Origin of the sequence: Microcoleus sp. Pol14D4 (genome assembly GCF_036701245.1) — a bacterium.
In the GTDB taxonomy this organism is placed as follows: Bacteria; Cyanobacteriota; Cyanobacteriia; order Cyanobacteriales; family Microcoleaceae; genus Microcoleus.
The window spans coordinates 57,672-115,342 of the sequence record NZ_JAUBQM010000009.1; the positions used below are offsets into that span (position 1 = coordinate 57,672).

Sequence of the window (57,671 nt, forward strand, 5' to 3'; positions counted from 1 at the left end):
GCGACCGCTTTCACGTCGAGCTATCATTGCGCTGCTTGTTTCAATCCCCTAGTGTCGCCAGTCTGGCAGTTGCGATCGCACAAGCTAAGAGCCAGCAGTCGCCCGAACCCCTGATTTCACTGCCCGCGATCGCCCCCGACCCTCACAATCGCTACCAACCATTTCCGCTCAACGAAATGCAGCAGGCGTACTGGATCGGGAGAAATAGCTTTTTTGAAATGGGCAATGTTGCCATTCACGGCTATGTAGAAATTGAGAGCGACGAGTTAGATTTAGAGCGGTTTAGCCTCGCGTGGCAGCGAGTTGTAGAGCGTCACGATATGCTGCGGGCGATCGTACTTCCGAACGGAAAGCAGCAAATTCTGGAAAACGTACCCGCTTATAAAATTGAGGTTTTGGATTTGCGATCGCTCGCTCCAGAGGTTGCGGGTGAAAAACTCGCAGCAATTCGCGATCGCCTTTCCCACCAAGTGCTGCCGCTCGATCGCTGGCCGCTGTTCGAGATTTGCGCTTCCAAAATTAATAAGCGCCGCATCCGCCTCCACATCAGCATTGACGCCTTGTGCATAGACGGCTGGAGTTTTCAAATTTTGTTTGGCGATTTGGTCAAGTTTTACCGCAATCCCCATACTGCGATCGCGCCCTTGCAACTGTCTTTCCGCGATTGCGTGTTAGCTGCGATCGCCTTAGAAAACTCCCCATTTTACCAGCAATCCTTAGATTACTGGCGCAATCGCCTCAAAACCCTGCCACCAGCGCCGGAATTGCCCCTCGCCAAACAGCCGAATTCCTTAACGCAGCCGCGATTTAAACGCTGGAGCGATCGCTTAGACTTGCAAACCTGGCAGCGCCTCAAAACGTGCACAGCTCGTGCCAGCCTCACTCCTACGGGTTTATTGCTCGCCGCCTATGCGGAGGTTCTGTCTCTGTGGAGCAAAACGCCTCGGTTTACCCTCAACGTGCCGCGCTTTAATCGGTTGCCTTTGCATTCTCAAGTTGAGGAAATTATCGGAGAATTTGCCTCGTTTACTTTGCTAGAAATAGATAACTCCAAGCGAGAGAGTTTTGAAGTACGGGCTAAGCGACTGCAAGAACAGCTTTGGCAAGATTTAGAGCACCAGTACGTCAGCGGCGTGCGCGTTTTGCGAGAACTCGCCCAAGCGCAAGGTACAACCGCAGCGCTGATGCCAGTCGTGTTTACGATCGATCCGCAAAACGCGCCAGGGGAAGATTCCTCTATCTTTTCTCTGATTCAAGAATTGGGAGAACTGATTCACATTATCGGTCAAACTCCGCAAGTTTGGATTGACGCGCAATTTACCGAAACCGCTCAGGGGCTGTCTTTTAGCTGGGATGCCGTGGAAGAACTCTTCCCGCCAGGGATGATTGACGATATGTTTGACGCCTATTGTCGCCTGTTGCAGCGCCTCGCTAACGAAGAGGAAACTTGGCAAGAAACCGTTTCGTTTCAGCAAGCTTTTGCTAACAGCATTGAAGCACCGATTCCTGATGGATTGCTGCACGAATTGTTTGCTGAGAAAGTCGCCTCGCGATCGCACGAACCCGCCGTCATTACGCGCGATCGTACCCTCACCTACGAGGAAGTATACCGGCGATCGAATCAAGTCGGTCATCGCTTGCGGAAGCTGGGAGCTCGCCCCAACCAATTGGTTGCCGTCGTCATGGAAAAAGGATGGGAGCAAATCGTCGCTGTGCTCGGCATTCTGGCATCCGGGGCTGCTTATTTGCCCGTAGATGCGGCGCTGCCAAAAGAACGGCTGTGGTATTTGCTGGAAAATGGCGAAGTTGAGATTGTTTTGACGCAATCTCAGTTAAATCAGCGATTGGAATGGCCGGAAAATGTGCGGCGAATTTGTCTCGATACCGACGAATTGGCTGCAGAAAGCCGCGAACCTTTAGTGGCGGTGCAGGAACCGGAAGATTTAGCTTATGTGATTTACACTTCCGGCTCAACTGGCTTGCCGAAAGGCGTGGCGATCGCGCACCGCGGTGCAGTCAATGCGATCGCTCAGACCAACCAAGTGTTTAATGTGGCCGAGTGCGATCGCGCGATAGCAGTCACCGCACTGCACCACGATATGTCGGTTTACGATATCTTCGGCATCCTAGCGGCCGGGGGAGCGATCGTCATTCCCGATGCCGCACAACGGCTAGACCCGGCTCACTGGACCGAATTGATGGTAAAAGAGCGCGTCACCATTTGGAACTCGGTTCCGCCGATGATGGAAATGCTGCTCGATTACGCTGCCGGACGTTCTGAGGTGTTGCCGGAGTGCTTGCGCTGGGCGTTTCTCGGCGGAGATTGGATACCGATAACGCTGCCTGAGAGGTTAAGGGCGATCGTCAAAGAATGTCGCGTTGTCAGCGTTGGCGGACCAACTGAAACCACTCTCTGGAACATCTGGTATCCGGTAGAAACTGTTGACCCTTCTTGGAAGAGCATTCCCTACGGATCGCCGATCGCCAATACACGCTATTACATTTTGAATGAAAGGCTGGAAGACTGTCCCGTCTGGGTTGCCGGCGAGATGTGCTGTGCCGGAGTTGGGCTGACAAAAGGATACTGGCGCAATGAAGAAAAAACTCGCGCCAGTTGCCTCACGCACCCCGTCACGGGCGATCGCTTGTACCGAACGGGAGATTTAGGGCGCTTCCTCCCTGACGGCAACATCGAATTTTTAGGACGAGAAGATTTCCGCCTTAAAATTCGAGGATTCCGCATCGAAGCAGGAGAAATTGAAGCTGCTTTGAACGAGCACCCAGCAGTCAAAGCATCCATTGTCACCGCATTCGGAGAAAATCACAGTCAAAAGCGCTTAGTAGCATATATCGTTCCACAACAAAACGCGGCCCCTGCGGTTGAAGAATTGCGACAATTTCTGAGCGAAAAACTGCCAGATTATATGGTGCCGTCTGCATTTATAGTTCTGGACGCGCTGCCGCTTTCGGCGAACGGCAAAGTTAACCGCAAGGCACTGCCCGAACCGGATGCCGCAATTCCAGAAGCAAAGATTTTTGTCGCACCGCGCACGCCTATTGAGGCAATGTTAGCGAGAATTTGCTGTGAGGTTCTCGGCATCGAACAGTTAAGCATTGCCGAGAACTTTTTTGAACTAGGAGGAAATTCCCTGCTGGCAATTCAATTAGCAGCAAAGATACGAGAATCTTGTCAGATAGAATTGCCTTTGTGCGATATTTTTGCAGGACGATCGCTCGCCATACTTGCAGAAAATATTTCTGCAGCCAAAAACAAAAACGCGACAGTTGAAGAACCCGCGATCGCGCCCGTTTCGCGATCGGCGTACCGCATGAAACTGTCATCTTTGCGCTAACCACAAATCAGTGATGAGTCATAGGTTAGCAGCCAATAACTCATAACCAATCCCTAAATATCGGCTGCAATCCCAATTACCAATTATCAGTTACTAATCCAATGACGGTGCATTTTTCCGAAAAACCTCCAACAGATACTCGCGATTCGGCAAATACTGCGGAAGAAGAAGTATTTGCATTTCCCACCTCTTTTGCCCAGCAAAGACTGTGGTTTATTGACCAATTTGAACCGGGAAACCCTTTTTACAACCTTCCGGCGGCTGTGTTACTAAAAGGCAGGCTAAATGTAGTAGTGCTAGAGCTAAGTTTGAAGGAAATTGTGCGCCGTCACGAAGCTTTGCGGACTACATTTGCCACTGTAGACGGTCAACCTGTGCAGGTGGTTGGTCAGAAATTTAATTTCGGGCTGCAAGTTTTAGAGTTGCAAAAATTGGCGAAAACTGAGCGAGAAGAAAAAGTAAAACAACTGGCGGCAGAAGAAGCTAGCCAACCTTTTGATTTAACCAAAGGGCCGCTGTTGCGAGCTAGTTTGCTACAGTTAGATGCTGAGGAATATGTCTTGCTGCTGACGCTACACCACATTATTTTTGATGGCTGGTCAATCGGAGTATTTCTGCAAGAATTAGCAGCACTTTACGAAGCGTTTTCTATTGGCAAACCATCCCCACTTCCCGAACTTTCCATACAGTACGCCGATTTTGCTATTTGGCAGCGGGAATGGCTTGCGGGCGATCGCTTGCAAACTCAACTTAACTACTGGAAAAAACAGCTTAGTGGCGCTCCCCCCTTGCTGGAATTGCCAGCCGATCGCCCCCGTCCCCCGGTGCAAACCTATCGGGGCGCGAAAGAATCATTCCTCATCCCGAAAACGCTAACGGAAGCCCTCAAAAAGCTCAGCCGCCAGGAAAATGTCACCCTGTTTATGACGCTGCTAGCAGCCTTTAAAACGTTGCTCTATCGCTATACAGGACAGGCAGATATCCCCGTTGGCTCTCCCATCGCCAACCGCAACCGAGCGGAAATTCAAGGGCTAATCGGGTTTTTTGTCAATACTTTGGTATTGCGAACTGATTTGTCAGGCGATCGCACTTTTCGGCAGTTGCTCGATCGCATTCGGGAGGTGAGTTTAGAAGCTTACGCTCACCAGGATTTGCCGTTTGAGAAACTGGTTGAAGAGTTGCAACCCGAGCGAAATTTGAGCTACAATCCACTGTTCCAAGTCGCTTTTGTTTTGCAAACTCCACCTGTTGCTGCCGAGTCAATCGCCGGACTAAATCTCACTCTTTTAGATGTTGAGAATCAGACAGCAAAAGTTGACTTAACGCTGTATTTAGAAGAAAAGCAGGAAGAAATTAGCGGTCAGTTTGAATACAGTACGGATTTATTTGATGCGGTCACTATTAGGCGGATGGCGGGGCATTTTCTCACCTTGCTGGAGGGCATAGCTGCCAACCCAGAGCGGCGGATTGAAGAGCTACCGTTGCTGGGGGAAAAAGAGCGGCATCAGTTATTAGTAGAGTGGAATGATACCCGCGCCGATTATTCGAGCGATCGCTGCATTCATCAATTATTTGAAGCGCAGGTCGAGCGAACTCCCGATGCCATTGGAGTCGTATTTGAAGACCAAAAACTCACCTACCGCGAGCTGAATGAACGAGCCAACCAACTCGCGCATTACCTGCAACAACTCGGCGTTAAACCAGAAGTTTTGGTGGGAATTTGTGTCGAGCGATCGCTCGATACAATTATCGGCATTCTCGGTATTCTCAAAGCCGGGGGCGCTTACGTTCCCCTCGATCCAGCCAACCCGCGCGATCGCCTCGCTTTTATACTCGAAGACGCGCAGGTAAATGTGCTGCTGACTGAGGAAAAGTTGTTGCAAACCCTTCCCAAATGTAGCGCCCAAATCCTTTGCCTCGATGGGGATAAAAGTGCTTTCTCCCAACACAGCAAAGAAAATCCCGCCAGCGGCACCACTGCCGAAAATCTCGCCTATATCATCTACACTTCTGGCTCAACTGGCATCCCCAAAGGCGTTTTAGTTCCTCACTCAAACGTCGTCCGCCTGTTTACTGCTACCCAGTCGCGGTACAACTTCAACGAGCAAGATGTGTGGACGCTGTTTCACTCTTATGCTTTTGACTTCTCAGTGTGGGAAATTTGGGGCGCTTTGCTATACGGCGGGCGACTTGCGATCGTGCCTTATTCAGTCAGCCGATCGCCCCAAGATTTTTACAGCTTGCTATGCCAAGAAAAGGTCACAGTTCTCAACCAAACTCCTTCTGCATTTTACCAGTTGATAAAAACAGAAGAATCTGTCGGAATTGGCGAAGATTTAAGCCTGCGCTTAGTAATTTTTGGCGGGGAAGCTTTAGACTTGCAAAGCTTAAAACCTTGGTTCGATCGGCACGGCGATCGGCACCCTCAACTTGTCAATATGTATGGCATTACAGAAACAACTGTCCACGTCACTTATCAGCCGCTGACTGCCGCTGATTTAAGTAAAAATGCCAGCCTTATTGGCCGTCCAATTCCTGACTTGCAAGTTTACCTGCTCGATCGCAACTCCCAACCCGTTCCGATCGGCATCCCTGGGGAAATTTACGTTGGTGGTGCTGGCATCGCGCGGGGCTATCTCAATCAGCCAGAATTAACGGTCGATCGGTTTATTCCGAACCCTTTTAATGACAGTTTGAAAGCGCGCTTGTACAAATCGGGAGACTTAGCTCGCTATCTGCCAAATGGCGATATTGAATACTTGGGACGAATTGACCACCAAGTAAAAGTGCGCGGTTTCCGCATCGAGTTAGGAGAAATTGAAGCAGCGCTAGGACAGCATCCAGATGTCACCCAGGCTGTGGTTGTAGTGCGAGAAGATGTACCGGGCGATAAGCGCTTGGTAGCTTATATCATTGCTAACTCAGCAGCACAAAATAAGCATTCAATACTGATTCACGAACTCCGCTGCTTTCTGAAACAAAAATTGCCGGAATACATGGTGCCTGCTGCTTTCGTGACGCTGGAGGCGCTGCCTTTAACAAACAACGGCAAAGTCGATCGCAAGGCACTACCTGCACCGGATCGCGATCGGCCAGAACTCGAAGAGGCATTCGCCGCGCCTCGCACGGCTATTGAGAAAATCCTAGCGGAAATTTGGGCGCAAGTATTGGGGTTAGAACAAGTGGGAATTGACGACAATTTCTTTGAATTGGGCGGCGATTCTATCCTCAGCATTCAAGTAATTTCTCAAGCCAATCGAGGGGGGTTGCGACTTACACCAAAACAACTGTTTCAGCACCAAACTATTGCACAGTTAGCCACCGTCGCCGATACAACTGGGACCCCACAATCGGAACAGGGATTAATCATTGGCGAAGTTCCTCTGACACCGATTCAGCAATGGTTTTTCGAGCAAAATCTCTCCGATCCGCACCACTGGAATCAGGCGGTGCTTTTAGAGTTGCAGCAACCTCTCGAACCTGCATTAATTGAGTCAGTTTTGCAGGAATTGCTGAAGCACCACGACGCGCTGCGCCTGCGTTTTGTGCCAGGAGAATCGGGCTGGCAGCAGGCGATCGCTCGCCCTGACGAGGTTGCTCCGTTTACCTGCATTGATTTGTCGTCGCTACCTCCAGAGGAGCGAGAAGCCGCTTTCCAAAATGCTGCCACTCAGTTGCAAGCCAGTTTAAATTTGTCAGAGGGGCCATTACTTCGCGCTGCCCTATTTGACTTGGGTCAACATCAGCCAAATCGCTTGTTATTGGCCATTCATCACTTAGCGGTTGATGCTGTTTCTTGGCGAATTTTAATTGAGGATTTTCAGACAGCTTACGGGCAAATTAGTGGCGGCGAAACAGCCGCGCTACCGCCCAAAACAACCTCATTTAAGCAGTGGGCAGAACGCTTGCAGGAGTGGGCGCGATCGCCCGAATTGCAGGGAGAGTTCGATTACTGGTTCGCCCTTTCTCATCAACCAACTTCTAGCTTGCCAATAGATTTCCCCACAGCAGCTAATTTAGTTGCATCTGAAAAAACAGTATCCGTTGCTTTGAGTGTTGAAGAAACAAAACTGCTCTTACAAGAAGTACCTGCCGTTTACCGCACGCAAATTAACGATGTATTGCTAACTGCTTTAGGTCAAGCATTTGCACGCTGGACTGGCAATAACTCACTTTTACTGGACTTAGAAGGTCACGGGCGCGAAGATATATTTGAGGGAGTAGATTTGTCGCGCACAATCGGCTGGTTTACAGCAGTTTTTCCTGTCCTGTTAAATTCAGAAAAACATTCCGATCTAGGCTCTGCCATCAAATCAGTGAAAGAGCAGTTACGCGCAGTACCAAATCGCGGTGTTGGCTTCGGTATCTTACGATATTTAAACCCAGAAACTGCTAAAAATTTGCACAAATTGCCGCAAGCTGAGGTAAGCTTTAACTATCTCGGACAGTTTGACCAAGTGCTGCCGAAATCTTCTTTATTCATGCTGTCCTCCGAGCCTAGTGGCCCCCTTCGCAGCCCGCGCGGAAATCGACGTTACCTGCTGGAAATTAACGGATTTATTGTCAGCAACAAGCTGCAATTAGATTGGACGTACAGCGAAAGCATTCACCGACGAGAAAGCATTGAAAATTTAGCAACGGGCTTTATAGAATCGCTGCGATCGCTAATTCAATACTGTCAGTCCCCCGACGCCGGCGGCTGCACTCCTTCTGACTTTGCAGAGTTTAAGTGGAGCCAGTGGGGCCAGGACGATTTAGATAACATTACCGCAATTTTGGGAGAGCTTTAATATGATCAAAGGCAATATCGAAGATTTTTATCCCCTCTCCCCAGCGCAGCAGGGCATTCTCTTTCATTCTCTTTACCAGCCAGAATCGGGCGTATATTTCGGGCAACTGCTGTGCGTATTGCGCGGCGATCTCAATGTTTCTGCATTTAGAAATAGTTGGCAAAAAGTTGTAGAGCGACATCCCATTTTGCGGACTTGTTTCGTGTGGGAAAATTTGAAAGAACCCGTGCAAGCGGTACGCAAGCAGGCTGCATTATCTTGGCAGCAGATGGACTGGCGATCGCTCTCTGCGTCGGAACAACAACAGCAGCTAGAAATGTTCCTAAAAGCCGATCGAGAGCAGGGCTTTGACTTGACATCAGCTCCCTTGATTCGCATTGCACTGGCGCAGTTAGAAACAGATACTTTTCAGTTTATTTTGAGCCACCACCACTTAGTTTTAGATGGGTGGTCGCTGGCGATCGTGCTTGAGGAAGTTTTTGCATTTTATCAAGCCTTCTCCCAGGGCGAGGAATTGCACCTCAAACGCCCTCGCCCTTATCGGGATTACATCGCGTGGCTGCACCAGCAAGATTTATCTGCGGCTGAGTCATTTTGGCGGCAAACTCTCAAAGGTTTTGCAGCTCCAACTGCGATCGCCCGATGCAATATTGTCGCGGGAAACCGTTTAGAAAGTAGTGGCGAACAGCAGGTGATATTTTCTGCAACAGCCACCGCCGCACTGCAATCTGCAGCGCGCCAGCATCAGCTAACATTAAATACCCTCGTACAGGCAGCTTGGGCGCTACTTTTGAGCCGATATAGCAGCGAGGAAGATGTAGTTTTTGGTACGGTTGTTTCCGGGCGACCGCCAGAGTTAATGGGTGCTGAATCGGTAGTGGGACTGTTCGTAAATCCTCTGCCAGTGCGCGTAAAAATTAACCCACAGGATAGTATTTTATCCTGGTTGAAAGAACTCCAAGCGCAACAAGTTGAGGCGCGGCAGTATGAGTTTACCCCCCTCGTTGAGGTACAGGGATGGAGCGAAGTTCCTCGGAGTTTACCTTTATTTGAGAGTTTTGTCGTTTTTGAGAATTATCCCTCGGATGCTTCTTTGCAGGAGAAGATTCACAACTTAAAAGTAGAGAATATTCGCTCCTTGGAAACAACGAATTATCCTCTAACGGTGATGGCGATGCCCGGTGCGGAATTGACGCTGAAAATTATTTTCGATCGTAGCTACTTTGAGGACAGTGCGATCGCGCGGATGCTCAAACACCTGCAAACTTTACTGGAAGGAATGGCTGCCAATCCTCACCAAAAACTATCCAATTTATCCTTATTAAGCGCCCCTGAACAACAACAATTACTTGTCCAGTGGAACAACACCCAAGCGGATTACCCAAAAAATTCCTCAATTCACGAATTATTTGCAGCACAAACAGAGCGAACCCCAGATGCAGTGGCTGCAATTTGCGAAAATGAACAATTGACTTACCGCGAATTGAATGCCAAAGCCAACCAAATCGCGCATTACCTGCAATCTCTAGGTGTAAAACCCGAAGTTTTGGTGGGAATTTGCTTAGAGCGATCGCTCTCGATGCTAGTAGCGATTTTGGGCATTTTAAAAGCAGGTGCCGCTTACGTTCCTCTCGATCCTGCTTATCCCCAAGAACGCCGATCCTTCATGCTGGCCGACGCAAAAGTTCCGGTGCTTTTGACTCAAAAAAACCTCCTAGAAACCCTCCCCGAACACAGCGCTAAAGTCGTCTGTATCGACGCCGAATGGCAGGAAATTTCCCGCCAGAGCGATCGCAACCCCGCTGTTAAAGTAGAAGCCGAAAACCTCGCTTACGTCCTCTACACTTCCGGCTCGACAGGCACTCCCAAAGGCGTACTCGGCACCCACCGAGGCACAGTCAATCGCTGTTTTTGGAACCCCTACCCTTTTATAGAAGCAGATATTTGCTGTCAAAAAACGTCCTTAAATTTTGTCGATTCGGTTTGGGAAATTTTTGCTCCTTTGCTGCATGGGTTGCCCACTGTCATTATTCCCGATCGAGCCGTCAAAGATATTAACCAATTCCTTCAAACCTTATCAAAGCAAAATGTAACGCGACTGGTTTTGGTTCCTTCTTTGTTGCGCGCTATCTTAGATTCCTTCCCCGATTTAGACAGGCGTTTGCCTCAATTAAACTATTGGATTTGCAGCGGAGAAACTCTGCCGGTGGAACTTTGCCAGCAATTTCGAGAGCAGATGCCCCAGCGGGTATTAATCAATCTTTATGGCTCTTCGGAAGTAGCTGCGGACGTGACGTGGTACGATGCAACTCACTGTGTCGAGAAAGTGCCAATCGGTCGCCCGATCGCCAATACGCAAATTTACCTGCTCGATCGCAATTTGCAGCCCGTTCCCATAGGAATTCCCGGCGAGATTTACGTCGGCGGCGATGGATTAGCCCAGGGCTACTTAAACCGCCCCGAATTAACCTCGGAGAAATTCATTTCTAATCCGTTTGGGCAAGAAAAATTAGATTTTGTCGGTAACTCTCATCAAAAACTTTTTTTCAAAACAGGCGATATTGGTTGTTACCTGCCGGATGGTAGTATAGAATTTCTGGGCCGTGGCGATTGCCAAGTAAAAATTCGCGGTTTCCGCATCGAACTCGGAGAAATAGAGGCAGCACTTTCTCAACATTCTTCTGTGTCCACCGCTGCTGTTTTGCTTCAAGAAAATGCACCGGGCAGTCAACGCCTAGTCGCTTACCTAGTTCATAACTCAGGGTTCAGAAATCAGCACCCAGAACTTATTTCCGAACTGCGTTCATTCTTGAAGCACAAACTGCCCGATTACATGGTGCCTTCAGCTTTTGTGCTATTAGATGCGCTGCCACTAACGCCCAACGGAAAAATTGACCGCCTCGCCTTATCTCAAAGGTGCGATCGCGTTTCTGATGAAACAGCCTTCACTGAGCCACAAACGCCCACAGAGGAAGAAATTGCTGAGATTTGGACTGCTCTTTTAGGGCTAGAAAAAGTAGGAAGTAACCAAAACTTTTTTGACCTCGGCGGTCACTCTCTGATGGCAACACGGTTAATATCGCGAGTGCGATCGTGCTTTGGGGTAGAGTTAGCGATGTGCGATTTTTTTGCCGCTCCCACCATTCGGAATTTAGCTGAACTAATCGAGGAAGAAATTCTGGCCAATGCCGATGCTAACCAGATAGATAAATTGCTCGATTTCTTAGAAAAGAGTGAGGGAGAGTCAGCACAAACTGTGATGCTGACTGAGTAAACATCGGGTGGCTAAAAAAACACAAAAACCCCTTTGCTTTTTAAGGGTTAGGTGGGGAATTGGAGATTTAAAAATCCCATTTAATATCCATTCCGCTTGTATCGGAATGATTAAACCGCAGAGGACACAGAGGATACAGAGAAAGGGAAGAGAGAGATGAATGATTCCGATGCTAACGGATTTGATATAACAGGATAAGTTCGCATGAATAAACTAACAGTAAAAGCCCAAAATTCTCACGATGTAATGGAGCCATTAAAAGCCTCTATTACCCCAGTTGAAGAAAAGTTAATGGAGCTATTCAGTGCCTCAGAAAAGTCATTTTTGGCAGAAGAAGCAATGGAGGAGCGAATTTCTGCCCTAGTTCAAGACTTTTTGTACGCAAAAACCGCTAGTACATATATTGACTTAGAGTTAATTATTCAGCAGTTTACGGAAAACAAAATTCCCGCCCTTCCTACAGATGTTGGTAATTATATCGATGATTTGACCCAAACCCTCGTTGCCCATTCCATTCACACCTCTTCGCCCCGATATATCGGTCACATGACGAGCGCACTTCCCTATTTTGTGCGCCCGATCGCGAAGCTTTTAATCGCGATGAATCAAAATTTAGTCAAGATGGAAACGGCCAAAATTTTAAGCCCCTGCGAGCGCCAGACTTTGGCAATGATGCACCGATTAATTTACGATTTTTCTGAGGATTTTTATAACCAGCACATTCAAAAAAGTGACAGCACGCTCGGTATCATGACAACGGGCGGCACCCTAGCTAATATCACAGCTATGTGGTGCGCTCGCAACGCTTCTTTAGGGCCAAAAAATAACTTTAGCGGCATTGAAAAAGAAGGCTTGTACGCAGCTTTAGAGTTTTACGGCTACAAGGGAATGGTGATAATCGGCTCCAGTTTGATGCACTATTCTTTTGAAAAGGCTGCCGGTTTATTAGGCATTGGCGATCGCAATCTCCTAAAAATTCCCACCGATTCCAATCACCGTATGGATTTGGCAGCGCTGCGCCAAACTGTAGCCGAATGCCGCGATCGCAATCTGCACATTCTGGCAATTATCGGTGTTGCAGGCAGCACGGATTCGGGAAGTATCGATCCGCTTCCAGAAATAGCGGCGATCGCGCAAGAAGCAAACGCTCACTTTCACGTCGATGCCGCTTGGGGTGGCCCCGTGCTTTTTTCCGAGCGTCACCGACACAAATTCGCAGGTATTCAACTAGCAGATTCCGTCACCATAGATGGACACAAACAAATGTATTTGCCAATGGGAATTGGCCTGGTTTTATTCCGCAATCCCCAAACCGCCAAAGTTATTGAAAAACACGCGCCCTACACGGTGCGAAAAGATTCCATCGATCTAGGTAAGCGCTCTCTCGAAGGCTCTCGACCAGGTGTGAGTTTGTTCTTGCAAGCAGCGTTGAATATCATCGGCCATCAAGGCTATGAGTTTTTGATAGATGCAGGCATCCATAAAACGCAGCACTTGGCTAATTTAATTCGGGAAAATCTAGCATTTGAATTGCTGCTAGAACCAGAAATTAATATTCTTTTATACCGCTACATTCCAGAAACATTCAGGGAAAAAGCCGCCAAAAAACAACTGGCCGAAGCAGACAACCACTTCATTAATCAATTTAACGAGCGCCTTCAGGAAGTCCAGCGGCGAGCCGGCCACACCTTCGTATCGCGAACAACCTTGCAAAACACCTGTTATGGCAAAACCGTTCCCATTGTTGCTTTTCGAGTCGTCCTTGCCAACCCCCTCACCACTGAAGCAGATATCAATTTTGTTTTAAACGACCAGCTAAAAATAGCAGCAAAGCTTTCCTTAACTATCACAAACAGCGACCACTGCGAGGAGGTGAATTATGATGTCTACTAATCGTTCAGAACGACTGAAAAACCTCTCGCCCCAGAAGCGAGCGCTCCTTCTCAAAGCATTGGGCAAAGAGGCCGTACAGGCTGAGCAATCTAAGCGCATTCCCAGGCGATCGCAGCAAAATTATGCGCCCCTTTCTTTTGCCCAGCAACGGCTGTGGTTCCTCGATCGATTGTCTCCCGAAAACCCTGCCTACAACCTTCCTGCTGCTGTGCATTTGCAAGGACAATTAAATTTATCAGCACTGCAACAAACACTCAATGAAATTGTCCGGCGTCACGAAGTTTTACGGACTGCTTTTGCAGAAGTAGACGAGCAACCTGTCCAACTGATTTCTTCTTCCTTAAATTTCGCTTTGTCGGTGGTAAACTTGCAACATTTACCAGAAACTGAGCAGCAAGCTGAAATTGAGCAGCGTACTCTTGAAGAAGCCCAACGCCCCTTTGATTTAACGCGAGATCCCTTACTGCGTGGCACTCTCCTGCAACTTGGTTCGGCAGAATATGTGTTGCTGCTGACGATACACCACATTATTTCTGATGGTTGGTCTATGGGGGTTTTGGTGCGAGAAGTGGCCGCACTTTATGAAGCTTTTTCCACTGACAAACCCTCTCCGCTGCCCGAACTTCCCGTGCAGTATGCCGACTTCACCAGTTGGCAGCGGCAGCATTTCCAGGGAGAGAAATTAGAAAAACAGCTCGCTTATTGGAAACAGCAATTGGGAGGCGGTTTAGCTGTGCTGTCAACTGATAGGCCGCGCTCTCCCGTGCAAACTTTCCGAGGATCGCAGCAATCTTTTGTGGTTTCTGCTTCTTTAACTGAAAGGATGAAAACCCTCGCCCAGCAACAAGATGTCACCCTATTTATGACCTTGTTGGCAGCATTTCAATCCTTGCTATCCTGCCAAATAAAGCAGGATAACCTCGCGATTGGCTCTCCCATTGCCAATCGCAACCGCCTGGAATTAGAGGAGCTGATTGGATTTTTTGTCAATACTTTAGTGCTGCGAATTGACACCGCAGGTAATCCTACTTTCCGCGAACTACTCGGTCGAACACGCGAGGTAGCGTTAGCAGCTTACGCTCACCCGGATGTCCCTTTTGAAAAGCTCGTCGAGCAATTGCAGCCGGAGCGAAATCTCAGCTATAACCCGCTGTTTCAAGTGTGGTTTGTACTCCAGAATGCACCCATGCCACCCCTGGAGTTAGCTGGTTTGACCTTGAGCATTCTGGAATCCGATGTCGGTATGTCGAGACACGACTTAAGCCTCACTCTCTGGGAGACTTCAGAAGGAATCCAAGGCTTATTTGAGTACAAAACAGACTTATTTGAGGCTGCGACTTTTGCCCGAATGGTGAGAGGTTTTCAAATCCTTCTCAACCAGGTAGTCATCCAGCCAGATATCAGGATCGACGAGTTGGCAGAAATTCTTGCCGAAGCAGAAAGGCAGCACCAAATTGAACAGCAAAAACAAATTCATCTTTCGGGAATTCAAAAATTAAAAATGGCTAAACGCAAAGTTATGAAAAGTTGAAAATGATGGCTCATATCAATTCCGGTTGCATTGGAATGATTAAACCGCAGAGTACGCAGAGAACGCAGAGGAAGAGAACAGAGAGATGAATAGTTCCGATGCTAACGGATTTGATCTCAATCTCTCAGGTTTTTTCGGGAAAAAGAGATAATTTTTTCACCAAACCAAAAACTATGACAAATACAGAAACAAAGAATCTCAATTCCCAAAAGTTAGGATTGGTTAGGCGCAAAGCCGTCAGCCTATCCTCAGAGGAATTAGTCAAAACCGCCTACCTCCAGCCCGAAAACCTTCTACCTCTAGTTGTTCAGCCAACAGTAGAAAAATTAAATCTCGCGGGTTGGGCACAGAACAATCGCTCATCAATTGAAACACAGTTATGGAACCACGGAGGAATACTTTTTCGAGGCTTTGAAGTCGGCGGGGTGAATGGTTTCGAGCAGTTTATTCAAACTCTTGCTGGCGACTTGTTGGAATATTCTTTTCGCTCAACTCCGCGTAGCTTGGTGAGCGGAAATATCTACACTTCCACCGAGTATCCTGCCGAGCAATTCATCCCGTTGCACAATGAAATGGCTTATTCTCGCAATTGGCCGCTGAAAATTGCTTTTTTCTGCGTTAAAAAAGCCGAACAAGGAGGAGAAACTCCGATCGCTAACAGCCGCAAAGTGTTTGAAAGCCTGGATTCAAATATTAGAGAAAAGTTTGCCCAAAAAAAGGTTATGTATGTGCGAAATTACGGCGGTGGCGTAGATTTGCCCTGGCAAAATGTCTTCAATACTGATAGCAAAATTGAGGTAGAAGAGTATTGCAAAAAAGCGGGAATTGAGCTAGAATGGAAAAGTGGCGATCGCTTGAGAACTCGGCAAATATGTCAAGCTGTCGCTGGGCATCCAAAAACGCAGGAAATGGTGTGGTTTAATCAAGCTCACCTCTTCCACATTTCCAATCTAGAACCCGTCGTTCGCAAAGAGCTTTTAACTTCTTTCAAGCAGGAAGATTTACCCCGCAATGCTTATTACGGCGATGGCTCGCCCATTGAAGATTTTATATTAGACGAAATTCGTCGCTGCTATCAGCAAGAAACGATAGTTTTCCCTTGGGAAGAAGGAGATGTCTTGCTGCTAGATAATATGCTAGCCGCGCACGGACGCACCCCATTTTCTGGTTCGCGTCGAGTTGTTGTCGGGATGGCAGAACCGTTTAGCTGTCAAGACATTTAGACCCATGAAAGGAACAGTAGATATGCAAAAGGAAACAATTGAAGGGTTTAGACTTTCTCCACAGCAACGGCACCTGTGGGAGTTACAGCAAAATAATCCTAAACAGACCTATCGCGTTCGAGGTGCAATTTTAATTACCGGAAACCTCGATCGAGAGCTTTTTACAAGGGCGCTGCAAAATGTCGTAAATCGGCACGAAATCCTGCGGACTAGCTTTCACTGCTTGCCTGGGATGACACTACCCCTGCAAGCGATCGCCTGCACTGGTGAAGTTCCTATCTCAGAATACAATCTCAGCGGTTTGTCTCCTGAAGAACAAGAGGCTAAAATTGCAGCGCTTTTTCAGCAACTAAACCTGCTTCCTTTTGATTTTGATCGCGGCCCACTTTGGCATCTCTCTTTAGTCACTCTGGCGCAAAACAAGCAGCTATTGCTGGTGAACTTCTCTGCCTTAATTGCAGATAGTGCCACCCTGAAAAATTTCACCCGCGAACTCAGTCTTTCCTACTCAGCCTGTGCGGGCGGGGAAGAGTTCTCTGATGAGTCAATGCAATATGCCGATATTGCTGAGTGGCAAAATGAGCTACTCGAATCAGAAGAAATGGCAATCGGCCAAGAATACTGGCGAAAGCTGAACATTGAATCTTTGGATTTATTAACGCTTCCTTGGGAAAAGAAGAATTCAGAAGCGGAATTTTTGCCGCTAGTAGAAAGGGTGGAAATTCCGGGTGATTTGTTGAACAGCCTGGAAGCGATCGCCCCAAAGCACAAAAGCGATATTTCTGCCTTCCTGCTGACTTGCTGGCAAATTCTCATTTGGAGGCTTACCAGAGAGCAAAACCCGATAATCGGCGTAGCGATAGACGGCAGAAAATATGAAGAATTAGAACACTCTCTGGGGCTGCTGTGCAAATACTTACCCCTACGATGCCTAGTGCAAGACGAGTTGACTTTCTCACAATTGAAGCAGCAAGTTGAGCTTAATCTCCACGAGATGTACAACTGGCAAGAATATTTTAGCTGGGAAGAAATCCTAGAAAACGAAAAAAGCAGCAGCTTTTGGCCCGTCTGCTTTGACTTCCAAGCAGAGCCTAAGAACTATGGTAATTCAGACGTTTCATTTTCCCTTGTTCGGCAAGATGCCTGCCTAGAGCCATTCAAACTCAAGCTCTCCTGCCTCCGCCTGTGCAATTCCATAAGCGCTGAATTTCACTACGATTCCGCTTTATTTGCTGCGGCAGATATAAAGCACTTGTCACAACACTTTCAGGCGCTTTTAGAAAGCACAGTCAAAAATCCAGAAGTCGCTATCAGTCAGGTAGACATACTGAGCGATCGCGATCGTCACCAGCTTCTCGTCGAGTTCAACCAAACCCAGAAAGATTACCCGACAGACAAATGTGTTCACCAGCTTTTTGAAGAACAAGCCGATCGCGCGCCAGACAGCATTGCCGTCATCTTTGAAAACCAAACAATCACCTACCGAGAACTAAACCATCGCGCCAATCAACTCGCCCATCACCTGCAAAACTTGGGAGTTGAACCAGAGGTCGTTGTTGGCATTTGCCTCGATCGCTCCTTAGAAACAATCCTAGGAATGCTGGGCGTACTCAAAGCCGGTGGTGCCTATTTACCCATCGATCCAACGACCCCAATAGAGCGCAAAGCCCTAATGCTAGAAGACGCTCAGGTGAAGGTTTTGCTCGTACAACAGCGGCTCATCGAAAGCTTGCCGAAAACTCAGGCAAATATTGTTTGCATCGATACAGACATTCCCACTGTTTCTGCATCTTACACCCCTCGCGCCTCTTCAGACAATTTAGCTTACGTCATCTATACTTCCGGTTCCACTGGCATCCCCAAAGGAGTCGCGATCGAACACCGGCAACTGCTCAATTACCTGCACAGCATTCAGGAAAAATTAAACCTACCAGCCGATGCCAGTTTTGCTACCGTTTCCACCTTCGCCGCCGACTTAGGAAACACAGCGATTTTCCCCGCCCTTTGTTTCGGCGGTTGCCTGCATATTATCTCCCAAGAACGCGCCACCGATCCAGAGGCACTGGGTGAATATTTCTGCCGCCATCCCATCGACTGCCTCAAAATAGTTCCCTCTCACCTAGCCGCCCTTTTAAATTCCTCTCAACCCCAGTCAATTTTGCCTGGTAAACGGCTTATTTTAGGAGGTGAATCTGCAAACTGGAGCTTAATTAAAACACTTCGCAATCTTGCTCCCACTTGCTCAGTATTCAATCACTACGGGCCAACAGAAACAACTGTAGGTGTCCTGACTTATCAAGTCAAATTTGATAAAATTGGGTGCGATTTTGACACAGTTCCACTCGGTCTTCCGATTGCCAACACTCAGATTTATATCTTGGATTCTTACTTGCAGTCGGTGCCGATAGGCGTACCTGGTGAACTGTACATCGGCGGTGATAATTTGGGGCGCGGATATCTTAACCGCCCTGAATTAACCGCAGAAAAATTTATTCCCAATCCCTTTGACACGCAAGCAAAGACGCGACTGTACAAAACCGGCGACTTGGCTCGCTATTTGCCAGACGGAAACATCGAATTTATCGGGCGAATTGACGACCAAATAAAAATTCGCGGTTTCCGCATTGAATTGGGAGAAATTGAGGCGATGCTGGGGCAACATCCAGATATCGCGCAGGCTGTAGTTGTGGCGCCAGAAGACGAGATGACACAAAAGCGCCTCGTGGCTTATTTGATTTCCGAGCAGAAACAAGCACCTACCCACAAGGAAATTCGCAATTTTTTAACGTCAAAATTGCCGGAGTACATGGTGCCTTCTGCTTTTGTGATACTCAAAAGTTTTCCTTTAACTTCTAACGGAAAAGTAGACCGACGAGCACTGCCCGCACCTGACGAAATGCGACCGGAGTTGACAGGAAACTTTGTCGCGCCTCGCACAAATATCGAGGAAGTTTTAGCCGCTATCTGGGCTGAAGTTCTCAAACTTGAAAAAGTCGGCATTTACGACAACTTTTTTGAATTAGGAGGGCATTCCCTATTAGCAACTCAAGTAATTTCCAGAGTGCGCCAAGCATTTCAAGTCGAGTTGCCTTTGCACCGTTTATTTGAGTCGGGCACTGTCGCCGATTTTGCTATAGCGATCGCCCAAAAGCAAGTCGAACAAACAGACAGTGAAATGCTCGCTCAAGTTTTAGCAGACCTCGATCAAGTGTCAGAAGCACAAATTCAGGAAATTCTCGCCCAACAAGGAGTCAGCAAATGAGTGATTTAATCGAACGCATCGCGGCTCTTTCTCCTGAAAAGCGCGAGTTGCTGTTGCAGCGACTCAACCAGAAAAAAGAAAGCGTTTCGCTAGAAAAAATTCAGCCTCAGAGTCGAGAGTCTAACACTTTTCCTCTGTCATTTGCTCAACAGCGATTGTGGTTTTTTGAGCAACTAAATCCAGGCAACTTTACCTATCACATCCCCGCCGCCGTGCGTTTGACGGGAACACTCGACGCGACATCTCTCGATCGCAGTCTCAACGAACTTGTCAAGCGTCATGAAGTTTTGCGAACGGCTTTTAAGACAATAAACGGGCAACCCGTTCAGGCGATCGCTTCCAATCTGGAATTGAAAATTTTAGAAATAGATTTGCGATCGCTTCCTGAAACTGCACGCGATCGCGAAGTAGAACGGTTAATCGTCGCAGAAGCTCAGCAAGCTTTCGATTTGTCAAAAGCACCCTTATTGCGTGCCAAATTGCTGCAATTGAGCGATTCAAACTGGGTGCTGCTATTGAGTACGCACCACATCATTTCCGATGCCTGGTCAATGGGAATATTCATCCAGGAACTCGCCACCTTTTATCAAGCCTTTTCCACTGGCAAACCATCTCCCCTTCCCGAACTGTCGGTACAGTACGCAGACTTTGCAAGTTGGCAGCGCCAGTGGTTGCAGGGAGAAGTTTTAGAGAAGCAGCTTGCTTACTGGAAAAAACAGCTAGGAGGCAATCTCCCGGTACTAAATTTGCCAACCGATCGCCCCCGCTCGGCAGTACAAACCTTCCGAGGTGCGGTGCATAAATTCACCATTCCCAAAGCAATAGCAGAGGAAATGACCCTATTAAGCCAGCGGGAAAAAGCTACTTTATTTATGACCCTACTGGCAGCGTTTAAAACGTTGCTCTATCGCTACACCGGGCAAGAAGATATTTTAGTCGGCTCCCCCATTGCTAACCGCAACCGACGCGAAATCGAGGAATTAATTGGCTTATTTGCTAACACCTTAGTTTTCTGCACCAATCTGTCGAGCAACCCGACTTTTAAAGAGTTACTGAGTCGCGTGCGAGAAGTAGCTCTCGGCGCCTATAACCACCAGGATTTGCCCTTCGAGAAACTGGTAGAAATTATACACCACGAACGAGATTTAAGTCATAATCCCCTATTTCAGGTGTTGTTTTCTCTGCGAAATGTTCGGACGCCGCAGATAAAATTGCCAGGAGTTACATTGAGCAGTTTGGAAATAGAACGGAAAACGGCGAGATTTGATTTAGCTCTTGACCTGGAGGAAGGATTAGAGGGTATTAATGGAACGCTTGAGTATAGCCAAGATTTGTTTGACGCTAGCACTGCACGACGGATAGCCGGACATTTTTTAACCTTACTAGAAAGTATAGCTGCTAATCCCGAACAGCGCATTTCAAATTTGCCAATCTTAACGCAACCTGAACAGCAGCAACTGCTGTTCGAGTGGAACAATACTCAATCGAGTTTTCCGCAAGATAAGTGCATACATGAACTATTTGAAGCGCAGGCAGAGCGGACGCCGGATGCGATCGCTGTCGTCTTTGAAAATGAACATCTGACTTACCGGGAACTGAACAAAAAAGCAAATAATCTCGCAAGTCACTTGCAAAAAATTGGTGTCAACCCAGAAGTTTTGGTGGGAATTTATGTCGATCGCTCCCTAGAAATGATGGTAGGGCTTCTCGGCATTCTCAAGGCTGGTGGCGCTTATGTTCCCCTCGATCCAGCGTATCCACCAGAGCGCCTGGGATTCATGCTGGAAGACGCGAAAATTTCAGTGTTACTCACTCAAAAAAAGCTATTAGAAACCCTGCCAAAAAATAGCGCCTCCCTCGTGTTTCTGGATGCAGATGGGGAAGGCATATCGAGCTGCGACGAGCCAGTCGTGGGTTTACAAAATTCGTCCAATTTAGCCTATGTCATCTATACTTCAGGCTCAACAGGTAAACCCAAAGGAGTGCAAATTTCCCACGCCTCTGTCGTTAACTTCTTGAGTTCTATGCGCCAACAAATCGCGATCGCAGACGGCGATGTTTGGCTAGCAGTAACATCCTTATCTTTTGACATTGCAGCGCTGGAACTGTTCCTGCCTATTACAACAGGTTCTCGCGTTGTTGTAGCCAGCCGAGAAGTAACATCTAACGGGGAAAAGCTTTTAGAAACATTAACAAATTCTGGCGCAACCATTATGCAAGCTACTCCAGCCAGTTGGAAAATGCTTTTAGCAGCAGGATGGCAGGGAAACAATCAATTAAAAATACTGTGCGGGGGAGAAGCTTTACCGCGACATCTCGCCAATCAGTTGCTTTTGCGCGGCGCTTCTGTGTGGAATTTATACGGCCCTACAGAAACCACTATCTGGTCTACTCTGTATCAGGTCGATCGCAAAGATGAATCAGTTTCCATCGGACGCCCGATCGCTAACACTCAAATTTTCATATTAGACCGCTATTTAATGCCGGTTCCCGTTGGGGTATTTGGCGAACTGCACATCGGCGGTGCCGGCTTATCTAGAGGCTACCTAAACCGACCGGAACTGACCGCAGAGAAGTTTATTCCTAACCCCTTTGCAGAAGACCCAATTCATGATTCATATCGTTTCCGGTTGCATCAAAATCATAAAATCGAGTCAACAGTCAACAGTCAACAGTCAACAGTCAACAGTCAACAGTCAACAATCCTTCCGGTGCAACCGGAATTGATATCATTCATCCCTCATCCTTCATCGTTTATTCTCTCAGAACGCCTCTATAAAACCGGAGACTTGGCTCGCTATCTCCCAGATGGAAACATTGAATTTATGGGACGCAGCGACAACCAGGTGAAAGTTCGCGGATTTCGCATCGAATTAGGCGAAGTTGAAGCGGTACTCAGCCAATACCCAGCCGTGCGAGAAGCGATCGCACTGGTTCGAGAAGACAATCCGGGCGACAAGCGTTTAGTAGCTTATATCGTTGCTAACTCAGCACTCAAAACTCAAGACTCAGAACTTATTAATGATTTGCGCTCTTACCTGAAACAAAAATTGCCGCAGTACATGATTCCCTCAGCGTTTGTGCTGCTGGAAGCAATGCCTTTAACGCCTAACGGAAAAATCGATCGGCGATCGCTAAGAGCACCTGACACAAACACAGCGGAATTCGAGAGCAATTTTGCCCAGCCTCGAACTCGCGACGAGCAATTAATAGCAGAAATTTGGGCGGAAGTTCTAGGTTTAGAGCGAGTGGGAATTCACGATAACTTCTTTGAATTGGGAGGTCATTCATTGCTGGCTACTCAGGCGATTTCTCGCCTGCGAGAAGCTTTTCAAGTTGAAGTGCCCTTGCGCTCTCTTTTTGAATCCCCTACCGTCGCAACAGTCACCGAAAGCCTCTTGCAATATCGCGCCGAGCAAAAACTGAAAGCACCCCCCATCAAGCGGGCGTCAAGGCAGGGAGAATTGCCCCTTTCTTTTGCACAACAACGGCTGTGGTTTCTCGACCAATTGCAGCCGGGAAATCCTGCCTATAATATCCCAGCAGCCGTGCGCTTGAAGGGGGCGCTCAATGTAGGCGTTCTAGAGCAAACTTTTCAGGAGATTATCAAGCGACACGAAGCATTGCGGACAACTTTTAATTCGGTGGAAGGACGACCCGCTCAGGTTATTATTTCATCTTTTAAATTCACATTGGCGATCGTAAACTTAAGAGACTTATCGCAAGCGGAACGAGAAGCCGAGGAAATGCGGCTCGCCGCTGAAGAAGCGCGACAGCCTTTTGATCTAACAAAATGGCCGTTACTGCGCGTCACATTGTTACATCTTGACGAGACAGAATACCTGCTGTTACTGACAGTACACCACATCGTAGCTGATGGCTGGTCGATGGGGGTACTCGTGCGGGAAGTGGCGGCGCTTTATGAAGCTTTCAGCAGTGGCAAACCTTCTCCCCTACCCGAACTTTCTGTACAGTACGCAGACTATGCTGTTTGGCAAACAAAGTGGCTGCAAGGCGAAGTTCTCGAAGCAAAACTCGCTGACTGGAAGCAGCAGTTGGGTCAAATTTTGCCCCCGCTGCAATTGCCAGCAAAACAACCGCGTTCTGCTGTTTCTAGCGATCGAGCTGAGATTCAAAATTTCCAGCTCGATCGGCAAGTTTCAGAAGCCCTAAACGCACTCAGTCGGCAACAAAATGTCACCTTATTTATGACCTTGTTGGCAGCACTTCAAACGCTGCTTTATCGCTACACAAATCAAGAAGATATTGTCGTCGGTACAGACCTGGCAAACCGCACACAAGTTGAGACAGAAGCTTTAATTGGTTTCTTTGTCAATATCCTCGTCTTGCGAACCGATATGCGCGGCAATCCTACATTTCGCCAACTGCTCGATCGCGTGCGCGAAGTCACCCTAAAAGCCTACACTCACCAAGATTTACCCTTCGACAAACTGGTAGAAGAACTGCGTCCCGATCGCAGCCTGAATCAAACACCGCTCTTTCAAGTCTTATTCGTCATGCAAAATGCGCCTGTGCCGGCTTTAGAAATGGCGGGTTTAACTTTAATCCCGGTTGCAATTGATAGCGGTACGGCTAAATTTGATTTGGCGCTATTTGTGTCGGAAACAGAGAGAGGAATTGTCGGCAGTTGGAAGTATAATTCCGACCTATTTGACAGAGAGACGATCGCTCAAATGTCAAATCGCTTTGAAACCCTCCTCGGCAGCATTGTGGCGCAGCCTGACAGTCGTTTGAACACTTTAGAAATTCTCACAGAAGCCCAGAAACAGAAACAAGCCATGCAAGAACTAAAGCGTGAAAAAAGCAATTTTAGTAAGTTCAAAAGCGTCAAGCCGAAGCCAGTGGCATTGCCACAAGGCGAATTGATAAAAACCGAGTACCTGCACCCCGACGAACTCTTTCCTTTAGTGGCAAAACCCGCAGTAGCCGATGTCGATCTGGCAGACTGGGCGAAAAATAACCGCGAATTTATAGAGGCAAAATTGCTACAGCATGGAGGGATTCTTTTTCGAGGGTTCATCGGCCCTGTGGTTGCCGCATTCGAGCAGTTTGCACTCTCAATTTGTTCGGAATTATTTGGGGAGTACGGGGATTTGCCACGCGAAGGAGTTAGCGGAAAAGTTTACGGTTCAACTCCTTACCCAGCAGATAAAGCTATCTTATTTCACAGCGAGAGTTCGCACCTGCACCGCTGGCCGATGAAAATCTGGTTTTTCTGCGTTCAGCCAGCGCAACAAGGCGGAGAAACGCCGATTGTTGACTGCCGTAAAATTTACCAGTTGCTAGATCCGAAACTCAGAGAAAAATTTGCCCAAAAGCAAATTATGTACGTTCGTAACTACACAGACGGACTGGATGTAAGCTGGAAAGATTTTTTCCAAACAGAAGACAAATCCGTGGTTGAGGAATACTGCCGACAAGCTGGGATGGAATTTGAATGGAAAGCAGGAAATGATTTGAGAACTCGCAAAATTCGCCCCGCAATTGCCCAGCACCCAAAAACCAAAGAGATGGTATTTTTCAATCAACTTCCCTTGCACCACATTTCCTGCTTAGATGCGGCAACCCGCGCTTCCTTGCTCTCGGTTTTTGGAGAAGAGAACCTCCCCCGCAATGTCTATTACGGCGACGGCACTCCTATTGAAGACTCGGTAATGGGAGAAATTCAGGCAGTCTATCAGCAGGCAACCGTTAGTTTTCCTTGGGAAGCTGGCGACATATTAATGTTAGATAATATGTTGGCGGCTCACAGCCGCAATCCATTTGTCGGGCCGCGCAAAATTGTGGTAGCGATGGGCGAAATGATCGGTGAAGCAGAGATTTAAAAGCTGACTTTTATCCCGCAAAATTCGGCTTTAGCCGACTCTGCTACGAATTGAAAATTGCCAGTATTCGCCACTTCAAAGCCTTTATCCTAGTCTGTTTTAACGGACTCGATATATTAGCCAGGGACTTAATTCCCTGGCGAACCTAAAACATAAAGCAATATAACCAATGCAAACAATTAATGGATTTCGGCTTTCTCCTCAACAAAAATATCTGTGGCTGTTGCAACAAGAGAGTCCCGCTTATCGCGCTCAATGTGCGATTCAGATCGAGGGCAATCTCCAAGCAAATGCTTTAAAAGAAGCGCTGCAAAAAGTCAGCGATCGCCACGAAATTCTGCGGACGAGCTTTCAGCGACGTTCTGGGATTAAATTTCCGATTCAAGTCATCGGCGAGCGCAGCTTAATTTCCTGGCATATCGTTAATCTCGAATGCTTTACCCCGCCAGAACAAGCGGCTAAAATCCCTGAAATTTTTCAAAACGAAAAGCGCTTAGCTTTCAACTTTGAGCAAAATCCAATTTGGCGCTTATCCTTAATTTTTCTATCAGCAAACAGGCACATTTTGCTTGTCAGCCTGCCTTCCCTGTGCGCCGATTCCCGCACCATCAAAAATCTAATTCGAGAAATTAGCCAGTGTTATGCAGCTTGCTTGCAAGGTGAGGAACTGGCCGACGAAGTGGTGCAATATGTCCAATATTCGGAATGGCAGAATGAATTGATTGAGGATGAAGAGGCTGCAGAGGGCAAAAAATATTGGACCGATCGAGATTACTCGGCCCTAGCGAGTTTAAAATTGCCTTTTGAAAATAAAAATAGCAGCGCGTCCGATCGATTTGAACCGAATTTTTTTGAGGTTAAAATACAACAGAGTTTACTAGAAGAAATAGAAGCGATCGCCCGCCGCTACGAAACCTCAATATCTGCTTTCTTTCTAGCTTCCTGGAAAACGTTGCTCTGGCGGCTGGCCGGAAAGGCAGAAATCATTGTTGGCACCGCCTTCGACAATCGCAAATATGAAGAATTAGAGCCAGCACTCGGTCTATTTGCCAAGTTTTTACCGCTTCGCAGCCAACTGCAAGAAAATTTTACCTTTCTGGAATTCTGGCAGGAAATTCAGCAATCCCAAAGCGATGCTTATAAATGGCAGGAATATTTCAACCGGGAAGATATAAACGCCTCGGCTGGATTTCCATTTTGTTTTGAGTTTGAGGAACAACTAGAAAAGTATGCGGCGGCTGGCGTAGATTTTTCGATTTACCAGCAATATGTCTGCGGCGATCGCTTCAAAGTTAAACTCTCCTGCGCGCGCCGAGAGGACGCTCTCATCGCTGAGTTTCACTACGATCCGGCCTTGATAGGGGAACAAGCGATCGAATGTTTAGCAGAGCAATTCTACACCTTAATAAAAAGTGCAGCTAATCACCCAGAAACCGCTCTCGGCGAGTTGGAAATTCTGAGCGATCGCGCCCGCCACCAAGTCTTATTTGACTTCAACCAAACACAGAAAGATTACCCAAAAGACAAGTGCATTCACCAACTATTTGAGCAACAAGTCGATCGCGTACCAGATCGCCTTGCGGTTGTCTGTGACAATCAGCAACTCACTTACCGGGAACTCAACGCCCGCGCCAACCAAATCGCTGATTACGTACAACAATTAGGAGTTAAATCCGAAGGATTAGTGGGAATTTGTGCCGAGCGATCTGTGGATGCGATCGCCGGAATGCTCGGCATCCTCAAAGCAGGTGGCGCTTACTTGCCACTCGACCCGGCCATGCCAAAAGAGCGCCTCGCCTTGATGTTGCAGGATGCCGGAGTGGCTGTGCTATTAACGCAACAACAGCTAATCGAAAACTTGCCAAAAACTCAGGCAAAAATCGTTTGCTTAGACGCAGAAATTCCCTCTGTATCCCCCTCTCCCTCTCCTCCTCTCTCTCCTGAAAATTTAGCTTATGTCATTTATACTTCCGGTTCCACTGGCACGCCAAAGGGAGTGGCAATTGAACACCGATCGCTCGTCAATTACCTCTACAGCATTCAGGAACAGCTAAACCTGCCATCAGGTGCCAGTTTCGCAACCGTTTCTACCTTGGCAGCAGACTTAGGAAATACAGTAATTTTTCCAGCTTTATGTACGGGAGGAAGCCTTCACATAATTTCCCAGGAACGCGCCACCGATCCAGAGGCGATCGCTGCTTACTTTCAGCAGCATTCCATTGACTGTCTCAAAATCGTTCCCTCCCATCTAAAAGCTTTATTAACTGCTGCTAATCCGGCGCAGGTTTTGCCGAAAAAGCGATTAATCCTTGGCGGCGAGGCCTTAAGTTGGAATTTGCTCGAAACTATTCAGAAATACGCCCCAGACTGTTCAGTCTTCAACCATTACGGGCCAACAGAAGCAACCGTAGGCGTGCTGGCTTATCCTATCAAAGACCGAGAAAATTGCATTTCTGAGACAGTTCCTCTCGGTCGCCCTATCAATAACGCGCAGATTTATTTACTTGATTCGCACTTGCAGCCAGTTGCCATTGGCGTGTCCGGCGAGTTATACATCGGCGGTGCTTCTTTAGCTCGCGGCTATCTAAACCAACCCCAATTAACCGCAGAAAGATTCATCATCAACCCTTTGAGAAATGGCGAAGGCATTCTTCCTTCAGATTCCTTAGCTATACCTTCAAATCGCCTTTATAAAACAGGAGATTTGGCTCGATATTTGCCGGACGGAAATATTGAGTTTTTAGGGCGGACCGACAGCCAAGTTAAACTGCGAGGGTTCCGCATTGAATTGGGGGAAATAGAAGCAGCGCTATCTCAACATTCGGCTGTGCGCGAAGCAGTAGTTTTGCTATTGGAAAATGAACCGGGGAATCAGCGCTTAGTTGCCTATGTTGTACCCGCGAGGGAATCAGCGATCGCTATTAACGAGCTGCGGTCATTTTTAAAAGAAAAACTGCCCGACTACATGGTTCCTTCTGCTTTTGTCGTACTGAAAGCATTGCCCCTCACTGCTAATGGAAAAATAGACCGGCGGGCGCTGCCAGCGCCGGAGGCGGCGAGAGCCGATTTAGCAGATACTTTTGTAGCTCCTAGCACTCCCATTGAGAAAATGCTTGCTGAGATTTGGGCCCAGCTCCTAGGGCTGGAAAAAGTGGGAATTTATGACAATTTCTTTGATTTGGGGGGACATTCATTACTGATTACTCAGTTGCTAGCAAAGGTAAGAGATTCTTTCCAAAAGGAATTGCCTTTGCGCCGTTTCTTTGAAGCGCCTACCATCGCTGCTTTAGCAAAGAATATTGAGGTGAAGCACGGGGCGGATTCTGCGGGCGATCGCACTGCAAGTTTCGATATTAACGCTGAAGTTTTTTTAGATCCGGCAATTCGCCCTGCAACTCCATTGAGCGAGCCAAAAACTGAACCAGCTTGCATTCTCTTAACAGGGGCGACGGGCTTTTTGGGAGCCTTTTTACTCCGCGACCTCTTGCAACAAACTCAAGCAGAAATTTATTGCCTAGTCCGTTCTGCCGATTCAGAATCAGCCAAAAAGCGGATTCAAAGCAGCCTCGAATCCTATTTAATTTGGGATGAAAGCAGCAGCGATCGCATTATCCCAATTGCTGGAGATTTGTCTCAACCACTTTTGGGGCTTTCCGAGGAGCAGTTCCGAGTTTTAGCCAGTAAAATTGATGTCATTTACCACAATGGCGCGTTTGTCAAGTTTACTTATCCCTACTCTGTTCTCAAACCCGCTAACGTTTTGGGGACGCAGGAAGTTCTGAGATTGGCGAGTCAAAGTAAGCTAAAACCAGTCCATTTAATTTCTACGATTTCCGTGTTTTCGGCAATGGGAGAATCTGGGATTAAGGTGGTGCGAGAGGAGGATGAACTCACTCCGGGAGAGGGTCTAAAAGGCGCTTACACTCAGACTAAATGGGTGGCAGAAAAGTTAGTAGAGGTCGCGCGCGATCGCGGGATTCCTGTTAGCATTTACAGGCCAGGTCGCATTTCTGGGGACAGCCAAACAGGGGCCTGCAATCCCAGCGATTTACTGTACAGGTTAATCGCTGGTTGCGTGCAACTTGGATGTGCGCCCGATGACGATAAGCTGATGAATGTAGCGCCTGTTGACTATGTGAGCCGAGCGATCGTTCATCTTTCGAGGCAAAAAGAATTTCTCGGAAAAACTTTTCATTTAGTCAACACTCAGTCCTTTCAAATGAGTGAATTGCTTGGCTGGATTGGCTCAATGGGTTATCCAATCAAACGAGTTTCTTCTGAGGCTTGGCAAGCAGAAATAATCAATCGCGCTGGATATTCTCCCGATCATGCTTTGTACCCGCTAGTCGGTCTTTTTTCCGAAAAAGTTTCTGAAGCGGAAATGCCACAATCAGGAACGCTACATTTCGATTGCCAAAATACGCTAGATGGACTTGCTACCACTGACATCACCTGTCCGCAAGCGGATGCGAATTTGTTTCGCACTTACTTTTCCTATCTCGCCGATTCTGGCTTGATAGGTAGCCGCAATTAAAACCTGTAAGGGCGCAAAGCATTGCGCCCCTACCTAGCTCAATCTCTGGAGAATTCAAAATGAACGAACAATTGCACCAAAGACACATGAAAGCGCTCATAGATCGCTACACCGATCGCACAAAAACCTCTAAGAATTTCGCGCAAAAATACCGTCCGGTTCTGGCTGACAATCGGGCTTCAGATGGGTTTCGCTTTCCCGTCAAGGAGATGTTTTATCCCATTGTCGCTGAGCGATCGCTTGGCTCTAAAATGTGGGATGTTGATGGCAACGAATACATCGATATCACAATGGGATTTGGCATCAATCTTTTCGGCCATAATCCGCCCTTTATTAAAGAAGCCCTATTAGAGCAACTCGATCGCGGTGTGCAAATTGGTGCTCAAGCAGAACTTGCCGGAGAAGTTGCAGAATTAATCTGCGAACTAACGGGAATGGATCGCGTCGCTTTTTCTAATACCGGCACTGAAGCGGTGATGGCAGCTCTACGATTAGCTAGATCGGCAACTAAACGCAATAAAATTGCTTTCTTTTCTGGTTCTTATCACGGTCATTTTGACGGAACTCTCGCAGTTGTAAAAAAGATAAATGGCGATTTATGCACCATTCCAAAAGCGCCAGGAATTCTCGCTAATTTTATTGAAGATGTTTTAGTTTTGGATTACGGAAGCCCTCATTCCCTGGAAATTATCAAAGCTCATCAGCACGAATTAGCCGCGGTTCTCGTGGAGCCGGTGCAAAGCAGCCGTCTCGATTTGCAACCCAAAGAATTTCTCCAGCAACTCAGGCAATTAACAAAAGAATTAGAAATTGCGCTGATTTTTGATGAAATGGTTAGTGGTTTCCGAATTCATCAAGGTGGCGCGCAGGCGTGGTTTGGCATTGAAGCAGATATTGCAACTTACGGTAAAATTGTCGGGGGCGGTATGCCCATTGGAATTATCGCGGGAAAAGCTGCTTATATGGATAAAATTGACGGCGGTTTGTGGAACTACGGTGATGATTCCTACCCCCAGGTAAAAACAACTATTTTTGCCGGCACTTTTTGCAAGCACCCACTTGCTCTGGCCGCTGCGCGTTCCGTACTGCGCTATCTTAAAAGTCAAGGCCCAACCCTTCAGCAGCAGTTGAATCAGCGAACTTCGCACCTCGTTGAAACCCTGAATGCTTATTTCAAAGAAAATGAAGTATCTGTCTGGCTTGTAAATTTCGGATCGCAATTTCGCGCTGCTGCATCCGTTGAGATAGATCCGCTACTTTTTCACTTACTCGAAAAGCGTATTTTCATATCCGAAGGTCGTAGCTGCTTTCTCTCCACCGCTCACACTCATGAAGACACAGATCGCATCATTCAGGCGGTTAAAGAGAGCTTTCAAGAAATGCGCGAAGGAGGCTTTTTCCCTATTCAGCAATAAACTTGGTTTTTGATATCGCATTTTTAACGGACTCAGATTTAACTCACCTCCGCACCTCAATTTTCAGGAATGGAGAACTGGGCGATCGTTTGGAACAGAAATTATTGAATATTTCTACTTACCATTGTCTCGGATGATTCACTTTGATCTACTCAATCCATGTACGCTGCGCGTTGGGGATTGCGGAATGTGGGTTTAATTTTCAGTGCGTTGCATCTGCGCTTTGCTCGATCGAAGATTGAGGCAATAAGTCTCAGGACTAATGGCTACTAACTACTGACTAAATCAATCATTAATAAATTCACCTTCACAGATAATCGACTCTCGGTTCTCCAAATCTTCTTGATTCCAAACCGCGTTTAATGCTGCTGAACTTAAGGAAGTTGACATCGTATTTAATGTTGTGTTGTAGTATTCGGCAGCATTATTAAGTTCGACCTGTGGCGCTTCCTTGAAGTACGAATTAATATCAGGCGTACACCTCTGTGCTTGGTAGTATAAATAAGCTTCAGCATTAATGCACATTACATGGTAGAAATCCTTATTGGCTGCCGTAATATCTCCAAGTTTATACAGCGCTAAACCCCGGTTGAGATAAGCTTTAACATAGTTCGGATCGAGTTCAACTGCTTTATCAAAGTCTTCAATTGCAAGCTGCATTTGTCTTAATTTATAGCGAACGCAACCTCTATTATAATAGGCATAAACATTTTGTGGATCGATGCCGAGTGCAGTGTTGTAATCGGCGATCGCCTGCGTATTGTCTCCTAATTGGTGGTAACAGAGACCTCGATTTATGTAAGCTTTGATATATTTAGGATTCAACCGCAGCGTTTCGTTAAAGTTTTCCGTTGCTGCCTCTTTTTCTCCCAAAAGGTAGTAAGCGCGCCCCCGGTTGTAATAGGTTTTATAATTGTGGGAATTGATAGATATAGCTCGATCGTAGTCTTCTATTGCTTCTTCGTAATTTCCTAAATTAGCAAGTACAAGTCCTCGGTTGTTGTAGATAGCGTGGCTGTTAGGCTTATTTGCTAAAGCGCAGTTGAGATCTTCAATGGCTTTTTCGTGTTCTCCGAGATGACGCCAAGCATTGCCCCTATTCAAGTAAGCCTCGAAGAAATTAGGATTGATATCTAGGGCTTTGCTGAGGTCGGCGATCGCTTTTTGGTAGTCTTTCATGTAATAGTAAACCAAGCCGCGATTGTTGTAGGCTTTGGCATCGGCGGGATTGACTTGCAGTATCTCATCGAAGTCCTCAAGTGCCGCTTCATAGTTTCCTTTCTTAGCGCTGTGCAAACCACGCTTGTAAAATTGTTTGAGGTTCATAGGTCAACTTTCAGGATTGCTTGATGCTGGGGGGGGTAATTCCTGTGCAGTCAGTTTTGAGTTCGACAGCCGTTAATCTGTTGAAAGAGCATCCACCCGCAGTCAGAGTAACTCTTAAATGATTCCCGGCAATCTACCCTAGACAGGATTTTTGGTTTATTTTAACAGTAGTTAAATCCTGTTGAAAGGCTCTGCACGTCGGCTGGATTGACTTATTAGTCAGTTCGATTGTTTACCCGATCGACTTTCGCTTAAAAGTCTAGTTTTACTTGGTGCTGTGTGTTTTTTGATGCGGCTGCGATCGGCTCGATCGCGCAATTAAGTTTGAGACCGCTACTCAGTATAAATTGTTGCCAGCAGTCCCACCGAGTAAACTCTATATTTTTTTGACAAACTTCGTCTCTGTATTTGCAGCAGCACGCCTCTACAAACTTTTGTTGCTTAATTACCAATTACCGATTGATTTCCTCTTCGACATAAACCCTCAATTTCTCCAAATCTGGAAGTTCGATCAATTCTTGTTCCTTTTCCTTAACCGAGACGGGCATCATCACAGGTTTACGGTGTTCGATCCAGCAACTTGCCAGCGGTAAAGTTTGTTCCAAATCTTCCAAAGGCCTGGGAATTACCATCACCGCGTTCAACTCGCCAATTCGCTCAGCTTCGTACATCCCCGCTTCTACGGCTACTGCTACATCTGCAACTGCACCGCGAATAATTGCCGTGCACAAACCGGCGCCGATTTTCTCGTAAGCTGCCAAGTGTACGTCTGCAGATTTGAGCATAGCATCGCAAGCGCCGACCATGGCCGGAAACCCCCGGGTTTCGAGCAAACCGATCGCCTGATTGCTAAGCCGAGAATAATTGCCACTTTCGGAAAGTTCAGTCAGCCGAAAGCCGATCGGCAAAACCACTTCCAAATTAGCCAAAGGTCTAGGAATTACCAACTTAGAAACAAACTGCCCGAACTGTTCGGCAGTTTGAGCTCCCGCTTCCACAGCCAAACGCACATCCGAAATTCTGCCCCGGACGATCGCCGTACAGTGACCGGAACCAATTTTTTCGTATCCTACTAAAATCACTCCTGCCGACTTCAGCATCATGTCAGCAGTCCCCACAATCGCCGGAAAACTCTTGGTGGATACCAAACCCAAAGCAGTGTCTTTGAAGTATTCCTGGCGCTGCGATCGTTCTTCGTGACTGTTACGATCCGTTTGTCCGTCCATCTTCTATTACCCTTAGAAACTTCCCAAAATAAAAATTTGTTGATAGTTTATAGTTTCTCAGATGAGAAGACAGACTGCACGAGCTACAAGACACAGATTGCTGCTGCAAGGCCTTACAAATTGCTGAGCTACCAATAATATGAGATTACCTATTTATATTTGATCTATCTGCCTTCAGCATAGCTGCCTTTTGGCGAAATGACGGCTACCCGGAACCGCCGGATAGAGTTTGGCCGTTTTCCTCCGATCGATTAAAAGCTTGCCTGTGCGGAAACAGTGTCCCCAACAGCCGATTGATGTGAGCTTGACCGTACAGAATAGTTGGCGTTTCCCCTGGTTGGGGAGGCTCTGGGGCTGTGGATTCCGGCGGGTCTGGGGCAGTCTCTGGCGCAGTGTGAGGCGGTGTTTGGGCGGGTTGTGGTGGCTCGATCGGCTCGATCGGCTCTATCGGTCGATCGACTGGTGGCGTAGTGGCTTCGGGGGTTTCGGGTGATGTTGGCGCTGCTGTTGGCGCTGTTGCGGTTGCTTCTGCTGCGGCGGCTTGGCGGCTGGTATCTCCCATTAGAGAACCTGCTGGCATAATTTGCATTTTTTCGATAGAAGGATTGATTAGGGTCGTCCCGGCCCCAATACAGGCATTTTCCCCGATCGTTCCCGCACCTACCACCAGCACCCCTGCACCCAGAATAACGCCCGCCGCGATTTCCAGAGTACCTTCACGGGCGTGAAGGATAACTCCCATACCGATACAGGCACCGGCGGCGATCGAGATCCGGCTGCCCGGATCTGCTTGCATGATTGCTCCAGGGGCGATCGCCGCACCCTCATTCACAACTACATCGCCACTCATCAAAATCTGAGAGTTGCTACTTAATTGCAGTGGCGATAAATACATTCAACTTCACCATGAAAGGAGCTATTTTTTTAGATCAAAGGACTTTAAATTATGGGGTTTTTCGACTAATAAATTTAACCATCTCAATCTAAGAAACGATAATTTACTAATACTGAGAAGATCGATCCTTTAACGTTTTCTAGAAAGTTCCAGAAGATTCTAGATTTTGACTAACCCTTCTCAATCGAGCTTTTCAACTATCTCAAATCCAACTTCAATCCGTTTGGATTTCTCCCGTGGACACCTGTGCGACGGCTTAACGGGAGAAACAAGCTAATTACCAGGCAAATTAAGGTCGTTGGATAATTTCTTCTAGTACCCGGCGCTTCGCTTTGGAGTCGATGCCAAGCAAACGTACGTACTCGCCGCTGTGTTCTTTGAGACAGCTTTCGAGGGCAGAAATCACTTCAGATTCGCGGTTGGATGAGATCGGGGCGCAACTGCTCCAAGAACCGGTGCGGAAACGGCGCGCGTCGGCGTGTTCCGTGCCAATTTTGTAGCCTTGGGAAAGCAGGTTGCGGATTTGGTCGATCGTCTTGCCGGTCAAACTTCCGCTGCTGGCCGAACCTGTCGAAGCTGCTTTGTATCCCGAAGTTGCTGCTGGCTTAGCCGATTGAGCAACGGGTCCGTCTGGACGCTGAATAAGTTCTTCAACGACACGCCGCTTAGCTTTCGGGTCAATCCCGATCAAGCGCACGTACTCGCCCGGGTACTGATTCATCACAGATTCCAAAGCGGCGATCGCCTCAGATTCGTTTCTGACTTGCAGCGAAGCCCCGCTTTGCCAAGAACTGGTGCGGAAGCGGCGCGCGTCGGCGTGTTCCGTCCCCACCTTGTAGCCTTGAGCTAGCAAGCCGCGAACCTGAGCCACTGTTTCGGCACTCAATTTTCCGTTTGACACGGAACCGCTATTGTGGTACGAAGCTTGTTGTGCAACTTTACCGTTAGATTGGTGAGTTTTCGCACCGTTAGAACCGTTAGAGCCGTTGTCTCCCGGTCTTTGGACGATTTCTTCTAGTACGCGGCGCTTGGCTTTGGTGTCAATCCCGATCAAGCGGACGTATTCTCCTTGGTGTTCAGCCATGCAAGCTGACAAAGCCGCGATTACTTCTGACTCGCGGGTTGAGGAAATCGGGCCGCAAGTACGCCAAGAACCGGTACGGAAGCGGCGTGCGTCGGCGTGTTCTGCTCCCACGCTGTATCCTTGGGCTAGTAAATTGCGAATGCTATCGGCAAGAGTTGGACTCAATTGGGTGCCGGCAGGGGTAGAATATTTGGTTTGAGTCATATTTGGGTTGGTACTTTTCTCGTTGCGAATTGGTGCTAGACAGGCGATGTTCTCAGCGCAGCGATAACCCGTTCTCAGAGCGTCATTGATGCCGATGACATGGGTCGCAAATTGAATGTCAGAATCTTGAACGTCAGGCAAGCGATCGGCTTGCTTCTGATTAGTGATGATGGCTCCCGAAGGTACGTACTTACCGGCTGGAATCTCCACATCTTTAATTAGTACGTGCATCATGACAATGCAGCCGTTGCCCACTCTGGCATTGAACACCGTAGAGCGAAAGCCGATAAAGCAGTTGTCGCCCACGTAGGCAGGGCCGTGAATTAAACTCATGTGGGTGAGGGAAGTATTTTTCCCCACCCACACAGAATAGGATTTGTCGTCGTCTCCTGTAACTCTGCCTTGTTCTAGACCGTGAATCACTACTCCGTCTTGAATGTTGCTTCCTTGTCCGATATAAAAAGGAGTTCCTTCATCAGCGCGGATAGATGTTCCGGGGGCAATCATCACATTAGAACCGATATGCACATCCCCAATAATGTTAGAAAAGGAATGTACGAAGGCGGTATCGTGAATTTTGGGCTCAGCCAAGTTTTTCGACCAAGGCGTCGGGGGAGCCGCAACGTTGCGGACTGCCATAAATTAAGTTCTCCTAAACTGAAAAATCTTTTTGTTAGTTGTTAGTTGTTAGTTGTTAGGTGTTAGTTGTTAGTTATTTTTCCACTAACTGCTAACTGCTAACGGTTGCAACTAGCCGTATGGGTCGTCTTTTTTACTGTAAATGAGGCGGTTTTCTACATTGACAGTATCTATAATGCCTACTACCAGAGCATCGATCGGACGGTTTTCGCTTCCGGGCGCGATCCGGGCTGCGCTGCCTCGGGTCACTAAAACCCATTCATCGATACCAGCGCCCACACAGTCAGCGGCTACCTCATAGCCGGGAACTGGCGAACCTTCCTCATCAATGAATTGCAGCAGTAGAAATTTCGATCCTCTCAGCGTCGGCTCTTTTTGGGTACTGACAACTGTGCCGAGAACTTTGGCCATTTGCATTTTAGGTAATAGGTAATAGGTAATTGGTAATTGTCATTTTTACACTGTCACTTGTCTTTTTTTTAATTAGCTTTCCTCAGTCCGCTGTCCGCCTTTTAGAGCTTCTTCTAGTAACTAATCACTCATGACCGATGACTGATGACTAATAACCAATATCCCATACCCACCTCAATTAAAAATTAAAAATGCTAAATCAAAAACATCGCGATTTTTAATTTTTAATTACCAAACGCCCCTAACAGCCGTGAAGCGAAGCTATCCCGTAGGGAATCGCCTATCTTATGATCTGTTGAGAGGGCGAATGCCGCTGACGCCTTCACGGAACTGTTCTACAGCTTCGGTATAGCGAATCGGCAACACGTATTCTAAGTTTTCGTGAGGGCGGGCGATAATGTGGGTGGACATCACTTGTCCGCCGTTAACGCGCTTCACTGACTCTACTCCGGCTGCGACAGAAGCTTGCACTTCCGAGACATCTCCTCTTACAATGACCGTAACCCGAGCGCTACCGATTTTTTCGTAGCCTACCAAGGTGACGCGGGCTGCTTTGACCATCGCGTCAGCGGCTTCTACCACTGCGGGGAAGCCTAATGTTTCGATCATGCCAACTGCAATTGCCATTGGTTTTACTCCTGATTGAATATTTGGGGAACTAAACAGTTAATTTTTGACGCTTGCACAAATTTTCCTTAAAAGAAATTTTTGTGCGTTAAGAACTTAGTAGCCTCGGAACTGTTCTACTGCTTCTGTATATCGAATCGGCAGAACATATTCTAGGTTTTCGTGGGGGCGAGCGATGATGTGGGTAGAGACGACTTCTCCGCCGTTCACCCGCTTGACGGATTCCACTCCTGCTGCGACTGAGGCTTGGACTTCCGACACGTTGCCGCGCACAATTACGGTGACGCGGGCGCTGCCAATTTTTTCATAGCCCACGAGGGTAACGCGGGCAGCTTTGACCATAGCATCGGCAGCTTCCACAACAGCGGGAAAACCTTTTGTCTCAATCATTCCCACGGCAATTGACATTTTTGAATCTCCTTTGAGGATGAGCGAAATTACCGTTACAAATCTTTGAGAAATCTAAAAATTTGGACGGGGAGGCCCACATTTTTTAGTAATGCAGTGTAAAGCTTCCTATCCTATAAGAATAGGGGAAGCTGTCCACCTTGACAATATAAACTAACATCATAATGTTTAATAACAAAAATTAAAATTTTTTATGTTACTTAAAATAATTTAATATTTATTTAATAATCTTAATATAGAGAGGGGTAGATGCCGAAGGCGAGGGAAATTAAAGTAAGTAATAATACTCATACAAAGTAGAGTTCGGTATGTAAAGCCGGAGCCGATCGCTGCCAGGAAACTTGGGGATTCCAAAAGGGGGATCGCGGGGAAATCGGCAAAAAAGGCAGTCTTGGACCATCGGCAGGCATTTTTTTCTTGGAGTGCCTCTTCTACTCAACAAGTAATTTTGTGTTGAGAGAATTCTCAGTTTTGATGCTTTAATGTATAGTGAATCTTGGGTGCAAATTATTTTGCCAGAACTATACGATCGGGTTTAGTCAAAGTTTTAGGGTATCACGCGATCGCCCGCGACTGTTTTTGTATAAAGGCAGCCCGTAATTTGAAGTTTAAGGGATAAATTAAATGACTCAATTTCTCCTCCAAGCCTGTTGGTGGGTACCTTTATATGGCTTGATAGGCGCAATTTTAACTTTGCCGTGGTCTACGGGAACCGTTCGCAGAACAGGCCCGAGACCGGCAGCTTACTTCAATTTGCTGATGACTGTGTTGGCTTTCATACACGGGTCAGTTATTTTTACAGCGACTTGGGATCAACCCCCCCAACAATTGCTCGTGCACTGGGTGCAAGCAGCCGATTTAGATTTGTCTTTTGCAATAGAAATCTCCACAGTCAGCGTCGGAGCAATGGAGTTAGTTAGTGTTCTGAGTTTGTTAGCACAAATTTACGCTCTCGGCTACATGGAAAAAGACTGGGCGCTAGCTCGATTTTTTGGGCTGATGGGTTTTTTTGAAGCGGCAATTAGTGGCATTGCCATTAGCGACTCGCTGCTTATAACTTACGCTTTGTTGGAAGTGCTGACGCTTTCAACTTACTTGCTAGTAGGGTTTTGGTACGCTCAACCCCTGGTAGTAACAGCCGCTAGAGATGCGTTTTTAACAAAGCGTGTAGGAGACGTGCCACTGCTGATGGGAGTAGTGACCCTCTCAAATTTAGCGGGAAGTTTAAATTTTTCCGATTTGGAAACATGGGCTGAAACTGCAACTTTGTCTCCTGTAGTGGCGACTCTTTTAGGTTTGGCTTTAATCTCCGCACCTACGGCAAAGTGCGCTCAATTTCCGTTCCATTTGTGGCTTGATGAGGCGATGGAAGGGCCCAACCCGGCTTCGATTATGAGGAATACCGTAGTTGTGGGCGCTGGGGCTTATGTTTTGATTAAACTTCAGCCTGTTTTAGCGCTTTCCCCGGTCGCAGATGCGGTCCTCGTGGTTTTGGGTGCGGTAACGGCTGTTGGCGCTTCCTTGGTGGCGATCGCCCAAATCGACATCAAAAGAGCCCTATCGCATTCTACCAGCGCTTCTATGGGTTTGGTGTTTATCGCCGTGGGGCTAAATCAAGTTGACATTGCTTTGCTGTTGCTTTTCGCGCACTCGATCGCCAAAGGTCTATTATTCATGAGCGTAGGGTCAATTATTACCACAACTAACACTCAAGATTTAACAGAAATGGGTGGGTTGTGGTCGAAGATGCCTGCCACGACTACCGCTTATTTAGTAGGCGCTGCGGGGATGGTAGCGCTGTTGCCTCTGGGCAACTTTTGGGCGATGCGGCGCTGGCTCAACGGTTTTTGGACTCTGCCTTTGTGGCTGGTAATTGTGTTGCTTTTGGTTAATGGTTTGACGGCGCTAAATTTAACTCGCATATTCGGTTTAGTGTTTGCTGGAAAAGCGCAGCCGAAAACTCGCAGAGCTCCAGAAGTCGGTTGGCCAATGGCTTTGCCGATGGTAATTTTGACCGTAATGGGGCTGTTGGTGCCTTGGATGTTGCAGGAGTGGCAACTTTTAATTAGTTGGACTGGGCCTTGGGCGGAAACGGGGGATTTTGATACTTTAAATTTGCTGTTGAAGACTCTGCATCTTCCGCTGTTAATGTTATCTGGGTTGATTGGCGTTGCGGTTGGGGTGGCGATTTATTGGTACGGGGTGTTACCTCGACCGGTACGCCTGCCGGTGCCAGCGTTGCAGGATTTGTTTGCTTACGATTTTTATATCGATCGAGTTTACCGCCTGACTGTGGTTTGGGCTGTGGCTTCTATTTCTAAAATCAGTGCTTGGACTGATAGGTATGTGGTGGACGGGGCGGTGAATTTGTTCGGTTTTGCCACAATTTTCAGCGGTGAAGGGTTGAAGTACAGCGGCACCGGTCAGTCGCAGTTTTATGTGTTGACTATTGCGGGGGGGGTTGCTGTGTTGCTGGCGTTGATTATTTGGCAGTTTTAAACCGCAGAGGTTGGCAGATGATTTTTTTGGGGTTTGTCTGCTTTTTGTCTGATGTTATTTAATTTTTAACCGCAGATGAGGGGAGATGAACGCAGATGAACGCAGATGATTTTAGTCTGGGTTTGTCTGCTTTTTTATTTGATCTAGTTTTACTCAAAATCGATCGGCCATAATTCGGTCACTGGAACTTCCCAACCGGGCAAAAGTTCGGGAATTGAAATCATGTCGCCGTCTCTCAATACAACTGGCTCTGCTTGGGGAGTGTAAATTGTTATTGTGCGCTTGTCTGGGTCGATTAATATTCCTACTTTTGCTCCAAGTTCGATAAATGATAAAATTTTTTCTCGCAGGGGTTTGAGGCGATCGGACTGAGATTTGATTTCTACAACTAAGTCGGGAACGAGTTCGGCAAAATACCTTTTAGTTTGTTTGAGGCGATCGGCTGTCACAAAAGAAACATCGGGTGCTGTAAGATTTGAATTGGGGAGAATAAACCCGCCGCTGGACTCAAACACTCGTCCGAGTTTGCGGGGTTTGACCCAGTTTAGTAAAAGTCTGACTAACTCTGCCCCAATTTCGCTCGATACAATGTCTGATGGGCCCATAATGATAATCTTCCCGTCTACGAGTTCTAATTGGTAGTCTAGATGCGCTTCGCAGAGTATACCTTGCAGTTGTTCCAAGTCGGCAACTGTTAGGCGGGTGGAAGGAGAACCGGATTTAATTTGCAAATCTTCTCGATCTGTAAGACTTGAGGTCATAGGAGGATTCTAGAGACATTTGAATCTATGTTAACAAGAAAATTAGCCGATCGCTTTTATATGTAGTTGCTTTGCGTTAATGTTAAATATAGCTCTAAATACTGTGTAACAAAGGAAAGTTTTAATTGATGCTCAGTGCTTTAATCTGGATACCAATGTTGGCTGCTGCCCTGATTGGGCTCTGGCCCGGTTCAGTGAGTTCTAAAATAGTTCGGAATGTCGCGATCGCCATTGCGGGTATAACTTTTATTCTCTCGGTGATTTTGGCATTTCAGTTTGATGCCAGTACCAGTCAGTTGCAGTTTGGGGAATTCATTCCTTGGATAGATGTTTTGGGATTGAATTACAATCTCGGCGTTGATGGTTTGGCTCTGCCTTTGGTAATTTTAAATACTCTGCTGACAGGAATAGCTATTTACGCTACGGATGAGTCGATCCGCAGACCTCGACTTTATTATTCTTTGATTCTGTTAATTAGTGGCGGCGTTACAGGGGCTTTTTTATCTCAAAATTTGCTGCTGTTTTTCCTGTTTTTTGAGGTAGAATTGATTCCGCTTTACCTGTTAATTGCGATTTGGGGAGGCGAGCGCCGAGGTTATGCTGCTACTAAGTTTTTAATCTATACTGCATTTGCGGGAATTGTGCTGCTGGCTGCTTTCTTGGGCACTGGTTGGCTTAGCGGTGCTTCGAGTTTCGATATTGTTGGTGCAGCGGGCGCATCGCATTTACAAGGAGGATTGCCATTGCCTTTGGTAAGGCAAATTGTTTTGCTGGCAGGGGTGTTGCTGGCTTTTGGAATTAAGATGCCTTTGGTGCCTTTTCATACTTGGCTGCCGGATGCTCACGTAGAAGCTTCGACGCCGATTTCGGTGCTGCTGGCGGGGGTGCTTTTGAAGCTGGGAACTTATGGGATGCTGCGTTTTGGTTTGGGTTTGTTTCCAGATGCGTGGGCGGTGGCGGCACCTTGGTTGGCGAGTTGGGCTGTGGTAAGCGTGCTTTACGGGGCGAGTTGCGCGATCGCCCAAAAAGATATGAAAAAAATTGTAGCTTACAGTTCGATCGCTCACATGGGCTACATTTTGTTAGCTAGCGCCGCAGCTACTCCGATTAGTATGTTGGGAACTGTTTTGCAAATGGTTAGCCACGGTTTAATTTCGGGGCTGCTATTTTTGAGTGTCGGCGTTGTTTACAAAAAATCCGGCACTCGGAACATCGATGTGCTCAAAGGTTTATTCAATCCCGACCGCGGTTTGCCGATGATTGGCAGTTTAATGATCCTCGGCGTGATGGCAAGTGCGGGGATTCCGGGTTTGGCTGGATTTATTGCGGAATTTTTGATATTCCGGGGCAGTTTGCCAGTGTTTCCGGTGCAAACTTTGCTCTGCATGATCGGGACTGGTTTAACTTCTGTTTACTTTTTAATTATGGTCAACCGCGCCTTTTTCGGCCGCCTTTCGGATGTGGTGGTAAATTTGCCGCAAGTCCGCTGGCGCGATCGCATTCCTTCGCTGATTTTAGCAATAATTATCGCCATCATGGGAGTGCAGCCGGGAGTTTTAGTTGCTTTGAGCGAAAAAACTGCGATCGGAATGGTAGCTAATGTGCCACCCCAAGTTAAAGTCATTGCTCAAAACTTGAAATAAAATATTCCATAGGTTCGTAGCATAGGACTAAAGTCCTATGGCAGTTTTCAATCCCATGAAATACAGCAGACGGCTGTAGGGACACGGCACTGGCCTGTCCCTACCTATTCCATTCATCAGTGTATCCGTGTTCAAATCCTTGTCGTGCCTTCCTTCAATTAAGGTTCAATAAAAATGAAAAGTACCGTATTAAAACCCTCTTCCCATCCCCTGGCCGCATACATTGACCTTTTAGAATCAGGCAAAGCTTTACTGCCTGATTCTACGGAAAATGTAGTTGAAGTTGTCGGCGTGCTGAAAAGTTATGGTATTGTTTTAGATGCCTATTCTCGCAATCTCAATTATATTGCAGAAGAACAGTTTTTAGTGCTTTTCCCATTTTTTAAATATTTCAACGGAGATGTGACCGTGCCCAAATTAATGCGCTATTTATGGCACGATCGCATAAATTTTGAGTATGCTGAGTATTGCATGAGAACAATGCTTTGGCACGGCGGCGGCGGTTTGGACAGTTATTTGGATTCCCCGGAATTTAGCAGTTTGGTCGAAAAGGCGATCGCTGCTAAGCTGAAAGGCAATTTTTTCATGCAGGGACTCAACAAAGCATTTCCTGATTTTTTGCCTGAACAAGTGCGGATGCTGGCTTACTACACAGGTCTCGGTCAGTTTTGGCGGGTAATGAGCGATTTGTTCATAGACTTATCTGATTCCTACGAAGCCGGGAAAATTAAGTCGATCGCAGACGTAGTTGATTTTGTCTTAGCAGGTTTGGTTAGCGGCGCTAGTTTGCCAATTACCTACAGCGTCAAGATTGGCGGTCAAGTCTACGATATCATTCCGGCCTCGGCTAACTTAACATTTTTACCAGATGTAGCAGTGCCTTATGTAGAATCAATTTTCTTTCGGGGCACTGCGTTTTTTGGTACAGTTTCCTACAACGCTCAAGCTCATCAAATCCCGGAAGAACAAAGAGAATTTGCCTACGGGGCTTTGTTTGCTGACCCTTTACCGATTGGAGGTGCAGGGATTCCGCCAACTCAATTGATGCAAGATATGCGTCATTATTTGCCGGAGTATTTGCACGAAGTTTATCGCACTAGCTGTCGCGGCGAAGACGATGTGCGGGTGCAAATTTGTCAGAGTTTTCAAAAGTCGATGTTTTGCGTGACGACGGCGACTATTTTGGGTTTAGCACCTCATCCAATGAATACCTCAGATCCAGAGGAAAAAAAGGCTAATCGGGCTTATTTGGAAGGTTGGATGGATCGATTTGGGAATTCTCGCTTGGATTGGGCAAATCAGCCAACTAACCGGGCCTGTCAGTTGTTCCCAGAACGGTAGAAGGGCGACTGGTTTTTAGGGTGCAATGTCTCTCGGAGTTGCAACCATATTACCTGGTTTGGCAATTGCTTTCTTTTGGAAGGCGAAAGCTCGTCGTGGCGATCGAAATGATATCACCTCCCGTCAAATAGCCGTTATAAGGAAAGTAGTGAAAGCTTCAGTTCACAGACTTTTATGAGGACTGAAGTCCTCACTACCAAACAATTTTATAGTAGTCATTTTAGCGGACATAATATGACCTGATAAACTGTTTGTTTTCGACTCATTGTGATTGCTTTCATCAGAAATATATCCGCTAACCCTTATACTGGTAATGACAGGATAAAGCACTTCTTATTTCCGAACTATCTAGATTCGGACTAGAAGACTCAGGCCGTGAGAGTCGGTGCCACAAGTTCCCAACAAACCATAAGTTTCTGCTAACTCTTTGACTAAAGCAGTTTGTATGGGACTGGGTTTCCAAGGATTGGGATTACCGTAAGCATAGTAAATTTCTACACCGTCAATGCCGAAACGGGCTGCTTCTGGGATTAGTTTATCTGCAGTCGATCGATACCGGCAAGGATGTGCGAGAACTGCTAAACCTCCTGCTTCATGAATAGCTTCAATTACCCTGGCTGCTGAATAACAATAAGTGCCTTCAGTGCTTTTACCTCGTAGGTATGGTTTGAGACTGGGATGTTGCGGATTGAAGGCGTAACCGAGTATGTGTACCTCATTGTTGAGCAATTCGGCATTAATTTCAGCGCCTGTCCAGAGACTGGGTGCTTCGCTATTTTTGTCGGGATGGTTTAATTTCCAATTGTCCAGCCAAATTTGAGCTTTAACGTAGCCTTGGGTGCTGTGGTGGTCGGTGATAGCTAAGCCTTTGAGACCTCCGGCTATGGCTTGTTCCATCAATTTCTCTGGCTGCAATCGCCCGTCGGAGTAGACTGTGTGCATATGAAAATTATAGGAACCCGGACAGCTATCGGCATCAATTGTCTGGAAGACTTGTTTGAGTGCTGAGATATTCTGTGGTTCTGGTTTGAGACTAGAACTTGTTGGGGAAGCGAGATTGACAGCCATAAGCGTTATTATAGAAAAAACTAACCTTGTTTAATATATCTAATAAATTGATATGTTGCACCTGTGACAATAGTCGGCTGTAAGATTGAAACATCTGGCGGATTGTTGCGTTCGGCACACGATATCAATTCACTCGCACATCTTGCACAATTCTCTATCCAGGATTTTATCGTCGGGTGGGGGCGGGTTTATGAGATTTTTGGTTTTAGGCAATTATTTTTGGTAAAACTCGTCCCGGACCGTTTGTTGACAATCCCACAAGATATCAATTACTCCCACATATTGCATCATGCTTAACAACGCTTTTCGGCCTGTTCCACAAAGAGTAATTTTTCTTGCGGGCTGGGCATCCTGCCAGCCCTTGAAAGGTTTGTTGACAATGCCACAACATATCAATTCAATCGCACTTTAAACCTGCAGCTGCAGCGGTGGGAAATTCGATAGGCACAAAGGTAACGCCATATGTTGTTGTAGAACAGGGTACAATATGCGCTACTCGTTTGGGAGGATTTTTCCGATTTCCAGTCTTTGAGTCAAACTCAATTATACCCGTGGCTCCCTCGGCTTTAAAGTTTGGATCTGCTAAGGTTTTTTGCATTCCTTCGCGAGTGGGTTGTGCCTGCATTTCTAGCGCTTTAATCAGCGTCCGGGCGGCGTCGTAGGTTAAGGCCGATCGAGTATTCACCGGGCCTCCCCATAATTTTTCCGCGTTTATAGGAAACTTTTTGTCAAAGCTTGCTAGCGGATGCCAAAACAGGGATATTCCTAGTTTTTCAATAGACTTTAGCTCTTTTGCTACTTCTAACGTTCTCGGCTCGTACAGAGTCCAGGGCCCGACAATCCAATTGCGATCGGCGTTAGCTTTAATCATTTCGATCGCATTTTCTAGGGAATTAGTGACTTGACCGTCGGGAATGACAAGTAAGGCTGTTTTTCCTGCTTTCTCAACTTCTTTGATTGCTGCTTCGGCGTTAAAATTATTTTTAGATAAATCGTAATAATTACTTAGCCTAAAAGTCGAGCCTCCTTTTGCTTTAAATTGCTTTTTGAATTCTTCCCACAAAGAAGCGCTGAACGGACTGTTGGGATTGTAAAATACTGCAACTTTTTTCTCATCGACCAAGAACAGTTGATTTACTAAAGCTTCAGCTTCTATGCTAGTTGTCGGAGCCGTGCGAAAGAAAAATTTTCGCGGTTTTCGCGTCAGTTCTTCTGTGGTGCTTCCCGGAGAAATGGCGATTAGTTGATTTTGATTGTAAATATCTACTGTTTCCACAGTCATGTCACTGGTGTAGTGTCCGATGACTGCTAAAATATCGGGCTGGGCGACCAGTGAATTAGCCCTTTGGACGGCGTAAGATTTGATATTTCCGTCATCAGTAATGATGACTTTGAGACCTTTGTTTTTAATAGCTTTTGGTTCGAGAAATCCTTGACCGGGAAAATCTTTATTGCTGCTGTCATTGGGTGTGATGAGACTTAAATTAACTTCGGTTTGAGCTTGAGCAATACCGCGCAGCAGTTCTTCGGCTAAATTTGCGTTGAGAATGCTGCCGTCCTGATTGCGGCGGATAGGAACAACAATTGCGATCGTGTAATATTCTGCATTTATTGCCTTCAGCAAAGCATTGTTGATGTAAATTAAAGTTTCTGGATCTCTGCGGTCTTCCCGCCAGGACTGTTTGAGCAATTTTAAAGCTTCGGGATAATTTGAGTCGGCAAACTCATTGATTCCCCTTTGTTTTGACCACAGGGCGGAGGTTTGCACTAAGAGTTTTTCGCCGGAACTTACACCATCGGCGGAGGGTGTAGGCAACGTTGGTTGCGGAGAAATTCTGGGGATTAAAAATACGATCGCCCCAAAAGCCGCGATTCCCGCAACAGCTAAGAGCAGCCAGCAAAAGCCCGATCGCAACTTCCGCGAAGTTTTGGGTAAATCGGGCCGTGCGACGATCGACAAATCCAAATCTTGCAAAACTTCATCCACAGATTGGTAGCGGTCTTGAAAGTGGAAACGCACCATCTTGGTTAAAATATTTTTGAGCTTGTCGCTAACTTGTACCGCAGGACGATCGGGCGTCGAGTAATCCCAGACAATTTCCCCAGTTTCGGGGTCTTGCGGCAGATTGGTGGGACGTTGCCCGGTGAGAGCTTGGATGGCGATAATTCCGAGAGCGTAAATGTCGTTGTAGGGTTGCGGGAGAGAGCGCGGATTGTATTGTTCGGCCGGCATATAACCGCTGGTGCCGATCGCCTGAGATGTGAATATTTCACCTGTAGAGTTAGAAGTAAAAGTGCTGATTTCTTTGACAGCCCCAAAATCAATTAAAACAATTTTTTTATCGGTTTCGCGCCGAATTAAGTTAGCCGGTGTAATATCGCGATGAATTATATTTTCTTGGTGGACACATTTTAATATTTCTAGAACTTGCCGCAACAGAGCAACGGTTTTTTTCTCATTCCACCGATCGCCCGCAGTTAGTTCTTTACAGAGGGGATGTCCTTCAACGTATTCTTGAACTAAATAAAAACAATCGTTTTCTTCAAAGCGATCGAATAATTCCGGAATGCACGAGTTTTGCCCGAGACGGTGCAAAGCGCTAGCTTCCCTTTCAAACCGCCTCCTTGCCATCTCCAAGACGCGCGGATCGTTCGATGAGGGAAAAGAAATTTCTTTAACAACGCACAGAGGATTATTAGGTTTGTTTATTTGTGCAGCCGTGTAGGTTCTAGCAAACCCTCCCTGTCCCAACAAAGCGATAATTTGGTAGCTTTCGTGCAGGATATGCCCTGATTCGAGACACATAAATTTTTCAATACCTCTTGAGTGGCTGCGGTCTTTAATGTTAATTATAGGGACTTAAACAAAAAATTAGTCCCTCTGATGGTAAAATCCATTGTAGTGTAGTTGGCGCTTCCACGTCGCCAAAATCTCATCAAGGAAACAAGTCCCACCGCCATACCCCCATGCGTCGATAAATGGTGTGGTTGCGAGAGACAATGTTTTTACCCACAAGTCGCAAAAAACGGGGTTCACCCTAATCATAGAGCACTCAGGTAAGGGCGAAAAAGTGACTCTTTAACTGCAAGATTTGGCAGACAATATATGGCGTGAAATCGCCAAAACTGATAAGGGGGTATTTTTAGTAACTAAACATTTATATGATGGAGTAAAAAGTCTGTCATTAGATGTAAGCTTTTAAGCATTTAAACTATGAGCAGAGCTTTACATTTTAAAGTTAAGACTGTTAATACCGTCGCATTTGATAGCAGTACTCGGAAAAATTATCCCCGTAATTTTAAGCGGCGCCGGGAAGAAGGATTGGCTCCTTCTAATCGTTTTAAGCTAGAAGGTTTTGGCTTCACTTGATTCCTCTACAAAGCCAATAAAAGAGCGGTGTAAATTCCAGCACCAAGAGCAAATGCCCAAAACCGACTTTCTCGTTCCTCTGGCAATTCTTCTTTGAGGACGTTGAGAACAATTCCTCCGGCTAAAAAAGCAAATAAAACTGCGATCGCAGTTTTTCCAATTTCTGTAGCGCTACCCAACACCCACCCCACAATAATAGCTGCTGCTAGTATCCAGCGTCCGATGCGGTCATAAATATGCTTGTGGTGTTCCCACAAACCAGAGTCGTTCACTGCAAAGTGCAGTGCCATTGCACAAGAAAACAACAGCAGATTGGTAAAGCCTGGTTGTTCCCGATGCAGCAGCAGATAGCCAATCAGAGCATTGTAGATTGAAAAAGAGGCAATGTGCAACCAAAAAACACCAAGACTGGTCACATCATCTTCGCCACGCTGACGAGATAAGTTTGCCATTTGCTCCAGGCGTAAAATACAGTCAATCCTAACAAAGCTATTAAATAAACGTGGTGTTCTAGATAGGAAATAACTCCTGCTTCTACTTGCTCTAATACCGCTTGGTGCTGATTTAGTTCCGGTAAAATATGCACAAAAACATAAGCTACCGAAACCTCACCCGCCGCTGAAAGCCAGCCACTGCGAGGAATAGGTGCAAACCGCAACTTTCCGGAAAATAAATGTGTCAGCCCTAAACCAATGGCAATCAGCGCGGTTAAAGCTAAAGTATTAGGAGCCGAGCGTAAAGCTGCTGTTATTACCATAGTTCTGCTTAACCAAATTAATCCTGTCCTAAAGCTTTAATGACTTGGTGATACCGCTTTTGCACATCTTTCTGGTCTTGCTCTTGAGAGATTTGTTCGCCGCTACTATTTAAAATCATCTCCGCCTGACGGCGTAAAGCTTCTCGTTGTTTGGAATTGCGGGTGTAAGTGGCGATGCAAGCTATAGCTTCCAATAAGCGAATTGTTACCGCCACATCTGATTTACTGTACTGGCGAATTTGGTTAAAGGCAGCATCGACTAACCCTTCAAACGTCACTCCTTCAACAATGACGCGCAAATTTTCTTCATCGTCGTAGCGATACGGCGAGGGAAACTCCCTTTGAGCGAGGCGGGATAATCCGGCGCTGAGTCGATCGATACACCGAATCGCAGTAAACGGATCGTTGATACCAGGAGAAATCGCACGCAAGGCGATTTCAACTAACTGATCGATGGGAAATTCTACATCTTGATATTCAGTCCGTTCTTTGCCCAGAATAAAAGCATCGTTAATCTGTTGGTTCAGGCTTTGATTCACCTGTTTTTGGGGGAAAACCATCGCTAAATCGCTGCCCTTGACGATAAACTTTCCCGGTCTAGTTGTAAGACGTACAAGCAGATTGTACTGACGGGCAATTTTCATTAATTCGTCGTTATCGATTGCTTGCAAATAACCCTCACCAGTAGCTTTGACTGGACTTGCTTCCGAGTCAAAATTTGCCGGAATTTCTCCCCCTTGTCGCGAGTTGTTCGCTTTACCTTCTCCGATTTTTTCGGGAAACAGACGATCTAGAGCTTTGTCTAAATCGCCACTAACCTGAGTAATTACATGGGACGCTTGAATAATGGTTGATGCGTGATGGATAAAGTAAATCAGTACGCCGATACTGGCAATTGCCAATCCGGTACCAACTGTAACCGAGAGTTGGGGTACAAAGAGACTGTATCCTTCTCCTTCTGCATGAATGGTTCGCAGTACGAGTAAACAGTAAATAAACGTGGCAATGAAGGTGCCAAGCACGATTTGATTGCCCGTATCCTGCATAAAATTACGCAGCAATCGCGGACCAAAATTTGAGCTCGCCAACTGAAGCGCCACAATAGTAATCGAAAAAGCTGTAGCAACAACGCTGACCATTGAACCGGCAACCGATGAAAGAACCGATCGCGCACCATCGGCTCCACCCGTGTAAATCCACCTCCAGTTTGGTATATTACCCGTGCGGTCAAGTGTCAGCATGGCGATCGCCAAAATCATCGACCCCAGCGCCATCAAGGTTGGGATAAACCAGTAGCTAGAGTGCAGCGAGTCCCAAAGTTTGCTTAATTTGACATTTTTCATGAGTTGTGGTGGGGTGGCGATTGCCCGTTGCCATCTTGTTGCGATCGCACTTCAATGAGTTTTTGCAGAGAACCGCTGATGCTGCGGGGTTTAGGAACTTCGCCACTACCAGCGGGCCATCCTTCGCGTTGACGTTTGCGATCGCCATCCGTCTCTTCGGTTTGGTCGTGAAACAAAATTTGCTGCGTAGGAAAGGGCAAGTCGATGCCATTGGCAGTCAGCTTTTCCTTAATTGCAGAAAGTACCTTGTCCCGCGATCGCAGATCGTCAAGTCGTCGCGGCGGAGCAATCCACCATCGAGCGCGGATATTGACGGTACTTCCTGCAAGTTCCATCAACAGCACGTCAGGAGCAGGGTCATCCAAAACCTCATCCACACTGTGCAGGGCTTCCATCATTAACTGCTTGGCTCGGTCAATATTATCGCCGTAGCCGATACCAACGTCGTATTCCATCCGGCGTTTCTCAAAGGCGGTATTCACAGTAACAGAATTGGTGAACAATTCCGCATTGGGAATTACAATCCGGCGACCATCATAGGTTCTAATTGTTGTAGCGCGAGTTTCAATATTTTCTACCGTTCCCTCAAAGTTTTTAAACACAATCTGGTCATCGATTTGGAACGGTTCCGTCAAAAGAATTAGGATACCAGCTAGGAAGTTTTGTAAGATATCGCGAAAGGCGAAACCAATTGCTACCCCGCTAATTCCCAGCAGTTGCACCAAATCGCCTGCTTTAAATGTGGGAATTACAATCGACAAGGCAATAAACAGACCAACCAGAACAGTAATACCCTGCGCTAACCTTCCCAACACCAGTCCCAAATTCCGGGATTGGCGGTGGTTGCGAGTAAGCCGCCTGACCGCTCTTTTAATTGACCTCCCAACAAAGAAAAAGATTCCGAAAACAAGGAACGCTAGTACCATATTAGGCAGCAGGACAATGAAGTCATTGATCATGCTCTCAATCTTGTCCCAGACTCCGGATATTTCTGCTCTCATAAAACTTCCTCTTGCATCACTCATTATTGATAGTATTAAAATTAGCCCTGTCAAACTCTATCTTAAGGCTGTAAATTACTTTAACGTGAGGCTAATTTAGGACTTACACAGCCACAGTAAATATTGGGGATGTTTCGTTACGCAGAAAGCTAACACACCAACAATTTTTTTCAAGGGGATATCGAAGCCACATCTTGACTGTTGAGTTTTTGTGCGATCGCATCCAGCACCCTCTGTTCTGCTTCGGAAAGCTCTCCGCTACTTTCGGCAATGCGACGGCATTGAGCTAATAGGGGTACTGCAAAGTCGGGGTTAAGTTGCTCTAACAATGCACCCAATGGTTTGGGGGACTTGATGTTAGCAGCAATCCTTTTGAGAGAATCGGCATTTAATTGCAATGCCTTCAATTCTGGCAGAATATCTTCCCAGTTTTTGTTGGGATAAGTTGCCAAAATCATGTGAACCATAATTTGATCCATCCCTGCTTGCTGCCCGATCGCCACATCGAGATATTTCTCGCTTTGTTGCTGAATTGCTTGCAGCGTTTCGGTTGCAGGTTCTTCAGTCTCTTCCCTCACTTTGGCTTCGTAAAACTGGCGCGCCGCATATCCCAGCGCGTACAGCATCGTAGCATTCGTACTCGCACCAATCATCGCGCCAGCCAGCGGTACGTTGCGTAAAAAGCCCAAACCAGCTTTCATTGCGTTGCTACCGCCTAGCGCTAACCCAAAAATTGCCAAAACCTCGCCTTTTCGGGCTGGCTGTTGCAAATCCATCCCATAAGTGGCGGCAATTTCATAAACCATTTCGGTTTGAATTGCAGTAGTCGCGGCTAAATCGATCGCCAGCAGTGCAGCCGCGACACCGGGTAAAATGCTGCTAGCAAATCCGACACCACCGGCGCGGATCGCTTTTTCCACCATAATGCGATGGGCAATTTCGCTGGGATCTTCATTGGGATACTTTTGTTGGAGTTCCTTGACTTGAGCTTCGGCTTTGGCTAAGTCGATGCGATCGCTGACCCCAACTAACCAATCAAGCCTGAGTAACCCTGCCACTGGTTTAACAAAGGGAAGATTGCCAACATAAGTTACCGCATCTCCGGTTCCTTGCGTCGCTTGTCCAATCAATCGATAAGTTTGTTTAGCAGCAGCTTCCCCCCAATCAACTGCTGTGTCAACAACCGCTTTGCCTGTATTCAGTGCAGATTCTGTTGTCTCGGCAATGAAATTTAACAAACCAGGTTTTTGCTGTGAATTAGTTTCTTTTTTTGGGTTTGATTGGTCATCCATCACTGTTTTTTCAATTAACTACAATACGCCAGGTTTTCAGCTTGGACGTAGCCTCTCAGAGGCACTGTAATCGGCACCCAACCATCTGTTCCTATACTTTCAATCGTCACTCTTCGTCCATTCGCGACGACTCCAACGCTTTCCCCATCAGTGGAAGGTGCTTGATATACGTTAATTCCTCTGGCGGCTGCAACTTGGCGGCAGTTAGTAGGAGGCGGGGGAGTTGCCACTTCACACATTCCGAGAAAACCACCATATACGTAGCCTTGTATCGGGGCTGTAATTGGTACCCAGCCATTCTCACCAAGATTTTGAATCGTCACATTTCGTGCGGAATCGATGATCCCAACCGCTTCGCTGTTAGCCGTCGGTTGTCGCCGAACCTTAAGACCATTCCTCGCAATAACCTGGCGACAGCTATCCGGTACTTGCGCTAATAAAGATTCACCTTGAATCTGTGTTTTATTTGTATCAGCGGCGAACGAGGGAGCAACTAAAACCGTTGCCGTTAACAAGATCGAACTTGTTAACCTTGTATATTTTTGCCAGATCCTCTGCTCTTGCATCGCTTTATCTCCTTTTAAATCTCTATGCCAAAACCTTAGAAAAGGTTTTTAGCTCGTTCATCTTCTCCAAGAAAGGATGAATCATCATCCCAATGGTATAAAATCATTCGACTCGCTGCTGTGCTTGTTGAATTTTCAGGTTTTATCATCGCTAATCAAGCATAAACGCGAGGTTTGCGAGCGCCAACAGCAGCACCAATCATTGCCGCTGCCAAACTCAGCAAAGAGCCAAGTAGAAATGACCAAGTAGCTTTAGCTGTATTACCAGCTATATCGCGAACTTGATTTTGGTCTACATTTGGCGCTTGATTCGGTATATTAACGCCGCCCTGTTGTTGTACTTGATTGGCAATTTCTCCAGCATTAGCAGCAGCAGCGCCAACAGCACCCGATATCCCGCTTCCTAATAACCAAGCACTAAGTGCTAATGTAGTTCCCCAAAGAATTGCTGCATTCAAAAATGCTGTTTTCTTGGTCATCGGACCGCAGCTTTGAGCCATCACCCAACCGCCCAAAAATAGGGAAATCAGCAAACTGATAATCGACCAAATTACGACCCCAATACCAACGGAACCTGCATCCGCCTCTGTTGCACCTGCGGTTAATCCGATCGCCATTGCCAAAGCGCTTAAAATTAGTTGAGTACCCAGAGCGATCGCAATTCCTGCCAAAATTGGCCCCCACCTCACTTGGTCGTGGTAATCCACCGACGGATTGACGATTGTAGGCTCAGTGAGTTCACTGCCCGATCGATCTGGATAAGTCATAAAAGATTAACCCCTGCGTTACGCGATCATTTTTTTTCTTGAAGGTAATTTAATTTTACTTAATTATCATTACCAGAATATCTACCGATGGGCCTAATATTTTTAATTTGAAAATTTTAAATATCAAAAGTAGTAATTTCGTTCATAAACCGAAATCTCATTCAGAAAAAACCCCCCAGCAGCTAGTTATAGATGTCCTTAATTTTGTAGGCTCTCCCGTAGTAGACGTGATAAGAAAACCTGATAAAACGTTGTGAGAGCTTAGCTTGTGGCATAAAAGTTGTAGGTTGGGACCCTTAGAACGAAAGCCAACTTGTTAGCCTGAGATAGTTGGGTAACGCTATGCTCAACCCAACCTACGAATAATTAGATAAATTTATCATTTTCAGGACAAGAGAGCTAAATTCATCTACCTAAAGATAGAAAAATCTAAAAAGATATCGCTATCTTGACGATATTCAATTTGCTGAATCATTCATAAGAAGGAAGTAGGAGAACTGATATCTATCTAAAGTAAGTACACAAGTTGATGTAGATAGTACAGGAAACAACAATGTTACTTTACAAAATTGAGGATTTTAATCCCAACTACCGCCAAGCAGCTTTTGATGACGACGATATCAAAGGGGCGGAAGTGTATGCCGGAAATACCGATGATAAAATGGGCACGATCGATACTGTGCTGGTAGATGAGACAGGACGTTTCCGCTATTTTGTGGTAGAGACTGGTTCTTGGATTTTTGGCAAAAAAGTTTTACTTCCCATCGCTCTTTGTCGCGTTGATTTTAAGGGGCGGCGCGTTTACGCTACAGGTTTGCAGAGTAAAGACCAAGTGGAAAAACTACCCAGGTATGAGCATGGGACGGCAGTTGATTACGATTATGAAGAACAAGTGCGGGGTATTTATCGTACTTCAACCGTAGAAGCGTCTGTACCAGTAGAAGCATCATTACCTTTAGAAGGGCCTGTTCCAGTTTCGAGAACGCATTCTGTCTCGCCTCAAGCTCGTAATGCTGCTTATGACCGGGATACCTATACTTACGAGCGAGAGCCCCAATTGTATCAGATGAACGAAGAGGATCATCAAAAACTCAAACTGTACGAAGAACGATTAGTTGCAGATAAAACCCGTCGCAAAACAGGCGAGGTAATAATTGGCAAACAAGTTGAAACCAAAACGGTACAACTGGAAGTTCCTGTAGAAAAAGAGCGAGTTGTGATTGAGCACACAACTCCAGAATATGCAGGGAGTCGAGTAACTCCAGATACCGCCTTCAAGCAAGAAGAAATGGCACATTTGGATATCTACGAAGAAAGTGTGGATATCAAAAAGCAAGCGTTCGTGCGCGAGGAAGTGCAAGTCAGAAAAGAAGTTGAGCAAGATACGGTTGAGGCAACAGACACAGTACGTCGCGAAGAGTTAGATGTAAAAACAGAATGGGAATCGGATCGAAAAAAAAGTAATCCGCTTTAACTAAGGCAAATAGTCTGGTTAAAAATGCAAAAATCAGGAGGAAGTTTATCATGTCTAATCGCAGGCATTTACCGTCAATCAGCGTAGCCTTTTTAGCTTTAGCCGTTAGTGTCAGTGGCACTGGCTTTGTGCTAAGTTCCCAGCAAGTTGCTGCTCAACAAGCTAAATCGAAATTTCCTGATGTACCGCCGAATTATTGGGCGCGTCCGTTTATTGATTCCTTAGCTGAAAAAGACATTGTTACCGGATATCTAGACGGAACTTTTAGACCCAAACAGGCTGTGGACCGGGATGAATTTTCGGCGATGATCCGCCAAGCTTTTAATCGAGCAAGCGTTAGAAAGATACCGAGTGGAAGTTACTTTAAGGATGTGCCTCAAAACTATTGGGCAGAAACTCCGATTAAAGAAGCTTATGAAGCGGGATTTATGAATGATTTTCCCGGAAATGAGTTTCGTCCGAAGCAGCCCTTGACTAAGGCACAAGCATTAGTTGTGTTAATGAGGGGTTTAAATATGGATTACAATCCGGCTGTTGTCAAAACCGATCGAGCGGCTGCAACTCCAGCAAGCCCAACCCCAGTAAATAAACGTCGAATTGCTAGGAACCGTTTGGCATTTCCCCTCGCAGCGACTGTTTTGATGCAGCCGTTATTACCTGTAGTGGCAAGACAGCAGCCTGTGGCTGCGCCCGCACCTAAATCGGCTAAGACTGTTCCACCAACAACGACAAAAGCTGCAACTGCGCCTACTAAAAATTCGGCATTAAATTTTCTCAATTCGTACTACAAAGATGCCGAGAAACTTCCTAAATATGCGGTTGAGCCAGTGGCAGCAGCGACAAAGGCAAAGATAGTGGTCAACTATCCAGATCCTAGAGTTCTTAATCCGAACGAGTTTCTCAGTCGGGGTAGTGCTACTGCCCTAATTCATCAAGCTTTGGTCAATCTAGGTCAGATAGAACCGCTTCCTGAGAAGGATAGTGCTAAGTACATTCCTGAGAGCCCACGTCGCTAGTTCTCCCATCAACCTTAACTTTTTTACCCCTGGATTCGATTGACTCGGAACCAGCGATAGCCGTACGCTTCTAAGGGAATAGAGGGCGAGTCGGCATCGAGAGATTCATAGAGCCGATCGCCAAATAAATCGCACAGATGGCTGTATTCGTTAGATTTGAGCGTAGCGGTACAAGGCTTGTCGGCTAGATTGTGGACAGCAATCACCGTCGTGCCTTCCCAGTCGCAGCAGTGGGCTAACACCGAGGGAGAGTCGGTTTCCAGAATTTGCCACTTGCCCCTACCCAACTCAGGACATTGCTTGCGGATGCTGATTGCACGTTCCATCCAGTTAATTAATGAGCCCGAATCGCGCTGGGCTGCGGCGACATTGACTTGTTTGTAACCGTATTCTCCGTGGGCGATCGCAGGTCTGGCAAGAGCATCAGTTGCAGCCGTCGAGAAGCCACCATTCGGTGCATCTGACCATTGCATCACCGTGCGGACGCTGTCTCGACCTTCCAGCGAAAGGTCATCCCCCATGCCAATTTCTTCGCCATAGCGCAGCATGGGTGTACCAGGCAGGGTCAAAAGCAAACTGTAGACCAGTTCAATCCGGTGGCGGTCACCTCCCATCATCGGTGGTAAGCGGCGACGAATCCCGCGCCCGAAAATTTGCATCGTTTCATCAGGGGCAAATGCTGCAAAAATTTCCTCTCGTTCCGATGAAGTAATGCGATCTAGCGTCAGTTCATCGTGGTGGCGCACAAAATTAAGCCACTGACAAATATCAGGAATATCCGGTAAGGTTTTTAGTCCATCGCGCAATGCTGTGGATTCTTGACGCGCCAGGG

The 57,671-nt window shown here is 46.7% G+C and carries 33 protein-coding genes (2 of these 33 cut by a window edge); 15 read left to right on the forward strand and 18 right to left on the reverse strand.

What is annotated here, in order from left to right; translation table 11 throughout:
* From QUA33_RS06385 to QUA33_RS06430, 10 genes are all read left to right on the forward strand, one after another.
* Positions 1-3,353, forward strand: the 3' end of a protein-coding gene (locus tag QUA33_RS06385; protein WP_333147402.1) for an amino acid adenylation domain-containing protein. 5,233 nt of this gene lie to the left of the window's left edge; 3,353 of the gene's 8,586 nt are visible here — the last part of the coding sequence; its start codon lies off the left edge, out of view; it ends in the stop codon at positions 3,351-3,353.
* A 101-nt stretch (positions 3,354-3,454) separates the two neighbouring features.
* Entirely contained in the window at positions 3,455-8,143 is a 4,689-nt protein-coding gene (locus QUA33_RS06390; protein ID WP_333147404.1) for an amino acid adenylation domain-containing protein, read from the forward strand.
* A gap of 1 nt (position 8,144) precedes the next feature.
* Positions 8,145-11,417 (forward strand): amino acid adenylation domain-containing protein, encoded by a 3,273-nt coding sequence (locus QUA33_RS06395; protein WP_333147406.1) that lies wholly within the window; start codon positions 8,145-8,147, stop codon positions 11,415-11,417.
* Positions 11,418-11,621: 204 nt separating this feature from the next.
* Complete coding sequence (gene panP, locus QUA33_RS06400; RefSeq protein WP_333147408.1) at positions 11,622-13,310, forward strand: pyridoxal-dependent aspartate 1-decarboxylase PanP; 1,689 nt, start codon at positions 11,622-11,624, stop codon at positions 13,308-13,310.
* Entirely contained in the window at positions 13,297-14,841 is a 1,545-nt protein-coding gene (locus QUA33_RS06405; protein WP_333147409.1) for a condensation domain-containing protein, read from the forward strand. The genes panP and QUA33_RS06405 overlap by 14 nt, the downstream gene beginning before the upstream one ends.
* A gap of 173 nt (positions 14,842-15,014) precedes the next feature.
* Positions 15,015-16,064, forward strand: coding sequence for a TauD/TfdA family dioxygenase (locus tag QUA33_RS06410; protein WP_333147412.1), 1,050 nt, complete (start codon positions 15,015-15,017; stop codon positions 16,062-16,064).
* 22 nt (positions 16,065-16,086) lie between these two features.
* Complete coding sequence (locus QUA33_RS06415; RefSeq protein ID WP_333147414.1) at positions 16,087-19,326, forward strand: amino acid adenylation domain-containing protein; 3,240 nt, start codon at positions 16,087-16,089, stop codon at positions 19,324-19,326.
* Positions 19,323-25,172 carry an amino acid adenylation domain-containing protein gene (locus QUA33_RS06420; protein ID WP_333147416.1) on the forward strand — a complete coding sequence of 1,950 codons (5,850 nt, stop codon included), beginning with the start codon at positions 19,323-19,325 and terminating at the stop codon, positions 25,170-25,172. The genes QUA33_RS06415 and QUA33_RS06420 overlap by 4 nt, the downstream gene beginning before the upstream one ends.
* Before the next feature lie 169 nt (positions 25,173-25,341).
* A complete protein-coding gene (locus QUA33_RS06425) occupies positions 25,342-29,706 on the forward strand; it encodes an amino acid adenylation domain-containing protein (RefSeq protein ID WP_333147417.1) in 4,365 nt (1,454 codons plus the stop codon).
* Positions 29,707-29,765: 59 nt separating this feature from the next.
* Positions 29,766-31,121, forward strand: coding sequence for an aspartate aminotransferase family protein (locus QUA33_RS06430; protein ID WP_333147419.1), 1,356 nt, complete (start codon positions 29,766-29,768; stop codon positions 31,119-31,121).
* Between the two features lie 285 nt (positions 31,122-31,406).
* Here QUA33_RS06430 and QUA33_RS06435 read toward each other — a convergent pair whose 3' ends face one another.
* From QUA33_RS06435 to QUA33_RS06465, 7 genes are all read right to left on the reverse strand, one after another.
* Entirely contained in the window at positions 31,407-32,447 is a 1,041-nt protein-coding gene (locus QUA33_RS06435) for a tetratricopeptide repeat protein (protein WP_333147421.1), read from the reverse strand.
* Positions 32,448-32,899: 452 nt separating this feature from the next.
* Entirely contained in the window at positions 32,900-33,673 is a 774-nt protein-coding gene (locus QUA33_RS06440) for a BMC domain-containing protein (RefSeq protein WP_333147423.1), read from the reverse strand.
* 205 nt (positions 33,674-33,878) lie between these two features.
* Positions 33,879-34,568 (reverse strand): carbon dioxide concentrating mechanism protein, encoded by a 690-nt coding sequence (locus QUA33_RS06445; RefSeq protein ID WP_333147425.1) that lies wholly within the window; start codon positions 34,566-34,568, stop codon positions 33,879-33,881.
* Between the two features lie 289 nt (positions 34,569-34,857).
* Complete coding sequence (locus tag QUA33_RS06450) at positions 34,858-36,495, reverse strand: ribulose bisphosphate carboxylase small subunit (protein WP_333147426.1); 1,638 nt, start codon at positions 36,493-36,495, stop codon at positions 34,858-34,860.
* Between the two features lie 111 nt (positions 36,496-36,606).
* Positions 36,607-36,912, reverse strand: a complete 306-nt coding sequence (locus tag QUA33_RS06455; RefSeq protein WP_006635057.1) for a EutN/CcmL family microcompartment protein — start codon at positions 36,910-36,912, stop codon at positions 36,607-36,609.
* A 279-nt stretch (positions 36,913-37,191) separates the two neighbouring features.
* Entirely contained in the window at positions 37,192-37,533 is a 342-nt protein-coding gene (locus tag QUA33_RS06460) for a carbon dioxide-concentrating mechanism protein CcmK (RefSeq protein WP_006635058.1), read from the reverse strand.
* A gap of 96 nt (positions 37,534-37,629) precedes the next feature.
* Positions 37,630-37,941 carry a carbon dioxide-concentrating mechanism protein CcmK gene (locus tag QUA33_RS06465; protein WP_006635059.1) on the reverse strand — a complete coding sequence of 104 codons (312 nt, stop codon included), beginning with the start codon at positions 37,939-37,941 and terminating at the stop codon, positions 37,630-37,632.
* A 624-nt stretch (positions 37,942-38,565) separates the two neighbouring features.
* On the opposite strand from QUA33_RS06465, the gene QUA33_RS06470 reads away from it, so the two are divergent.
* Positions 38,566-40,440 carry an NAD(P)H-quinone oxidoreductase subunit F gene (locus tag QUA33_RS06470; RefSeq protein WP_333147428.1) on the forward strand — a complete coding sequence of 625 codons (1,875 nt, stop codon included), beginning with the start codon at positions 38,566-38,568 and terminating at the stop codon, positions 40,438-40,440.
* Between the two features lie 149 nt (positions 40,441-40,589).
* On the opposite strand, the gene QUA33_RS06475 is transcribed toward QUA33_RS06470, so the two are convergent.
* Positions 40,590-41,201, reverse strand: a complete 612-nt coding sequence (locus tag QUA33_RS06475; RefSeq protein ID WP_333147429.1) for a Uma2 family endonuclease — start codon at positions 41,199-41,201, stop codon at positions 40,590-40,592.
* A gap of 128 nt (positions 41,202-41,329) precedes the next feature.
* Between QUA33_RS06475 and QUA33_RS06480 the strand changes: the two genes are divergently transcribed.
* Complete coding sequence (locus tag QUA33_RS06480) at positions 41,330-42,844, forward strand: NADH-quinone oxidoreductase subunit M (protein ID WP_333147431.1); 1,515 nt, start codon at positions 41,330-41,332, stop codon at positions 42,842-42,844.
* Positions 42,845-43,018: 174 nt separating this feature from the next.
* The gene (locus QUA33_RS06485; RefSeq protein ID WP_333147433.1) at positions 43,019-44,185 is read left to right on the forward strand and encodes a CO2 hydration protein; all 1,167 of its coding nucleotides are present in this window, start codon (positions 43,019-43,021) and stop codon (positions 44,183-44,185) included.
* 348 nt (positions 44,186-44,533) lie between these two features.
* Here the strand turns inward: QUA33_RS06485 and QUA33_RS06490 are convergent, their stop codons facing one another.
* The 9 genes from QUA33_RS06490 to QUA33_RS06530 all read right to left on the reverse strand — a co-directional run bounded on the left by QUA33_RS06490 (position 44,534) and on the right by QUA33_RS06530 (position 54,349).
* Positions 44,534-45,253 (reverse strand): PHP domain-containing protein, encoded by a 720-nt coding sequence (locus QUA33_RS06490; RefSeq protein WP_333096956.1) that lies wholly within the window; start codon positions 45,251-45,253, stop codon positions 44,534-44,536.
* A gap of 397 nt (positions 45,254-45,650) precedes the next feature.
* Positions 45,651-48,059, reverse strand: coding sequence for a bifunctional serine/threonine-protein kinase/ABC transporter substrate-binding protein (locus QUA33_RS06495; protein ID WP_333147435.1), 2,409 nt, complete (start codon positions 48,057-48,059; stop codon positions 45,651-45,653).
* A 569-nt stretch (positions 48,060-48,628) separates the two neighbouring features.
* Entirely contained in the window at positions 48,629-49,075 is a 447-nt protein-coding gene (locus QUA33_RS06500) for a hypothetical protein (protein ID WP_333147437.1), read from the reverse strand.
* Positions 49,036-49,380 carry a hypothetical protein gene (locus tag QUA33_RS06505; protein ID WP_333147439.1) on the reverse strand — a complete coding sequence of 115 codons (345 nt, stop codon included), beginning with the start codon at positions 49,378-49,380 and terminating at the stop codon, positions 49,036-49,038. The genes QUA33_RS06500 and QUA33_RS06505 overlap by 40 nt, the downstream gene beginning before the upstream one ends.
* A 17-nt stretch (positions 49,381-49,397) precedes the next feature.
* Positions 49,398-50,723 (reverse strand): DUF2254 domain-containing protein, encoded by a 1,326-nt coding sequence (locus QUA33_RS06510; protein ID WP_333147441.1) that lies wholly within the window; start codon positions 50,721-50,723, stop codon positions 49,398-49,400.
* Positions 50,720-51,724 (reverse strand): mechanosensitive ion channel family protein, encoded by a 1,005-nt coding sequence (locus QUA33_RS06515; RefSeq protein ID WP_333147443.1) that lies wholly within the window; start codon positions 51,722-51,724, stop codon positions 50,720-50,722. The genes QUA33_RS06510 and QUA33_RS06515 overlap by 4 nt, the downstream gene beginning before the upstream one ends.
* Positions 51,725-51,894: 170 nt before the next feature.
* Positions 51,895-53,016 (reverse strand): hypothetical protein, encoded by a 1,122-nt coding sequence (locus tag QUA33_RS06520; RefSeq protein ID WP_333147445.1) that lies wholly within the window; start codon positions 53,014-53,016, stop codon positions 51,895-51,897.
* Between the two features lie 14 nt (positions 53,017-53,030).
* Complete coding sequence (locus tag QUA33_RS06525; RefSeq protein WP_333147447.1) at positions 53,031-53,582, reverse strand: SH3 domain-containing protein; 552 nt, start codon at positions 53,580-53,582, stop codon at positions 53,031-53,033.
* A 155-nt stretch (positions 53,583-53,737) separates the two neighbouring features.
* Positions 53,738-54,349, reverse strand: a complete 612-nt coding sequence (locus QUA33_RS06530) for a hypothetical protein (RefSeq protein WP_333147449.1) — start codon at positions 54,347-54,349, stop codon at positions 53,738-53,740.
* 553 nt (positions 54,350-54,902) lie between these two features.
* On the opposite strand from QUA33_RS06530, the gene QUA33_RS06535 reads away from it, so the two are divergent.
* Both QUA33_RS06535 and QUA33_RS06540 read left to right on the forward strand, forming a co-directional pair.
* A complete protein-coding gene (locus QUA33_RS06535; RefSeq protein WP_333147451.1) occupies positions 54,903-55,823 on the forward strand; it encodes a DUF2382 domain-containing protein in 921 nt (306 codons plus the stop codon).
* 50 nt (positions 55,824-55,873) lie between these two features.
* The gene (locus tag QUA33_RS06540; protein WP_333147453.1) at positions 55,874-56,839 is read left to right on the forward strand and encodes an S-layer homology domain-containing protein; all 966 of its coding nucleotides are present in this window, start codon (positions 55,874-55,876) and stop codon (positions 56,837-56,839) included.
* 23 nt (positions 56,840-56,862) lie between these two features.
* Here the strand turns inward: QUA33_RS06540 and QUA33_RS06545 are convergent, their stop codons facing one another.
* On the reverse strand, positions 56,863-57,671 hold the 3' portion of the coding sequence (locus tag QUA33_RS06545) for an alpha-amylase family glycosyl hydrolase (protein ID WP_333147455.1). It continues 376 nt past the right edge of the window; only the last 809 of its 1,185 coding nucleotides appear in the window; its start codon lies beyond the right edge, outside the window — the gene reads right to left on this strand; its stop codon occupies positions 56,863-56,865.

Coding starts and splice junctions, on each gene's coding strand:
- QUA33_RS06390 (WP_333147404.1), top strand. CDS start 3,455: ATGACGGTGCATTTTTCCGAAAAACCTCCAACAGATACTCGCGATTCG.
- QUA33_RS06395 (WP_333147406.1), top strand. CDS start 8,145: ATGATCAAAGGCAATATCGAAGATTTTTATCCCCTCTCCCCAGCGCAG.
- panP (WP_333147408.1), top strand. CDS start 11,622: ATGAATAAACTAACAGTAAAAGCCCAAAATTCTCACGATGTAATGGAG.
- QUA33_RS06405 (WP_333147409.1), top strand. CDS start 13,297: ATGATGTCTACTAATCGTTCAGAACGACTGAAAAACCTCTCGCCCCAG.
- QUA33_RS06410 (WP_333147412.1), top strand. CDS start 15,015: ATGACAAATACAGAAACAAAGAATCTCAATTCCCAAAAGTTAGGATTG.
- QUA33_RS06415 (WP_333147414.1), top strand. CDS start 16,087: ATGCAAAAGGAAACAATTGAAGGGTTTAGACTTTCTCCACAGCAACGG.
- QUA33_RS06420 (WP_333147416.1), top strand. CDS start 19,323: ATGAGTGATTTAATCGAACGCATCGCGGCTCTTTCTCCTGAAAAGCGC.
- QUA33_RS06425 (WP_333147417.1), top strand. CDS start 25,342: ATGCAAACAATTAATGGATTTCGGCTTTCTCCTCAACAAAAATATCTG.
- QUA33_RS06430 (WP_333147419.1), top strand. CDS start 29,766: ATGAACGAACAATTGCACCAAAGACACATGAAAGCGCTCATAGATCGC.
- QUA33_RS06435 (WP_333147421.1), bottom strand. CDS start 32,447: ATGAACCTCAAACAATTTTACAAGCGTGGTTTGCACAGCGCTAAGAAA.
- QUA33_RS06440 (WP_333147423.1), bottom strand. CDS start 33,673: ATGGACGGACAAACGGATCGTAACAGTCACGAAGAACGATCGCAGCGC.
- QUA33_RS06445 (WP_333147425.1), bottom strand. CDS start 34,568: ATGTATTTATCGCCACTGCAATTAAGTAGCAACTCTCAGATTTTGATG.
- QUA33_RS06450 (WP_333147426.1), bottom strand. CDS start 36,495: ATGGCAGTCCGCAACGTTGCGGCTCCCCCGACGCCTTGGTCGAAAAAC.
- QUA33_RS06455 (WP_006635057.1), bottom strand. CDS start 36,912: ATGCAAATGGCCAAAGTTCTCGGCACAGTTGTCAGTACCCAAAAAGAG.
- QUA33_RS06460 (WP_006635058.1), bottom strand. CDS start 37,533: ATGGCAATTGCAGTTGGCATGATCGAAACATTAGGCTTCCCCGCAGTG.
- QUA33_RS06465 (WP_006635059.1), bottom strand. CDS start 37,941: ATGTCAATTGCCGTGGGAATGATTGAGACAAAAGGTTTTCCCGCTGTT.
- QUA33_RS06470 (WP_333147428.1), top strand. CDS start 38,566: ATGACTCAATTTCTCCTCCAAGCCTGTTGGTGGGTACCTTTATATGGC.
- QUA33_RS06475 (WP_333147429.1), bottom strand. CDS start 41,201: ATGACCTCAAGTCTTACAGATCGAGAAGATTTGCAAATTAAATCCGGT.
- QUA33_RS06480 (WP_333147431.1), top strand. CDS start 41,330: ATGCTCAGTGCTTTAATCTGGATACCAATGTTGGCTGCTGCCCTGATT.
- QUA33_RS06485 (WP_333147433.1), top strand. CDS start 43,019: ATGAAAAGTACCGTATTAAAACCCTCTTCCCATCCCCTGGCCGCATAC.
- QUA33_RS06490 (WP_333096956.1), bottom strand. CDS start 45,253: ATGGCTGTCAATCTCGCTTCCCCAACAAGTTCTAGTCTCAAACCAGAA.
- QUA33_RS06495 (WP_333147435.1), bottom strand. CDS start 48,059: ATGTGTCTCGAATCAGGGCATATCCTGCACGAAAGCTACCAAATTATC.
- QUA33_RS06500 (WP_333147437.1), bottom strand. CDS start 49,075: ATGGCAAACTTATCTCGTCAGCGTGGCGAAGATGATGTGACCAGTCTT.
- QUA33_RS06505 (WP_333147439.1), bottom strand. CDS start 49,380: ATGGTAATAACAGCAGCTTTACGCTCGGCTCCTAATACTTTAGCTTTA.
- QUA33_RS06510 (WP_333147441.1), bottom strand. CDS start 50,723: ATGAAAAATGTCAAATTAAGCAAACTTTGGGACTCGCTGCACTCTAGC.
- QUA33_RS06515 (WP_333147443.1), bottom strand. CDS start 51,724: ATGAGAGCAGAAATATCCGGAGTCTGGGACAAGATTGAGAGCATGATC.
- QUA33_RS06520 (WP_333147445.1), bottom strand. CDS start 53,016: ATGGATGACCAATCAAACCCAAAAAAAGAAACTAATTCACAGCAAAAA.
- QUA33_RS06525 (WP_333147447.1), bottom strand. CDS start 53,582: ATGCAAGAGCAGAGGATCTGGCAAAAATATACAAGGTTAACAAGTTCG.
- QUA33_RS06530 (WP_333147449.1), bottom strand. CDS start 54,349: ATGACTTATCCAGATCGATCGGGCAGTGAACTCACTGAGCCTACAATC.
- QUA33_RS06535 (WP_333147451.1), top strand. CDS start 54,903: ATGTTACTTTACAAAATTGAGGATTTTAATCCCAACTACCGCCAAGCA.
- QUA33_RS06540 (WP_333147453.1), top strand. CDS start 55,874: ATGTCTAATCGCAGGCATTTACCGTCAATCAGCGTAGCCTTTTTAGCT.